The sequence below is a fragment of the Chryseobacterium nakagawai genome (genome assembly GCF_900637665.1).
In the GTDB taxonomy this organism is placed as follows: Bacteria; Bacteroidota; Bacteroidia; order Flavobacteriales; family Weeksellaceae; genus Chryseobacterium; species Chryseobacterium nakagawai.
The window spans coordinates 2537302-2594972 of sequence record NZ_LR134386.1 but is presented as its reverse complement, the minus strand read 5'-3'; the positions used below and the strand labels follow the sequence as shown (position 1 = coordinate 2594972).

Genomic DNA, 57671 nt, shown 5'->3' with positions numbered 1-57671 from the left:
CTAAATCTACGGCCAGACTGGATGGCGCTCCTATTGCCGCAACTGCTGAAATTCCCGCCATAGCAGCCTTTTGAATCAGTTCGAAACTTGCCCTTCCACTCAGCACCAAAATTTGATCCTTTAGTGGAAGTTGCCCGGTAAATAATGCATGTCCAATCAGTTTATCCAATGCATTATGCCTTCCTACATCTTCTCTTAGAGCCAGCAGTTGTCCTTCAAAGTCAAAAATCCCGGAAGCATGAATCCCTCCTGTAGCACTGAAATTATTCTGAAAGGACTGCAGATTTCCCGATAACTGGTATAAAACCTCAAATAATAAGGTATGCTGCTCCCTTTCGATATGCTGAAAAGTGCTTACTGTTTTTATAGATTCTATAGAGCCTTTTCCACATACTCCACAGCTGGATGTGGTATAAAAGTTTCTGTCTGCATGATTTAATTGAGGACTAAAATCTTCAGCCAATTCCACTTCAATAATATTTTCCCGGTTTCTGGAACATTCTGCCTGTGGATGATCTATGGTTTGGATTTGATGATATCCTGAAATAATTCCTTCTGTAAATAGAAAACCGGCAGCCAATTCCGCATCATTGCCGGGAGTTCTCATCGTTACCGATATATTTTTACTGACCCTCTGACCTTTTGAGCCATAGGAAATCCGGATTTCCAGCGGTTCTTCTACAGAAATATCATCAGTATAGGGAAAACTTTTGTCTTCTTTTACTTTAACAATATCTATTTTCTGTACAGATTTATTTTCTAATGTATTGGTTTTCATATCTGAATAATCTGTTATAGTAAATATACGAATTTCCGGTCTTTAATTATGGATGGGCAGAAACCCATTCTTCACCGTCTTCAAAAATTTCTTTTTTCCATATAGGAACGGTTTTCTTTATGGTATCAATAATGTAACGGCAGGCATCGAAAACAGCATCCCGATGCCCATCACTTACCACAATGATTACGGCGGCATCACCGGGAAACAAATTTCCTATACGATGGTGAACAACAATATTACGGACAGAAAACAAGGTAATAGCTTGATCTGCCACCTTCTTGATTTCTTTTATCGCCATAGACTGATAACATTCGTATTCCAAACGGATGACAGGTTTGTTTTGGGTAACGTTCCGGACAGTTCCTATAAATGTCGCGATCCCTCCACTACTCAGATCCTGTGCCAGAGCAAGGCATTCGGTGATATTTAATGTATCTTCTGTTATTCTGATATCCATCATTTCTTTTCGTTTTTGATGTTATTTTGATGCTATAAAGTATATTTTTTGGATGAAACAATGCCACGAATGCACAAATTATTTTTGAGTATTCACAGGTTTTATCCACCACTCACCGGAGGAATAACCGCTATTTCATCTGTATCTGTAATGATCTGATCCTCTTCTGCATATTCTTCATTCACTGCAATAAAATAAGATTTCAGTTTTACAAGTTGGGGGAAGTCCTTCTCCAAAATATCTTTTAATGCTTTGACATTAAGATTATCGTGAACTACAAATTCTTTTTCTGGCGCTCCGAAAATATCTTTCGTGATTCCAAAAGCTAATATTTTAAGTTTCATTTTATTTTTAAACTAAGATTTTACCAATATTTGATGAGAACATTTATTCCTGCTACCAATACAAGGATTGCAGTCATTCTTTTTATAATCAAAGGGTTCCATTTCAGCGACATTCTGGAACCGATCTGCCCGCCGATAAAAACGGCAAGACATAAACTTAAAATCCTGAAATAATCCATATCTACAGATAATTTAGACAGCTGTCCGAAAATCCCTGATATAGAGTTTACCAATATAAAAACACTGGAAGTAGCTGCAATTTTTCTTGGGGTATCCCATTTCATCAGATTGAGCAGAGGTGAAAGGAAAATTCCGCCCCCTATTCCTACCAATCCTGACAAAAACCCGATTCCACCTCCTAACAAGCTATTTCCCAATACCGCAGATTTCGATTCCTGTAATAGCTTCTCTTCGTTTTTAGTTTCTGTTTTAATCCATAATAAAATTGAAGCGATGATAAGGGTAATCCCTAAAATCAGGAAGAATGTTTCCAGGCTTATTTTCAATATTGCTCCTAAATAGGCCATGGGGACACTTACTAAAGTGATAGGAATCACTTTTTTCCAATCGACCTGTTTATTTTTAATATAAATATAAACTCCTCCCACCACAACAATTACATTACAGATTAAAGCGGTTAAGCGTATTTCCTGATAAGGGAGACTATACATTGCCAATACAGCCAAATAACTAGATCCGCCGCCAAACCCTACTGATGAGTAAACAAAAGCAATTATCAAAAAGAATAGAAAAATCTCCCAATGTCCCATATTATTTTGTTAAAGGTTAATTTTATTACAATAATACTCATTTTACAGTTTGTTTAATGACAGGAAGGGCAAAAGTCTTTACAGTAATTTGTGAAAAAAATGTCATAAATTGTTTATCTCAAGAATAAAATGATGAGGTACCATTATCATTTATTAAATTTGATTCATTAGAAAAAGTAAAAATGCCAGCAAACGAAACACAAAAAAACATGAATTCTCAAAATGTCACCGATTATCCTAATAACAACACTTATTTTCTGGTTTGGAATTTCAAACAGGATGCAGATCTTTCTAAAATTAGATCTGTATTCCAGAGAGTCTGTGCCTTAGTCACCAATCTGAACAATTCAGCTCTTGACCGTTTTCCGAATTCTAAAGCGAGCTGTGTGTTGGGGATTGGGTATGAGGCATGGTTACAGCTTGAGCTGCCTACTCCACTGCCTAAAGAATTTAAGAAATTTGAAGAAATAAAAGGCAGTAAACATACCGCTGTGAGTACAAGAGGAGATCTTCATTTTCACATTCGTTCTGATGAAAAAAGTCTGGCGTATGATATGTCTTCTACCATTTCGGATTTCATGGCAGAAATTGCAGACTGTATTGTAGAAGTTCAGGGTTTTCGTTATTGGGACAGCAGGTCTATCTTAGGTTTTGTAGATGGTACGGAAAACCCACATGGAAAAGACCGTGATTTTTTTGCCATTATCGGAGATACAGATCCTGAATACGAAGGAGGAAGCTATCTTTTTGTACAAAAATACATCCATAATATGAATGCCTGGAAATCTCTTTCTGTGGAGGATCAGGAAAAGGTAATCGGAAGATCAAAAGAACAGGATATTGAAATGGATGATGATGTAAAACCTAAAAATTCTCATATTGCCTTGGCCAATGTAGGTGATGATTTTAAGGTGGTAAGAGACAATATGCCTTTTGGAAATGTTTCCACGAATGACATGGGAACCTATTTTATCTGTTATGCAAGCACATTCAGTACAGTTCAAAAAATGCTTACCAATATGTTCATTGGGGATCCTGTAGGAAACTACGACCGAATTCTGGATTTCAGTACTGCCCAAACAGGAACTTTATTTTTTGTTCCTTCAGCAGATATGCTGGATGAATTTTCTTCTTAAATTAAGTTTTATACAAAAGTAATTTTGAATAATAAAATAAATGAACCATTTCTTGTGAAATGGTTCATCTTTTATAAAAGTCAAACTTATTTTAAAATAACTTCAGCGTGTTTTCTTCACTAAATAAAATATTCTTCAGTGTATCCTTACGAATCTTGACAACATCTCCGTGCTGAACTTTATGTTTCTTTTGTAAAGATCTTTCATGAACAAAAACAGCATCTGCTTGCATTAATTGATTCAGTTTGCTTGATGAAATCTTTAAACAGGTTCTGATCACGGTTGATAATCTGAGATTAAACTCAAAAGGGCATTTGATTTTAAAACTCAATACTTCACTATCAGAAGCCATCATTTGCTCTATAGAGACTTCATCAAACTGAATTTCATAGACCACACTCTCCAAATCTGCCTCTGCATTATTTTTCTTTCTTGTTTCCCGGGAAAATGCATATTCCCAGGCCAGATCCGTATCATTCTCCGAAAGGCGATTAAAGATTTCCTTACTAATGGATTCTGTTCTGATTCTGGAAAACAGGGTCATATTGTATCGGTGGCTGCATTTTACACATCTGTAAATTAACCAGATATCGATGTTCTTTTTTTGGGCATTCAGCCTGAATTTATCACTGCAATGAAACCTTTCGCTGTCGCAATGGCTGCATTTCTTTTTCAAAAGGGGGGTGTTTTGGGCTTTTACTACCCAGGTATACTCTATACTCATTATAATGGGTGCTTACTATTCTTAGAATTTTTTTCACCTATTATTCAACATTATAAAGTCATAATAGAAATAGCTTCTCCTATTCCTTATCTGATCGGTATAGCCGTCAAAATCGGGAATAACAAAAACTGCCTATATCGGCAATGCAATTAAATAATAGGGTTAAATAGAAACCTGTTCGGGTAGATTTACCCAAACGAAAGAATAATTAGCCTGTGGTTGGAAGGCTAATAGTAAGCTATAATAGGTTTAAGAGTTGTTCTCAAAACAAATTGTTTACTTGGTTGGGATAAAATTAGTTAATTCTTTACAAAAAACAAATTTTTTATTCCATTTCAGAAAATAAATACCAATCCTTACTCACAAACAGCTCCTGTTAGATACAAAAAAATATACAAGGAGTCGTCAACGAATGATGAGGAAAATAATAAGTTTTTGAATTCATTTTAAATCCACAGATCAAGGAAAGTTTTAATATTATTTTGTAGCTTAGATTTCAGTATTACAGTGTGTTATTATTTTAACGAATTTATTTAAAACTAGACCATATGTGGTGGGTATATGCAATTCTTTCCGCATTTTTTGCTTCACTGACTGCCATCTTTGCCAAGATTGGTGTAACAGGCGTAAACTCAAATCTTGCTACTGCTATCAGAAGTGTGATTATCTTGCTGATAGCCTGGGGAATTGTTCTGACACGAAGTGAATATAAAGGGATCCCAGCCCTTTCCCGACATCATCTTATCTATCTTGTGGTTTCCGGGTTCACAACAGGACTTTCCTGGATCTTTTATTTTAAAGCTTTACAAGCCGGTAAAGTGACTCAGGTAGCTCCTGTAGATAAATTAAGTATCGCTTTAACAATTATTCTTTCCGTGGTATTCCTTGGGGAATCTCTTACTTTAAAAACAGCGATTGGTGCCTTATTGATTATTATAGGAACCATAGTTCTCATCTTTGAACAGTGATTGGCCTTTAAATGCGAGATTCACAAGAAGAGAATTCAAAACATTTATTTTTCATCATATCGTATCAATCCATCTGTACAGATCAACATCAGCAGAAATTCCAAACGATTTTCTGAGTCTGCTTTTTCTGGTCTGAATGGTTCGGACTGCCAGGTGATTATACTCTGCAATGTCTTTTGTTGTGAAACCTAACTTAATTAAAGCACAAAGCTTAAATTCATCACCACTCATATCAGGGTTAAGTTCCATCAGATTATCATACAAGCCGGGAAACATCTGCTTTACTTTAGGAATAAAGGCAATATCATCATTCATGGCCAGTTTTACAATACCTTCTAGGTCTATCTGATCTTTGCTATTGAGCTTTGTTCTCATGTCTGCAATAATCTTTTCACTTCTTATAGCCTGTTGGTATAATTTCACAATTTTGAATTGTTTGGAGACTATAAAATACCCCAGGATACTAACCCCTAAAAACACTTGCAAAAAAGTAATCAGTCTTTGATTTTCTGAAAACAGAACATTATCTGCTCCTTTAATGGTAAATATTTTGAAATCATAGTAATGACTGATACTAAAAAGAATAAGTACCGTAAGATAAACAAGAAGATTATACCAGACTGTCTTTTTGGAGTTAAAAATAAACAGTGAAGCCAGCATAATGACAAAATAATATAATGACAGTCCATTTTCAAAACCTGTGGTAGATGAAAAAAAGAAGATGATAAATAACAAAAGTTCCAAACTAAACAGCGTCACAAAATGGTTATAACGTAGTTTTGTAAAGAAGAAAAGGAAGAGATAAAAGATCCCCAATGCCGTTAAAGCAAAAAAATTGACCTTCAAGCCAAATAACAAATCTCTGCATCCGTTAAAGATCAAAACAGCTCCAAGGGAAAATGCAAATAAGTTCATTCTCTGCGCCTCAATAAACTCAAGCGGATCTGTATTGGGAGCAATATGTCTGTTCGCTATATAATCCCAGATTTTACGAAACATAATTTATAAATATTGAGCAAAAAACATGAAATTCAATACAAAAATAAATAAAATGCTTTTATATTTCATTAAAATAGTCAATTTTGGTTAAAAAACACATTTACAGAATTTCTTTATATTTAAAAACGTCTGGCAGCTATAAAAATATCTCATTACATCAAAAAGAACTTTTTCTATTTTGCAAGGGTATTCTGCTTCGTTTAAAATAAAAAGCTAACTGACTGTTAGTTAAAAACACAGACAGCTACAGGCATACATTTCATCGCCCTCATTTTCTGTACAGTGAAGAAAATTACAGATATAGGACAGCTCTATATTGCTTTCAGAAACAGCATTCTCAATGAGATTTCGTATGTGAATGTTTTTATAATTCGTATTTCTTTTTTCTTTTAAAATACGATTAGAATCCTAAAGAGGAACAGTATTTATAATCAGTTTATGTTTTGTTTTTAATAGATCAATTAAGTCTGTCAATCAAAAGAATATTTTGATTTTTCTTATTCTTATCAGACAGAGTATTTAAAGGTTCCGGCGGGGCTCCGCCCCGCCGGAACTAAACATTAAGAAGACATTCTTTGTGCTGTAATATGGATACGCCTGATGTTATTGGCAGGAATGGTATCATTTAAGTTATCTACATACACAAAAATGGTTAACCTGTACCAAACGCCGTCAATCGCCAGATCTATGGTTTCTATTTCCTGAGAATCATCAGAACTGCTTGTAGAATTTATAGGCGTGGAACTGCTATTCATATTATCTCCCCAGTTAAGGTAGATCCCGTTATCCGTTTCCACATATCCTCCCGGAGCTACTAAAATATTAGCACGGCGAAAACGGTCTACACTGGATAATGCAGCATACCACATTTTAACATTACTGGAAGATACATTTACCAATCTAGGGTTGTAAGTTACTCCACCTGATCCTGTATTGGAACTGGACCAAAAACTAAGATCCAGCCTGACCTTTCCTCCTAAAATAGGAGGATTCGAAATCATCGTACTCAGCAAACCTGTTGTAGTAGCTGGAACTTCATACGTGAAAAACTGGTACTCTCCCGGACTGAGCTTTTTCCCTCCCCCAACTTCTGCATTACACGTCTGGCCGCCTATCGAAATAGGAAATACTGTTGTATTAGGACTGGATACTGTTGGGGTTCCGGAAATAGTATAAATTAAAGTGCCTGAACCTTGTGCAAAATTTCCCTGGGTAATGGTTGCGGTAAGCCCGTTTACAGGTCCTAATGTCTGGGTAGAATATATTCCACCGTTTCCTCCTGTATAAGGAATAGTCATTGTTCCTTGAAAAGGAGTTCCAGTTGTATAGGTCAGCGGATCCAGATTAGCATCAGTACATCGTAAAGCGCCTATGACCCCCTGTTGCAATAAACGCCCATCCAAAGGTCTCCATTGGCTGCCATCCCAATATACATATCCTGCATAGGTAAATGTAGATTGTGTTCCCTGGTTAAAAACCAATAGTCCAGTAGCAGGGCTAGGAATTGTAAAAGAATCGTTGTAGGCTGTTAAAGCTACCCTTGGCCCCAGAAAACCTTTCTGCTTTCCTGATGCCAATTGACTCACATTAAGTTCTACTATTGCAGACAGATCAGGGGATGTAGTTCCTACGCCTACACTTCCATCAGCCATAACTACAAAATCATTGGCTTGTTGTCCTGCAGTAGGACTTCCAGTTGTACTGTTGTCTTTTTTTCCATCAATATTGAAGATTCCCTGTGGATTGGGAGTATTGATGCCAACCTGTGAATAGTTGAGCGAATAAACCATTATAAATAATGGAAGAAGATACTTTTTCATTCTGTGTTTATTGTATTTAAATTGAGTATTACAATGTTTTTAGCTAAAGAAGTTTTTTGTTACATAGAGCATACTGAGTACTTTTTCCATAGCTCTAAACTGCTTTTTCTAAATCCATATTATTGTTTAAAATTTCAATGCAAGATTAGAGTTATTCGCTTCTCAACCCAAGAAAAACAATACGCTACAGATACACTACAAGCTCATTATTATATACGTCACAGATACGTCTAGCGTCAAACAAAAAACATCAAAATATTGAAAATGAAATAATTACAATAAAAACATTAAGTATGCAAAAATTCAGATTATTTACATTGGAGATTTAAAAACAAACGCTCTATGAAGCATATTTCATAGAGCGTTTTATTCCATATATTAAAAAAAATTCTAAAGGAAAGCTTCATTCAGAATCAAGAGAAGTCTTAACCATTAAGATATCCTTTTTACTATTTCCATTCCCAATTCAATTCTTCATGATAGGGAATTTTCTGGTCGCTACAGATTTCATGGAAATATTTTTTTAGCTCAATAAGGTTATGAACCTGTTTCTTAGGAAATATCAGATAATTTCCTGCATTCATTTTAATAAAAAAATTTTCACCAGTCTCTGAAATCCATTCAAAATGTGCTATTGCGTGTTTGACCTCAAGCTGAGCATTCTTAATCAAAATATACTCTTTATTGAATACTACATCAAAAGTATTGGCTTCACTACTTTTATACTGCTCTCCCAAAGCAATGGTTGTATAATAACGTTTATAGTAACGACTGGCAAATTTTGGGTAAATCAGATAAAAAAGGCCGCCTACCATAAGAATTGCTACACCTAATATTGGTTCAAAAAAGATCATCAACAGTCCGATTACAGCAATCATTCCTGCGAAAACATAGCCACTTACCTTTTTCGACTGTTTTACTTCATCAGATTTTGAAGCTTCGTAGAGTAAGCTGTCCAACATTGTTTTTCCATTAAAGCTCAGAGTCATTCTATTCATGGTTTGTTATTAGTTTTAATAATTTTGATTTAAATGTAAAGAGGTTAGTCCTATTTAAAAAATAAGGCAGTTTCTTATTTCTCCTAAAAATACTCTATTTTTAAGAAATTCTATTTTACCTTCTTTAATTCTATACAAAAGACCGAAGGAATAACCAGTATCTTCATCAACATTATAAACCTGAGAAACGATGCCATCTAAGTTAGTATCATTTAATCTGATAAGTTCGTGAAAAATCAAGATAGCAGTCTCCTCTTCCAAGTTTTCAATTTCATCTACAGCTGCATCAATAGCTTCCCCCAATGTATCAGCGATAATTTTTTTAAAATGAGTATTTCCAAAAGAAATAAACGGAGAATACTTTATATTGCTACGGATATAGCTAATAGCAATCTCTTCTGCTTTTTCTATTTCAGCCTGTAAAGTAGGATTCAATTCTTCAAATTTCATATAAAACAGTATTTACTTTTTCTCTGAACAACAGCCAACCTAATTGGGAATAAGGCTAAAATACAAAAAACTTAAGTTCCGAAAAGTTAAAACCGAACGAATGCTCATCCCTTTGTTTCTTTTAATTCGGTACATTTGTATCCTATTGATATGAAAAAGATACCCGCATTACAAACCTTACAGCTTACTACACTAGAGCGCCAGGGATTAGTACAAGCCACACCATTTGGAACCGGAAAAAAAGCAGTGCTTACTGCTATGGAACGTCTCGGATATATACAAATTGATACTCTATCTGTGGTTGAACGTGCTCATCATCATACATTATGGACTCGAATTCCTGATTTTCAACCTCTTTATCTGGATGAATTAATAGAAGAACATAAGATTTTTGAATACTGGTTTCATGCCGCGTCTTATCTTCCTATACAGGATTTCCGGTATGTATTGCCTCAAATGCTTCATGTAAAGCAAAGTGATTCTCATTATTATAATGCAGACAAAAAGGTCATGGAATATGTAGTAGATACCATTCGGACTGAAGGCCCTAAAATGGCAAGAGATTTTGAGAGTAAAAAGAATACAGCCGGAAGCTGGTGGAACTGGAAGCCTACAAAGCTGGCTCTGGAAAGACTTTTTATGCAGGGAGATCTGATGATAAGCGGAAGACGTGGTATGCAGAAAACCTATGACCTCACAGAAAGGGTATTACCTTCATCCATCAATACAACACTGCCTACTCCACTTGAATTTGCTGAATACCTAGTAAAAACTAACCTTCGCGCTTATGGTTTCACAACTTTAAAACAAATAACACACCTCAGGAAAGGTGATGCATTGAAAAAAAATGTGAATTTGGTTTTACAATCCTTACTTGAAAAGGGCGAAATACAAAAAATTTCTATTGAAGGTCTTTCTTCTGTTTTCATCCAAAATGATTTACTTGAAAAATCTGATGGGATAACCGGATCAGGTGTCAGATTGCTATCTCCATTTGACAATTCCATTATACATCGTGACCGTGTTAAACAAATTTTTGATTTTGACTTCCGTCTTGAGTGCTATGTTCCTAAAGAAAAGAGGCAATATGGCTATTTCTGTCTGCCCATCTTATTTGGCAACACCTTTATTGGAAGAGTAGACTGTAAAGCCCACAGAAAGGATAAAAAATTTGAACTGATTCATCTGCATATTGAAAATACAACCATTTCTTCAGAACTTTGGATTCCTTCTTTTACTGATGCTGTAAAGCGTTTTGCTTCTTTTAATGGCTGCAGATCACTGCTACTGAATAAAGTGAGCCCCTCAAAGCTAAAAAATAGTATTAATAAAGTACTGTCTCATTAATTCACAAAACAATAGAAGGAAAAATGACTTTATACCACTGGTTTTTCAGGGATATTATTTTAATTTTTAAGCAGTTGTTCCCTGTATTCTATTCCCCATTTAGCCATGGTATCAATAATGTTGTGCAGACTTTTTCCGAAGTCTGTAAGTTCATAATCTACCGTTACCGGCATTGTATTATTTTGGGTCCTGCTCACCAGGTTATTCATCTCCAGCTCCTTAAGTTCCTTTGAAAGGGTTTTTGCCGCAATCCCTTCAAGCTGCCTTTTTAAATCCATAAAACGCATCTTACCTCCAAAATAAAGGTGACTGATGATAATCGTTTTCCATTTCCCTTCGAGTAAATAGACCGTGTCCTTTACGCCACGGATATGATTTTTACATTCCGGTCCCAGTTCCATTCTCTCCTTTTTCATACATGATAATTAAGTTACAAAGTTAATAATTATTAAACATCAATGAAACTTAGTTACTTCCAGGTAACTAGTTACCTACAGGCAACAGGTATATTATAGCAACCACTTAAGGTGTAACTTTGCATCATCAATTAGTAAGTAAATAATAAAATTATGTCATTACAGAAAACATTAAACTGGAGATCCGCAACCAAAGGTTATAATGGAAAAACCATTGAAGATGAAAAACTGAAGCAGATATTGGAGGCCATTCGTCTTGCCCCTTCAAGTTCAGGCTTACAGCCATTTAAAGTTTTAGTTATCAAAAATAAAGAACTAAGAGAAAAATTAAAGCCTATTTCCTGCAATCAGGATCAAATTGTACAAGCCTCACATATCCTTGTTTTTGCTGCATGGGATGAATATACCACTGAGAGAGTTGATTCATTTTTTGAATTCAGCAACCAGGTAAGAAACCTACCCCATAGCGCTACTGATGATTACCGTGTTAATTTACTGGGAATGCTGGAAAAACAAACCAGAGATCAGCATTTTAACAATGCATCTAAACAAACCTATATTGCTTTAGGTTTCGGACTTTTGGCAGCTGCAGACCTTAGAGTAGATGCAACTCCAATAGAAGGATTCAACAATGAAGCTGTTGATGAACTATTGAATTTATCTGAAAAAGGACTAAAAAGTACAGTTTTAATGGCTCTTGGTTATAAAGATGAAGAAAAAGACTGGTGGGGCAAGCTCGACAGAGTTAGAAGGTCTAAGGAAGAACTATTTGTGGAGATCAACTAAATTAAACATAAAATTAATAATAAAAAACAGGAGAACTTTTGAAGGTCTCCTGTTTTTTATCTTACATTAATAGCCCCATAAATCATTACAATGGAACTGAAATTAAGCATCCTCGATCAGACTCCGATTATTAAAGGTGGTAATGCTACTCTTGCACTCAAAAACAGTCTGGCTTTAGCAGAGATGGCTGATACACTAGGCTATAACAGTATTCTATATTCGGAGCACCATGGCGTGGAAGCCTATGGAAGTTCCAGTCCGGAAATCCTGGCAGCAACCGCTCTTGCCAACACAAAAAACATCAAAGTGGGTACCGGCGGAATCATGCTTCGTAATTATTCTGCATTTAAAATTGCTGAATGGGCAAAAATGCTCGCTACATTTTATCCTGATCGTTTTATACTGGGCCTGGGAAAAGCTCCCGGAGGGCTGAAAGATGCGATTTTGGCTTTAAATGGCCACAAGCTCCCTGTCCTTAATAATATCAATGATAAACTGGAAGAAATTATCACCTATCTAAAAGAGCAAAACTATAAGGATACAGAATTGTTTGCTCAACCTACCCATGTTATAACTTTGCCCGAAATCACCTGGTTAGGTTCTGGAGAAAGCTCTGCAAAAGAAGCAGCTCAATATGGTATATCCTACTCTATGGCTGATTTCATAGCAGACGGATCAAATACAGAAATCCAGAAAACCTATCAGAAGGAATTTAATGATAAAGGATATGGAAGCCAGCCATCCTTTCAGGTAGCTGTTTCTGTTTCCGTTGCCAAAAATATAGAACAGGCACTCCGAAATGCATTTGGAATGGTCTATCAGTTCGTAGAATCCAGGAAAATTCTGGCTCCAGCAATGTTGAAACCCTCCGAAGAAGTAGAAACTCTTATTGCTAAAAGTGAAGATAAAGATTTGTTTAACACTTTACTGAATAAAGTTATAGTTGGCACCCCAGATACCATCCATTCAAAACTAAAAGAAAAAGCATTACAATACGGAACCAACGACCTCGTCATATTATCTAATATGTTCAGGGAAGAAGACAGGATTTTCACGTATAAAAGTCTTATTTAGAAAAGTCTATCCTTGTTTTTAACAATGGACAGACTTTTTTATTCTAATGTTTATTTCAGATTTCTGGATTCCAATTCTTTCCCTAATGCTTGATTACGTTTATTCCATTGAGTCCCCAGAAACCCTGCAAAAAACAACGGAAAAAAGGTAAAAAATCCAATTCCATTGGTTGCACTGCTATATATCGCAATACCCACAAAAAAACCTATGAGAACTGCATTGATTATTTTGTCGGATTTAGATTTATTCTTCTTTTCTAATAATTCCTGATCGGTTAACGCGTTTAACTCTTTTTCTGACATGATTATTGTTTTTAGTTTTTTTGATTTGAAATCCTCGCTAACTTACAAAAGTTTTACCTTTATAAATGAAAAAAAGTGTACAGCATTTGATTAATTAGCTGCAGGATCAACAAGTTCTGTTGTTATTCTTATGGATTTTAATAGATTTTTACCGTCGAAAAACAATGTGGTAAAATGCTTTCCATTCTTAAAAATAAGTTTTGCTCCGCCGGGAAATTCACTATCAGTTCCAAGCTTTTGAACTTTTGCCTCATTTTTTTTGAATTGAACTTTAGCATTCTCCAAAGTCGTTTTATTCATCACAAGGCCGTATGGTAACCCACTTATGACCAAGTCTTTATTATCGGATATATCAAAAAACATTTCGTTAATAACATTATTCTTTCCGAGACTACTATAAAGTTCTAATCCTGATTTCGTAAGCCATTTAGCATATTTCTCTTCATTAGCATCTTCATAGAAAACAGTTTCCACATGCAAGGCTTTCGAAATTTTATCTGGTGTCTGTGGAAATACAAATCCGGAGTTTTTATCCAATAAGGAATTCAAATCTGCTGTTTTTTGTGAAAATGCAGTAACGCTTAAGAATTGAAAAAGGACAGCCAGTGCCAGAGTAAACGGTTTTATTTTCATATTGACTATTTTAATGATTTTCGGACTTAAAGATATTAAATTTAGCGATTCCAGTTTTAGGCTTTTTTAGTTCAAGAATGATCGCTTATTGATAAGCGAAACTGGAAAAAAATAATGTAAATTTGTCCTATCTTACCGCAAAGGTTAAGTTTTTAATATAATGAAAAAAACAGCATTTTCTTTACTGGCGCTTTTGTTACATCTGGCCTGCCAGGCACAAAATTTTGACGTTATTCCATTAGGTATTTATGGAGGAGAACAGGAAGATAATTTATCTGCTTATTTAGTTGGTGGTACCAAAGACAATACATTCCTTTGCCTTGATGCCGGAACAGTAAATACCGGAATCCGAAAAGCAATTCAACAAAAAAGCCTTACCGGCTCAGAGGAAACAGTTTTGAAAGACCAGATCAAAGGATATTTTATTTCCCATGGACATCTGGATCATCTGGCAGGACTTATTATCAATTCTCCAGCTGATGCCAAAAAAGATATTTTTGCTATACCGTCGGTAGTTCAGATTTTGCAGAATCATTATTTTATTACAGATACCTGGATCAATTTTGCAGATCAGGGACAGAAGCCTATCCTTGGAAAATATCATTACAATGAACTTCAGGAGGGAGTGGAAATTCCAACTCAAAAGACTTCTTTTTTCTTAACAGGATATGAGCTGAGCCATGTAAATCCATATAAAAGCAGTGCTGCATTGGTCAGGAATAATGACCACTATCTTCTTTATCTTGGTGATACCGGAGCCGACAGAATTGAGAAATCTGACCGGATGGATAATCTTTGGAAAAATGTAGCTCCATTGGTTCAAAAAAAGCAATTAAACACTATATTGATTGAAGTTTCTTTCCCAAATAGCCAGCCTGAAAACCTTCTGTTTGGGCACCTTACACCTAACTTGTTGGTAGAAGAACTGGAAAAACTAAAGGAAAGAACTGGGCAGAAGGACCTGGAAGGCCTTACTATTGTGGTTACGCACAGAAAGCCTACGGGTAACAATCCTGAGATCATCAAACAGGAATTATTGAAAAACAACCCTTTAAAGGTAAAATATATTTTCCCTGAACAAGGTAAAAGAATTAACTTACCTTAATCATAAAAAAGCGATGGAACATTAAGTATCATCGCTTTTTTATAATACTTTCTCTGATTAATTGATTATTTTCCCCTTATTGTTTTCCAACTTCCCCCGAAATCGCTGAAGCTCTTCAGGATTTGGCTTACTCCAATCTGTTGCTTCTCCAATAATTTTCAATGGAGCTTCTGAACGATAAGAACGAGTCAGATTACCTGGAAATTTTTTATTGGTCAGGTTCGGATCATTTTCAAAACCCCCAGTGGGTTCTATTATATATACCCTTTCAACTCCATTTCCTTTTGCTAGTGCAGCAGCGAGACCAGCTCCATTTTTTGATGCCGTAAAGTAAATATGATTCATTATGAATTCAGACTTATAATTAGAATGGCCACCTGCTGTTAGCGTATCCCCTATTTTCAGATTTGCTTTAGTCCCATGATAAAAAGGACCTTGGTCAAAAATTTTATCTTTTACAGATATCGCCAACTCATCATATTCTTTTGCCTTTTCCGGATATGAAAGCGCTTTATAGCATTCTGACATCTTTAAATAAAGAATATGAAAAGCACTTTTAGCTGTATCATCATTTGCTTTTAAAGCATGTTGTAGGGCCGTTTCCAACCACTTTAATCGTTCGGAAGCTACTTTTTGATGTTGCCCAATATAATACGCAGCAAGAAATTTTTCAACATCGTCTGCAGCTTCATTCCATCCTTGCATAAATAATTTTTCGGCTTCTTCATATTTACTTTGTTCTTCCATACCCATTCCTTGGATACAGAGTTTAACGATAGTATTAAATGGTGAAAATTCCATAATATTTGTTTTGGTTTTTTAATTTCTAATGTTTGGCATTGGTATTAAATCTTTGTTCCAGAAATGGTTCTGTTGAAATCCCATGCTTTTCAAAATCAGAAATTATCATTTCTTTCAGTTTTTGAAACTTCTTTGTAGATACATCCATTTCTTTTACAGCCATATAAAAAAAAGTACTCTTATATTTCTGAAGGACCGCCCGAACTGATGCATAGTCCATATTTTCAAGAATTGCATTCGTAAAATCACCTTTCACGGGCAAACCAATGGAAGAACTGAATTCAATAGGCCTAAATGCAGTGTCTTTTGATCCCCGAAAATTGGAGGGCGGAAATGCCTCATTTGGATTATAAACAGTAAGGTAAACAGGAACACTACTCTCATCATCCTGACTGAATATACTCTTATTCATTACTGCAAAGAATTTTCCAGATGTATTGATAACCGCCATATGATAGTCCACACTATCAGGATGCTTGATGTACTTTTCAAGAATTTCATTATCCTCTATGCGTCGTAAACCTATGGCTTCTATTTTTGGCATATACGGATTTCCACCTATTTCCGGAACAAATTCTATAGAGGCTTTCGGATCATTGGTAAAAAGTACTATCGCCCCAAATTTCAGAGAATAATCTGCGGCTGTTCTTTGAGCCTGCTGAACATTTTTCTCATAATCAGATTCTATTTGAAGCATAGCCCTGGTGAGAGATCTGGCCTCTTCTTTTCTTTTATTTTGAATAATATCTGAGCCACAGGTACGTGCCAATATCAGCAATGCAGATACCGCTGACAAAGAGATGGCAATATATTTATAATTTCGGTTTTTGGAGACTTGCAATTGCTCTACAAGACGGGAACCTTTTTCCTGTAATTTAGTTTTCTGAATATCTTCTTCTTTGGCCAGAAAAGACTGTTGAGCATTCTGTTCCAGATTCAAAAGAAGCTCATCCCGGAATGCAATGAATGTTGCAATATCTTCTGCTGATTTTTGATTCCGGGGATTAAATTGCCATACCAGTTTTTTTCCGTTATTCAGTTTGATTCGCATAGAAGGTGGTGGAGCCTGTAAAAAGTTATAAGGAGGAATACTATATATATCTTCATAACGAATACGGCCATGTTTCTCTGAAGTAAAACCTTCATGATCTACAGAAAGCGTATCTATTTCTCTTGATATTCTGATAAACCGGGCCATACAATATACTACAGCCCCAATCCCCAAAGGAATGATGATCCATAAGCTCCATGGGATAATATCCAAAAGAACGATGCTCAATAAAATTATCATCAAAGGAATTCCGAAAAGGGAAAGTAAAACATATAAACCTCCTTTATTATTTTGGTATTTGAATGTAAATTGTTTCATGATCTGGCATTTATCTCAAATTATATGATGACTATAAATTTACTATAAACCTGCAACATCATCATTAAAAATAGCAAGCTGATAATTGAACTTATATTTTTTTAAGCACGGCCTATTTTCTTTGAAAACTTCAGACTATTCTCCCTTATATTAGCTCAGCAGATTTCATCAATATGAAATTGATATTTTTATAGTTCAGAAGTTTTCTATAATCATATCTATCATCAATTTATGTCTATAGAATTGAAAAATAACATTATCTTTAAAGAAGCAGTACAATTCTACTATTCCTGACAAATGCCACACAGAGCAAGAGAGATAAAAAAAAACAAAATATGGACAACGAACTAATCGAAAGAATACAAAACAAAAAACATTATTACGAAAATGTTGAGGCTTTGGAGAAACACCTGGATCAACATTTCAAAAGTGAGGAAATGACCGTTTTTCATGAGATGCTGTCACTCGATTTCCATCTTGATGTTTATTTTATACAACCTAAAGATCAAGACTTCAACCTTCTGATAACCTCCGGTATGAGTTTGCTGGAAATGAAGGTCCCCGATACCATCGAAGATAAAGAGGACTATGCCTTTGCTGAACTTTTGATTTTGCTTCCTAAAGAACTGGAATTTGAAAAAACATTTCCAAGTGAAGGAAAAAACGACTGGATCATAGGCATGGTAAAAGATATGGCAAGATTTCCACATCATCAGGATACATTTTTGACTGAAGGTCATTCTCTGCAGGCATGGAGTGATATTTCGGATCCTTATGATGAAAATACACAGTTTACAAGCTGTATTTTATTGCCTTCTGCTACTTTTGATGATGATTTTATGCAAGTTATCAGCGATAACAGAATCATTACCCTACACACCTTGTTCCCACTCTATCCAAATGAGCTGGAATATAAAATAGAAAATGGGTATGGGAAGTTTTTCGATTTATTGATAGAGGGTAATATTCCTGATATTTTCAATAATACCCGTAAAAATTTATTAGGATAACCTATTAATACAAATGATAAAAGACACCCCTAAAGTCTATTTCATTTTTCGGTCAGATGTAAAATATAAAAAAACTGAAAAACATTAAACTCCATTTTTCAGTTATCCATACTCATTTTTTTGAATATAAAAGGTTTCCTATGTTATCTTCCGATACCTTTGTACAAAAACAATGGTATTTAAACCCTTTAAAGATCATAAATATAAACCTATATAAAGCTCCGTCTGTAGGTAGAGTCAAAAAAAATAAATTTTATAAAAAAATATTTTGTCAGTAATTTAAAACTCCCTATATTTGCACCACTAAAAAACAACGATATAATCGAAGTTTAGGGAGAGTTGGCAGAGTGGTCGATTGCGGCAGTCTTGAAAACTGTTGACTGTAACAGGTCCGGGGGTTCGAATCCCTCACTCTCCGCCAGTTGGGGAACCAAAATAAGCTAAAACGCTGTAAACATCAATGTTTACAGCGTTTTTTGTTTTAGCGCTTTTATCAAAAAAAATCAAAATAGGTCACGATTTATATGACCTATTCCGTGACCCATCGTGAAAATTTGAAAATGGGTCACGAAAAATTCTGGGAAAGCCGACTAACAGGCAGTCTAACGATTGTACATCTTGCAGAAAGTGGTAATAAAAAGTAAATTATTAACAATTAAAGTTACCACACTATGAACAAAACATTCAACCTGTTATTCTTTATAAAAAAGAATAAAATCAGAACAAACGGAACCGCTCCCATCTACTTAAGAATCACGATTGATGGCAAGGCAGCGGACATTGCCGCTAAAAGGTACATCGACCCACAGAAATGGGATGTTAAAGCACATAAAGCAGTTGGCAACTCTCAGGAGGCGAAAACGCTTAATGTCTATCTTAAAACTTTAGAACAACAAGTTTACGATTCTCACTACCAGATGCTGAAAGAAGAAGACTTTGTAACATCTGAAGGTTTAAAATCTAAACTACTTGGAACTGATGTTGCCACAAGAATGCTCATTCCTATTTTTCAGGATCACAATGATAAAGTTGAAGCACTGGTAGGTCAGGATTTTGCCCCCGGAACATTGGAGCGTTATAAAACATCGTTAAAGCATACGCAGGAATTTCTAATCTGGAAATATAAAACTTCGGATATTGACATTACAAAGATCGATCACGCTTTTATTATGGATTATGACTTCTGGCTTCGCAGTGTGCGTAAATGCGCAAACAATACTGCGGTAAAGTATATCAAGAATTTCAAAAAGATCATTCGGATATGTATGTCGAATGGCTGGCTCTCCAAAGATCCTTTTTTAAGCTACAAAGCAAAGCTTAAGGTAGTTGAACGCCCATATCTTACCAAAGAGGAAATTCAAGCGATCTACGAGAAGGAATTTGCATCAGAAAGATTGAACCAAGTGCGTGATATTTTTCTTTTCAGTTGCTATACTGGTTTGGCGTATGTTGATGTAAAGAAATTGTCGAAATCTCACGTTAATATAGGAATAGATGGCGACCGATGGATTTTCACACATCGTCAAAAAACGGATACCTCAACCAGAGTTCCATTATTACCTTTAGCACAGGAACTGATTTTAAAATATGAAGGCCATCCTGAATGTGTAAATTCGAATGTCTTGTTTCCTGTTCTCAGTAATCAAAAGATGAATTCGTATCTCAAAGAAATTGTGAATGTCTGTGGAATCAATAAAGAGCTAACGTTTCATATCGCAAGACATACGTTCGCCACTACTGTTACATTGTCTAATGGCGTTCCGATTGAAAGTGTAAGTAAAATGCTAGGTCATACCAATATAAAAACCACTCAGCATTATGCGAAGATCTTGGATAAGAAAGTGAGTGATGATATGTCAATTTTAAAGAGTAAACTTCGGGATAAATAAGAAGTGAAGAAATTATTTTTATATTTCGGCTTTTCAATTTTGTATTTCGTATATCTTTTTAGTAAACTCTTACCATGATTCTTTTTCTTGTGTTTAATTGTCTGCAGACATTATAATAATTGAGTTTGCAGACTCTTTTAAATTTAAGTTGAAATTAATTCTAAAATATCATAACTATTTGTGTTAGATTTTTTGCAATTTTATTATTTTCCATTTTGGAAGTTTCATTTTATCCTCTCCATAAATAGCTCTTGCATTTACTCTACAATCAGTAATGATATTGTGTCTTTCTAAAAGATATTTTGGCACATAATAATCTCCAATAAATGCAAAATCGGGCATATTTTCGTCATAATTGTAATCTTTGTACTTTACTTCCAATAATCCTGTGATGTCTTTTCGTAAATTGGTATTTGTTTCTTCTGTTGGTTCAATATTCAGAACTTTTACTCTTAGCTTTTTGTCTTTGTCTGTTTTTGTAGCAAATGAAAGTTTGATAAAATCTCCTTCATTTGGTCTAAGTCTTGTTTCTGAATATCTAATAATTCCTTGCAATTTTGAATTGAGAACGAAATGGAATAATTGTTTTTGTTCATTTATTCCGTCAATTATAGCAATTTGAGTTTGGAATTTTGAAATGACAGAACCTTTGTCAATTTTCTGAATTTGTCGCAGTTCTGTTCTGTTTTCGTCTTTTACTTTTTTGATGTAACTTTTGGCTGTTACAAAATCTCCTATTTGTAGTTCAGGTTTAATTTGAGGAAAAAATACTTCTTTGTGTCCCGTTGTAATTGCGTGAATAATGTTTTTTTCTTTATTGATATAATCAACAAATGCAAAAGTGTCTTCTAAAATTTCCCAATGTTTCTTTTCTGATTTTTCTGCAATAAGTGGAATATACTTGTGGTCTGTAACGATTGTTTTTCCAGACCAAGCAAATTTTGCTTCAACTTCCTTTTTAATTTCTTGCTTGTGAAGTTTGAACTTTAAAATTTGTCCTAATTCAGATTGTTTCAAGGTTTCAAAACGATTTTTACTAATTGCAAAATCTATCGTTTTTCCATCTGTAAAAGTTAAACGGTCTTTTCCTTTGTCGTCTTTCCATTTATCAACCAAAACAAGTTCTGTCCAATCTAAATCAGCATAAGCGAAGTTTTCGGCAAAAGGAATATAATTTTTGTATAGTTCCCGATTGTCTTTTAAACTTTGTTTAATTGAACTTGCTTTTTCGTGTAATTCGTCAAAAAGTGATGACAATTTCCAACCTTTTATTTCTCTATGTTTTTTGTATGCTTCAAGTTCTATAAGTGCATTTTCTAAAAGATTTTCGTCAATTAACGCTTTTGCTAAATCTAAATGAATATCGCCTAAAAAATCTTCGTTTTTTTCTAAACTCAATGCTTTTGACAGCATTCCGATTTTCAAGGAATTATCGGAAATTATACAATCTGAAAACTCTTGCCAAACATAATGTTTATTGGAAAGTTCCAAAACAAGTTGCGTGTATATTTTGATTGCTAATTCTAATTCGTTGTTCTTGAAATGAAGTAATGCTTTTTCTCTCAACAACCACTCATCATCGGGAAACAATTTGATTGCGGTTTCATACGGTTTGATTAGCCAAGAAAAATTTTGTTCAGATGTTTGAGTTTTCAGAATTTCAAAAGTCTTTTTAAGTGCTTTTGTTGCTAATGGTTTGTATGTGTGTTCGTCTTTTTTTGTTTCTTTCCAATCGTCAGTTCTTAAATTTTCTGGATTCCAATTTTTGAAAAAGTTGAGAAAACGCCATTCATCATTTTCTTTCATAAACCTTTCAGCAAGATTTAAAATTTCGGAATGCCATTTTGATTGTCCGTGTTTGGAATAATTGTTATTGTATTGCTCAAACAAATTCCACAAGTCAGAAAATTTATTTTCCTTGTGAGCATTGAAAATATTCCAAAAAATGGTTTCTCTGAAAAAGTCTAAAACGGTTTCTTTGCTAAGGTCAATTTTGCTTAAAAATTCTTCAATGTTTATTTCTGCGTTTGAATTTACAAACTCTCTGCAAATGCGTGAAATAAGTGAGGGAATACTTTTTCCGTCTTTATATCCATCGTGTAAATCTTCGTGGCGAAGATTGTCAGGATTCCACAAAAGAAAAAAGTTGTAAAACTTAAAGTCGCTGTGTGTTTTAGAATAGTTTAATGCGAAATTTAAAATCATAGAATGAAGCATTGACGGTCTTTCATTCTTTAAGTTCATATAATCTCTTAAAAACGTTCTTACATCAATCGATGAAAGATTACTTTCTTCTGCTTTTATGTATCGGTAGATTACCCAACCGTAGCTTTCGTGATGTATTTCTGTTAGTCTGTTTTGAGCAATTAGGTTTTTAAAAATCGCTAATGCTTCTTTATTATTTCCGTCTTTGCTTAATTCTTCCGCTCTTTGAACCTCCGAATAATTTGTGTCAATCTTTGGGCGAAGAAAGTTTTTTTGATTTTCAATTATATCATCATCATAACCTTTAAAGTCTATTGTAATTAATTCGTTATAACAAACTCCTGCTTGATTCAAGTTTCTTTCTGCTATGTAATATTTACACAAATCTATTAGAACCCAAGCAAATGCTTTTTGAATCCATTCGTCTGAACTGTCCTCTAAGTAAAGATTTCGTGAGATATTTAGAGCATTGTTTAATTTATTCAGTTTTTCAATCCCTGATAAACTCTGTGCTTCTTTTCGTAATTCAAAAACTGTTTTAGAATCCATAAATTATACCTTTTACTTTTTCTAAAATTGTTTCAGAAGATTTTTTCAAAACTTCAATTTTTGAGAAAAACCCTTTTGATTTACTTTGTTCACTTGTACCATACCAAACTTTAAAAATCAAATTGTCATTTTCGCAAGTGGCACGAAAAATATCTTGGTTATTATGGCTTTGTATGATTTTTAGTGTAATGTTTTTATTTTCACAATTTTGAATCCAATCGGAATAAATTTCTTCTCTAAAATCTGTCGGTGATTCAGGTTTATCGTCTGTTATCGAACTAACATTTTGTTTTTGAGATAAGCAATTTTCAATACACTTTTTTACAATAGTTTCGTCTGCACCATTTAGTTTTTCAATACGAATATTGCCAACTGCAAAATTGTCTTTTGAACCCTTATTGTCAATGTTGAGAATCAATTGCTGATTTTCGTTTTGAGGAATTGAATAATGGACTTTTGTTAAGTATTCAGTGAACTTTTTTGAGCTTTCAAGTAAATATCCGTTTTGTTCAAGCAACTTGGAAAGTTCACAAATTGCTCCAACTACATTTTTGTTGTCAATTGATTGTATTTTTTCTACAAATCTTGCTTCAACTTTATAATCTTCAAAAATTAAAAATTGTTTTGATTTTATGGTAACTCCATTTGTGGAATTGTCTTCAAAGACACAATTCATAAAAGGATTTATTATTTGAGGCGAAATTATGTTAACGGTTTTTCCTGCTGTAACACCGCTATATAACCAACGGAAATAACTATCATTTGTAATTCCGTCATTTTCTTTACGGTGTCCTTTTATAATAACTTCGTTATAATTAGAACCTATTGCTTTATGAACTGTAATTGCCCAACCATATTTTACAAATACTGCATTTACAAATGGGTCAGAATCCTTTATCTGAAAAAATAATTTCTTTGAATATCTTTTGTAATAACTTGAAAGTAAATTTCTTGCATTTCTGCTTGTTTCAATTTTCTCTTTCTTTTCTTTTAACAGATTGTAGTTTTTAACAAGTATTTTTATTGCGTCTTTTTCTTCGTTTGAAAGGTCATTATACTGCTTGTCTTGTAATAATTGTTTATAATCTTGGCTGTCTTCAAATTTTTGTTTCCGTTTTTCATTGTTAATTTTTGCATTTACAAAAACTCTAAAAGCAATTTGTTCTTCTTTTGTTAATTCATCTTCGCTGTTGAAATAATTGTCCAAAATCCAAATGTCAGTATCGGGAGAGCCCGCCAAACTCAAACATTTCACATTTATTTTTGAAAAAGATAAAACTATAGGATTTTGGGATTGCCGAATTTTAATATGCTCTTGTTGCGTTTCTTTAATGTCAAGTACCGTAAAAAACATTCCATTTATAATTCTTCTTGGAATTTGGAATCCGCTATCATCAGGAATAGAAACATTGTTGTTCACAATTAGCAAATCATTTATTGCTAAAGTTTCTCCACTTTTTAGGCATTGTTTTTTAATCCACTTGTTGGTTTTTAAACAATCTTTTTTTGAATAGAATAAAACCGCCTTATCAGGTTCATTTAAAAATGGTTTAGCAAACCACGAATATAGATTTTGGATTCTTTGACTGTCGTCTTTTAAATCAATTAAAGTAGTTTGGTCAAAACTATAACTCAGATCATTAAAAAGAAATTTTTCAATACTGTTTGCTAAATCAATTCTCAGTTTTTCTTTTCCGTCTGTAGCTTCATTCTCTATCGGTTTGCGATAATGTTTTATTTTTTCTTTATCATATAATTCAGACAAAGTTTCTAAATTCAATGCAGTATCTTCATCTTTACCAAATGTCAAAGAATACGGGTCGCCAATAAACACAATTTTGCGGTCGCTTTGAGGATTGATAAATTTGACAATATCTTCTAATAATCTTCCTGAACCAAAACGCAATAATTCAGATTGACTTAAACTACGGCTTACTAAGTGAGCTTCAGTAATAATAATCAATGCTTTTTCATCAATATCTTTACTTGATTTCAGAGGAATTACTTCCAACAATTCTTCTTCTTGTTCTTCGGTATCTGGATTTTCATTTTGTCCTTCAATGTCTGAACCGCCATAAATGATGCTGTAAATTCCTTCTGTTTCTATGTTGCTTCGCTTTTGAATTTTCTTGCTAATTCGTGCAGAATGCGACCACTTTTCAACTTGTGGAATATTGTGATTTACTGCTTCGTTTGTTGCAAATCGTAACCAAGAATCTCTATCTTCGGTATTCATAGATTCTAAAACAAGAATGCCACCATTTTCTTCCTTGAGAAAATCAACTATGTTTTTCTGAACGTCATTGTCAATTTCAGTTATCTGTTTTTCAATGATTGGCTCTGGAATAGTAATTCTTAGATTTTTAATCCATTTTTCGGCAGGAAAAACGCTTCTCAAAATTTTAGCAATGTCTTCCTTATATGTATTCTCACTTGCAAAATCATAAATGAAATTACCTAATTCTGATTCTTGAATAAGTTTGTAATAGGGTAAGTTTCTTGGAACCTCATTATGAATTTCAATTGGTCCTGAAAAAATATTTGCAATACAAACTCTTGCCGGATTTATTCCACCCAAATATTTGTTTTTCTCTACCAGCTCTCTAAAAGCATTACGATAGGAAACTAATTGTCTAAATGGATTGATAAAATTTGCACCTGCTTTTATTTCCAATCTACTTCTGTCTTTTAGATTTTCGTTATGCCACTTTGCTGAATGAAATTCATTTTCATTTGGTGGCAATTTGATTATTCCTTTGTAATCTTTAAAATCAATAAGTATTAGACCATTGTTATAGTATAATATAGCATCGGCACGAAAACGAGAATAAGATTCGTTAAATGGATTACCAATTAGTACACCATTATATCCCAATTTATTAAAAGCTATTTCGATTATGTCAATAACTCTACGGAACTGTTCGTTTTCGTGAGTGTGTTCTGTTCTATTATTTAATATTTCAAGCATTATTTAAATTGGATAATTGTTCGGGCTGAGATTAAATGTTTAATAGCGAATAGGCTTGATTAATTAATTTACACAATATTTATTTTTTTTAACCTTAATAATTTTGCTAATAATAATTAATATACTGAGTTTTAAAACAAACATAATACTTCAGGATTGATGATTATTAAGATTGTGAGCTAACTGTAAAATGATCTGGTCAAGATTTTTTTCAATTTCACACTCCCAAATTACTATTACATTCCAACCTAATTCTTTCAAAGAAGCGATATTCCTTTTATCTCTTTCGATATTTTTGGATAATTTATTCTTCCAAAACTCCGTATTTGTAGATGGAATACGACCTTCACGGCAATCCTCGTGATAGTGCCAAAAACAACCATTAACAAAAACAACAGTTTTATATTTGGGAAATACAATATCCGGCTTGCCGGGTAAGTCGTTTCGATGGATTCTGAATCTGAAACCTTTTCGGAAAAGTGCTGAACGAAGAATTTTTTCGGGTTTAGTATCTTTACCTTTTATTTTTTTCATTACTTCGCTTCGCTTTGTTTTTGACCAAATATCCATATCATTATATTATTGAAAAATAAAATTTTTAATTGCCGTTGCGACCGCTTTTGCCAAGGGAACAGGCACACCGTTTCCTATCAATTTAAACTTTTTAGTCATTGAAATTGTATTTGGTAAAACATATTCGTCAGGAACTCCTTGTATTCTTAGTGCTTCACGAACGGATATTCTACGGTTTTTGTAAGGATGTAAATGTACTTCGTTGTTGCCGTAACATGCGGTAGGGCTGTACTTGTATCTATGTAATCTTTTGAAAGAAGGGCGGTTTGTTTCACCTTCCTTTATTAAATTTAGCTTATCTACATTAACCTTAAAAGGGAAAAATTCATCTGCATTTGGAATTAGTTTTATATCCTCATCAGAAACTAAACAACTTTCCACACATAGTTCTATCGGAATTTTATCAGGTTTTTCAGGTTTACCACCGAAAATTTCTGCGGTAGGCCATTGATACCTCTTCACTGCATTTTCAATCTTGTAAATTTCAAAAAAAGGAAATTTAAATAATCCCTGAATTTCATTTTCTATTACTGGAAGTGTTTTTTTTAAACCTATAACAAATACACGTTCACGACTTTGTGGAACACCAAAACTGAGGGAGTTAAGTATAGTGTAATCTGTAATATATTCTTTTTGAATTTCCTTAAGTAGTTTAAAAAAATATTCTTTGTTTGATTTAATTCTAAATAAACCTGTTACATTTTCAAGAACAAAAAAATCAGGTTTTAATTCTTTGATTCTTTCTAAATATGTTACAGTCAATTGCCCACGATTACCATCAAACCCTTTTTGTTTTCCATTTAAACTAAAGTCTTGGCAAGGCGGTCCACCAATTATACCAAAATGGTCAGGTTTACCATTTGGAAAAGCTTCCAAAGCGATTTGCTCAGAACTTATATCATTGATTGAATTTGTATTAAAAATTTCAGCTTGTTTACTATTTCCTTTAGATTTTCTGTAAGATGTTATACCTGCGGCATACAGCTCAGCAAAGGCTTTATCAAATTCATTTGACCAAATTACTTCATATCCTGCTTCTTCAAAGCCGAGATCCATAAATCCGCCACCGGAAAAAAAAGATAATACTGGTATGTTCTTTATTCTTTTACGACTCATAAACTCTTGTCAATTGATTTGCTAAAAATGAATTCTCCATCTTATCTGCTCGGACATTATATACTATTATTTCTTTGCCTATAGCCTTATTAAAAGATTCAAAAAAAGAAATTCCAAAATTTTTAATAGTGACATTTCCAATTTGAGTCTGTAAAAATAAAGAAACATTTCCGTTAAGAAATTTTTGCGATTTTATTATCCGGCCACTGATGTCATTGGTTTTTAAACCGTTTATCAAAGATTGTTTATAGTAAGAACAAGCAGGACGATTTAAACAAAACTTACAATTTTCAATTTTAGGATCAGCTAAAAAAAATCTGGTTGATATTTCTTCATTTACTTTTATTAGAATTTTTTTTGCCTCTCTAATTAATTTATTACATTCATCAAAAGAAAAAGAAATTTCATATTTGTTTTTTTGAAGATCAACCAAAAATAATCTATCAACTTTTTTTCCTGTTTGTTCATGAAATAATGCTGCATAAAGTTTTAACTGATCCTGATAATCTATTTTTACTTCTTCAAATTTTTCCCCTTCATCATCTAACAATTCTTCAGTTATAGCTCCTGTTTTAAAATCAATAATTTCTATTCTGTCTGGATATTCAGAAATAAGATCAATCTTTCCTCCGACAAGTTTATCGTTTGTTTCATACCATTTTTCGGAAGAAAACTTTACTCCAGTAACTGGTTTTTGGGATTTTGATTTCTCAATAAGAAATCTTTTCAGTTTGATTTTTAACAAACCGAAATTTTTTAATTTACTGTGCAGAGGAACGTAAATACTATTGCCATCTCTTAGTATTTGCTCATTAATTACGTTTAATTCATTATCCATATAACTTGACAGCTCTTCCTCACTTGTTATCTTTCCTAAAGAAATATGCTCTAAAATACGGTGAACAAAAGTCCCTTTATAAGAATTAATTGAAACAGGCAAAACAGGTTTTCCGTCGATAGCTTTGTTAATTATAAATTTATAGTGGCATCCTTTTAATGCTGTAAAATTACTAGGCGAAATTCTACTTATATGTTGATAGTTTAATATTGGTTTTTCTAAAATCATTCTTTCATTAATTTTTCATAGCACCAGCCAGGTCTTCGATGTAGGTTGAATGTATCAAAATAGAATTTTTTGCCTCTTTTAAGGGTTACATATCTATCGATTTCGTCCATACTAACTGCTAACCAGTAATCATCACTAAAATCTGTTAATGACCAAAATGGATGCACAATACATATGACATTTTTTTGATCCTGTCCCCAAGTTATAACTGGTAAACCATTAAATTCTGCAACTGAAAAATTATCAAAACTATTACAAAATTCCACAGTCAATTGCTTAGCATCACTAATCCATCCTCTCAACTCAAAATATTCATCAAATTTACCGTCAATACCACATTTGTAATCAGAATCATGTAATACTCTCATCATTGAAATGCCTAAACGCCAATCCAATAAGCTATGGTAATTCATATTTCTGTATATTTTCAAGCAATCATAACAAGCATCTTTGCAATCATCTAAATGTTTTTGTGAAGAAATTTTGTATACATAACTTTCTAAATCACTTGGATCAAGTGTATCTTTAATTATTGTCTCGAATTCCTCATACATTCGTCGAACGAAACCAGAACCATTTTGTAATTCATCTGTCAAAATTATTTCAGCAATTTTTTTATCTGTATCACCTTTCTGATTTACTACAGGAATATCAGCAATTTCGATTTCCATTGGATCAACATCTAGCTTGTCAGCCAATATCCTTTGAAGTAAAAATGCTAAAGAATAGTAGCCAGACCTTATACCGTTATCGAATCGCATATCAAGTGATAATCCAATTGGGGTTTCAGTAGGCGCAATACGGAATACTTCAGTCTTTTTTTGACTTGCTAATGATATGATATCTTCATGAGCTTCATTTTCTCCCATTAATGATAGACTATAGTCATCGTTTTTAAATTCAGTTTCTAATTCAGAAGAGATCCATTGATTCTTTAGCCAGACCTTATCAGGCGGAAAAGGTATATTATTGACAGTAATTAATCTTTTACCTTTAAAAAAATTATCTGAATTACTATTTATCCGCCATGATACATCACGATCAGTAATTGAAAGGCTAGTATTGAAAATAGGTTTGCTTTCGGTAGTATTATCATCATCTAAACTACGTTCTACAAATATTGGTGGACGGGAAAGCAAAAGTGGAGAATCATCTTTTGAATCTCTTCCACCGGAAAAATCAGTACGATAGGCGATGGGGGACTTCAGCATTATCGGCTGATGATACTTCTCAGGGTTATTTTCACCACAACCCGGACAGTTTGTTAATTCACCGCTTGCAATTAACTCTTCTTTCTTATTGGAATCATATGTTTGAAAATAGCCACAACTTTTACATCTGACATACCATAAATTTAAAGAAAATGGCAAGTGGTCTTCAGTATCAAAATTTTCAATCTTAGTATTGTTTCCAAGATTTCTTGTATACAAATCGCTTGTAAAACCAATTGATTGATGAATACCTTTATCTTTTGTTTTTTGAGCACCAGGCGCAAATTCATAAATTGCCACTGCTTGAGGTCTATCAATTGAAAGAATTTTGTTTGTTTTAGAAAAACCATGATAAAGATTTTTTACTGTTGTAGGCATACCAAACATAGGTAAAACACCGCCCTCAGCAAGCTTTTCTGAAATATCACTATTACTGATTTCTCTATTTTCTATGATACTTTGTATCCTGTTCATTAAACAATCTACAGTGTCGCAATCTATCACCCAATTTACATACGCTTCTTCATTACCTTTTAATTGAAATGAAATCAATGAGGATACGATTGATCTTATTTTGTTATGATTTGAAACTATCCAAGCATTAATTTGAGGTCTGTAAGATTCCCAATTTGCTATTTTGCCGAATTCCCCATGAACACTTGATTTATCTTCATCATTGTTAACATTTATTTCAATATTTTGATAAGCATTTCTAAGAATATCCTTAGCGAGGAGTCTTTTAAAGATTCTTTCCTGTCCCATCGTCAGAAAAGGAGTTGGTGGAGGATCTCCTGTAATTTTCTGTGGATTCGAGAAATAAAACTCGTCATGACTGCGCCCTCTACAAAAAGTCAGAATAACTGAATAAGCCTGACCACGACGTCCAGCCCTACCAACACGCTGCTGATAATTAAACCTTTGTGGTGGCATATTGCCGAGCATAACAGCCTGCAGTGCACCAATATCAACACCAACTTCTAATGTAGTTGTAACACTTAAAAGATCAATTGCTTTAACATCTTCATTTCCTTCTTCAGTTAAAATAATATTTCTAAAATGTCTTTGTCTCTCAAATTGGTCATCAGTTTGCCCTGTCAGTTCTTCGCAATGTAATCTAATAGCATTACGGTTATTTTTCAATGCATTGTAGGACAGGTAATTAAAAGACCAAATATCATCACAAATACCACTTGGATGAATATTTAATCTTTGATTTGAGAAAGTATCAATACCACCACTTTTATGTAAATGAATTTTATTACCTCGTGTGCTTTTCCAATAATGATCTTGAGAAAAAGTAACTTTTATGAATAACTTTTCTATAATTATTCCACGGGATCTGTCTAAAATATGAAGTTCTTTCATTAAATCAAACACTGAAGCACCAACCTCATTTTCTGTTTTGGAATGAAGCAGAGAAATAGCTTTAACATATAACTTAACAGCAGCAGGGAAACTATTATAGGATTCAAAGTTTGATTTCTCCAATTGCTCCGCACGGTTGTGCTTGTACTTATCGCCCATTATTCTAATGACCGAATTCACAACTTCAATAAAAGTTTCTTTTGACAAACCTAAACGATTTGCATGGTTGTTAATTTTAGAATCTTCCGGGTTAATAGAAAGATATCCCAATGCCGAAGATTCCAAGGAATAAAATAATGAACCAAAAAATATTGAAGCCAAGTTTTCAAATGCTTCATCATTTATACTAGTTTTGAAGGAATCAGTAGTCGTTAACTTCCATTTTTGTGCTTTAAAATCAATTAGCTCATACCAAGGAAGATCAATATTACCTTGTTTTGAAGTTTGAATTTTTATATCATTTCCACCAGGATTAATACCTAACGCAAGAAGTTTATTAAGTAATGGGCCTAATGCGCCAGCTTCATACGATAAAACAATTTCTTCAACTGGAAAAATTCGATTCCTTATTTTTTGTAATTCCTTTATTGCTTTTTCTTTTTCGATTATTCTTAGTGGATTAGGATTTGTAGAGATTGATTTTTCATATAGATCTTCAATTTCGTAATATAAATCTGCATTCTTTGTAAGATAGAATGTTTTTTTTTCTTGATCATTATTTTTAATTGCACGAAGAATTTCAGCCTTGACATTTATATTTTTATTAAAAATTTCAACCAATAATTCTCTTTGTAAATCAGTAAAATGATTTCTTTCAATGCCATTTGCGACTTGCGCTGCATCTTCCCTACTATCTGAAAAAACTATTAATTTCCTTTTATCTTTTTCGTTCGGTAATTGATACATCAACTCCTTAGCAAAGGTTTGTGTTGTTTTAGCGAAACCAGTTCTGAAACCTCTAATTGAAGATGTTTTCTTTATTCGTGAATTATCAGCATGTTTACGATGATTAATTCCGCATGCTGGACAAACATTTGGAAGAGCCTTATGGGTTTCAGAAAATTGACCTTCAGTAGTATTATAATTTAATGCGATGTCATTCCGGTCTCCATCTTTTGTGACAGTAAAATAATAACCTTTCACCCATTTTTTAGGTTCTTTATCTGCCTTATCATGCTGATTTACAATATTACCTGATTTTTTATTAAGCGAGGCTTTGATCCATTTTGCATGGTATTCAACTTGTTTATGCCCATTGATGGTTGTCTGGCGCCAATATCCACCATTATTTAATGCTGGAATAACTAATTCTTCATTAAAAATTTCTTCGCCTGATGGCCAAAAAATCGCATACTCTTGATAACTTCGACTCTCAACCAATTTTGCTGGTGTTTTTTCAGGTATACCTTCAATATTGGGACTAATGGGCAATAATTCAAACATTTTTCCACCATGTTCATTTTCTACAATTAGTCTGCTCCCACCTAATAAAGTTGTTCCACAATTATCACAATAAAGCAATTCTAATATCCTATTGCCATTAGAGGATTTTATCTTTGAAACAGGATAAATTTTACCTATATTCCGTAGGTCTCTATCCGGTTTGTCTTGAATATCATTTTCATCAACCGATGCCCAAAGTCCCTCGATATTTCTAAAAAAATAATGAAAACGGAAACGCGGTAGTTTTTTATCTTCAGGAATATTATCAGATAGAATTTTATCTTCTTCAATGAGTGCCCTTAATATTAAAATACCACGTAGAGCCAAAATTAATTTCCCCAAATCTTCTGCATTTGAAAATAATCTTTCTGCAAAAAAATTATGCATAGAATCATCACCTTCCACTTTGACAGAGCAAACAGCATTATAAAGTGTAACATCTTCAGAAATAGTTTCACAAGCTTTATATAATCTTTCTCTCAATTGTAGTTTTGGATCGCACAAAACGTTCAATAAACCACCTATACCATTAGAATTTTTTTTGATTTCAAATTGTCTAGAAAGTGAATTACCCAATTCATCACAAGTTTTAATAAATAGCTCATTTGAAATATCACCTTTACAAGAATCGTATGATTTTGCTATGGTAGAAAATTGAGAAGTCGATAATTTATGTTCAAAATTTCCAGAATTTTCAATAATATTATTTTCTCCTGGAATTATAATGAAAGGTTTCTTAGAGGTATCAACACCAAAGAAATCCCTCAAAAAATCCATGCTCTTTTCATCTGCTGGCTCTAGTGATGCTGATGAAGCTAATATCCTTAACTGATCATGCTCAGGATGCAAACCTAAACGGTTTAAAACTAACTTCAATAGATAGGCAACTTCTGACCCCTGCGTGCCGCGATATAAATGTAATTCATCAATTATCAAATGAAAAACACGATTTTTCTTTTCGTTGTTTCGTTTTGCCTCAGGAAGATCTTCACACGCAAGCCAACTCCTTGTTTTCTCAAAAATTCCGGAATCAACTTCGCGCATTAACATTATACTAAGCATTGAGTAATTAGTAATCATAATGTCAGGAGGTGCAATTTGCATATCAAAACGGGAACGCATTTCGGAACCGTCTAAGCGTGGAAAAAAAGATTTTAATTCTATTGCTTCTTTCTTGTCTTTTCTCTTTTCGTCAATGAATCTTTCAACTTTCAACGCATCATTTTCAATATTGTAAAGTTCTTTCTTAAGCTGTCTTATTTTAAAATCATTCTTTATTTGTATACCATCTCCATTTAACTTGAACAACCTTCCAGAAACTGGAGTATTACTATTATATCTGCCAAAAAAAATCTTGTTTCCACCAAGATTTTTTTTTAGCCAATCCCTTTTATCATCTGAATCCAAAGCTTTTCTAAGCCTTGTCATTTGATCTTCCACCAAGGCATTCATCGGATATAAAATAAGAGCTCGTACACCTGCTTGTCTTACTTCATTACTTCTTTGGGCGGCGATTGAACTAAGGGTATGAGTGGCTTCATCAACTATTTTCGAAGGAGTTAATCCTTCATCTGTATTTTCTCGCCACCAAGTATCTTGAGTTGCAGCTCGGAGATTAGGACTTTTCCAACTAGAAAGTTCCTTAGCTAATTGTGCAAATAGTGGTAGAAGAAAAGATTCTGTTTTACCTGACCCTGTTCCGGAAGTTATTATGCAATTATTACCACTTATTGCTGCTTTCAACATTTTTGCTTGATGAGAATATAATTTGTTTTTTTCATCTACTAATCCATTTTTAACAAGTTCCTTAAACATTCGTAACTCATGTAGTGATAGATTCCCGTCAAAATCATCAATAGTAAGTTCATCTATTTTTTTACCACTAGATAAATAGTCTGGAAGAGGCTCAATCCAAGGCATTCTGAATAAAACCTTATCAGTATTTAATAACTTATAACGCTCCTCTTCTATATTTTCAGAATTAGTTCGGAATGCTGTTTGAACATACCTTATAAAATTTTCTTTTATTTCTAAAAATGAACCTATTGGATCTCTCATGGTTTTTAGTTTATTTCTTGTTCTATTATTTCTTGACCTATCTTTTTCATCATATCTTTTATATAGTTACTTTCAATGTTATCGAAAATCCAATAGTACTGATAATTGATTTTCTTTGTAATTGGTGCAAAACCACTCATTAAAGTTATTGATTCAAATAAAAGTCGTGGTATAGGTGTTTTCACAGGAATAGCAACTGATTTTTTATTTCTGTCATAAAGCATAATATTTTTATTTAAGTGTTTTAAGACAATGAATCTTCCCCAATTCCTGTCAACATCATAACATTTACTATGTAGCCAAAGCACCTGAAATCTTTCCCACTCTCTGAACTTATACTCAATCAGTGAAAGTTCTTTTTCAAAATTTGAATCAGGAAACTTAGATAATGCTAGGCTATTAGAATCGAAAATATATTTTGATGCCGAATTATAATTATCATCTGTTTCATTGTTTTCCACTATAAAATTTTCATATTCTGAAACATTTCCACTTAGCAAGAATAAACCAATTTGATGAAGTCTGTCATTGTTAAATTTGATATTAAGCTCTTTTGCAAAGTTATTAATAGCTCTTTCACCATATTTGTCGTTATCACTTTGAAATGCATGGATAACTATTCTGTCAGGTAACAAAAGATCTTCATTTAATGAATTCTGTGGTGTAATTTCAACTTGCAAATTGAATTTTGAGGCTGTTGATATTAATTGCTTTACCAAAGCATTATCACGAGCACCAATTAGTAGCGCTGTTCTTCCTTCGGCAGAAGGTATATAAATAAGTTGTGGCGGGTTAATGATAATTTTATCTGCATAATAATCGTAATCAATAAAGCCCAAGTAATCAAAATAGTTGAGTGAAAGTTTCTTTGTTTTTGCTAGGTTATAAAATTTTCTATTTTGAGTTTTATTAATTTTTTTTGAGCTTAAAAATTCGAAGGCATCAAAAAAATCTTTGGCTGTGGTATTTCCTCTTATTGTTAGAAATGACAGTAATATATTCCCATCTTTATGAGTGTAAATGGCTTCATTTATTTGAATATGTTTTCGAGTTCGATTTGATTTAAAACCATTATTATATGCATATTGTTTCCCAAAATTAACACCCCCAATTTCATTTCCCCGTAGATAACAATCAATTTGTTCATTTGTGACATTTCCAAATTTGTCGCGAAGAGGTGAATGTTCTTCAAAAACCTGTAAAGCAGTATCATCAGCAGTAACAATTTTGTAGTTAGTAAAATTTTGATAAAGTTTTTGATCTACAATTTTTATTTTAAATTCTTCATTTAGCCTAATATTTTCTGGCAATAACCATTTGTTTGTTCCTTCAATCCTTTTTAGTACAATAGAATCGTTAGACTCCTTATATTCTAAGAATACTTCTTCCGAGCCATCAGCATTGCCAATCAATACTTCTGGAAGTATAACTCGCAAATATGTCCTATAGTCAAGCTTTAAATCAGATATCAATGAGATTTGTTTATCCTTCTTTAATAATAAACACGGTTCAGAAACTAAACTATTTCTTACTCCACGAAAACTATAAATATAATATCCGTGTGGTAACCCATTATAATTATTAACATCAAACAAAACATTGCTACATTCTTTCCTTAGCCAATTTTCTATGATTTGCCTCTTATTAGCAGTGCACATAATTAACATTTGATCGACTTTAGATAAGTTATCAGTTTCAAGCCAGTAACTATTCTCAAGTTGGTAGTATGATGCATTGATAAAAAGCCTTATTTCTTTCTCCTGAAAGATGGCTCTCCATTTGTTGAATTCATCTTGCAAAGTAAATTGAGGATTGAACTCTTTTTCTAGGGTATTAGAAAAAGAGTTCATTTCTTCATAAATCTCATGACCATTTAATACCAAGTCATCAGGAAAATCATTCTGATAGCCTATCCTATAAGAAAAAGAAATTGATTCAGAAATTTTTGAATATCTTAATTGCAAAAATACTCTAACAGTTGTCGATCCATCATAATTAAACAAGCTTTCTTGTTCTGAAATAATATTACCATCCCATTTCCGATATTCTCTTTGTGTTATTTCAAGTAATTTTTCAATAAGTTCGTTTCCAGAATCATTGTTGAACAATCCATTAATATATTTTGGAAGCTGAAGAAATTGCAAACCTCCAGAAGCAAGCTTATGCTTAAAAAACTCAGCTGGATATTCATAATGAGGAATAAAATTGTACTTTGAAAAAAAAACTGAAAAATTACGAAAAGAGCGTGGTGGTAAAATGCATTGAGAGAACATTGTTCCAACGTTTATCCAGTGTTTATGTGAAAATCTTCTGTGAAAAAAAAGACCTAAGGTACCACCAAATTCATCAATGGTCCACTCTTCAAGATTATCCCAGAGTCTATAAATTTTATTTTCAGTATAATTTATACTGTTGACGAAATGTCTGTCTTTGTCAGCACCTATGAATGTATTTAATCTTGAATAGTAATTATTAGCATTGATAGAATCTGCGAGAGTTTCAGTCAATGGCATCACCAACAAAATCAAGTATGAAAGATAAAGTGGATATTGAACTTCATTCTCATTGAGTTCAATCTTAATTTTATTTCGATTTCTATAGGCATAATCAGCCTTTTCAAGAAAAGTACCAATCGCCCCTTCAACACCTTTTTTAGTTGCGCTAATAAAATCTCTTAGGATATAATTATCGTCAGAATACTCCTCAATATCAAAAAATGGTTTTGCGATACTAATTAATTCTTCTTTTGACATGAAGAGAAAAACCTCTTTTTCCGCCATTACTTCATTAAAGAAGTGTTTGCCAATTAATTGATTCCAAGCGGTATAGGTCATTTTTATGAAATTTAGTTTTCAAGTGGTTAATTAGTTGAATTTTCGTTTTATCAAAGTTAATAAATTGAAATGAAAAAAAATAATTGATGAAAAATGATAACTAAATCTAGATTATATTTATAAAGATTCCTTTTAGTTTGTTGAAATCATATTATATAAATCTTTAAGATCATTAATAATCCATCCAAATTATATGATTCTTGTCTGCAAAAATGACTCATCCTAATTGGAGCCTGTACTAAATATTGCTATCTTTATTTGTTTTGATTCTATTTCTCTTTATAAACATTTCTATTGAACCTTATTTTTTAAATATATAAAGTTTTATCTCATAAAAATTACGGGTATCCGTAAAAAACAAAAATAAAAATCAATAGAAAGTTTCCAATCAGTATATTCACTGAATCTAAACAATTATGAATTACTACGCATTCTAACAATAAATCCCAACTCTCGTCAGGATTTTCTCTTATTTTGATTTTTGAATTTTTCTTCCAAAAGTATCGTCTCGCTTATAATTGAATCAAGCTGGCTCTGATTTAATTTAGAAACAACTTGAATTATATCAATTTCTAAAAAATTACAAATACTGATAATAATTTCAATTGTTGTATTGGTTTTTCCTCTTTCTATTCTACCAATGTAATCTTTAGAAAGGTCTACCTCATTTGCCAATTGAAATTGTGATAATCCTTTTCTTAATCGGTATAGTTTAAAGATAATTCCGATTTGACTTTTTATTTCTTCAAAGTTCCATTTATACATTTAGTAAATTTTGGGAATAATTATATTTTTCATAGAGACTTATAAGACGTTTTAATTATTTTTTATTATATTTGCTAAATAAGTTACTGTAAAGTAACTTTGCGATACTTCAAAGAATAATAGAAGCTATTGCTTAGAAACTCGCTCCGAAAACTGGCACTTTTTAGTACACGAGAGGATAAGCAGAAAGCTCACGACCTAGGCGTGGGCTCTCTTTATCTGTGTACAAGGTATGCCAGTACCCCAGAGCGGATATTGTAGAGTTCCATGCCGTTTTATTTTCCAATGCAGTCCTCATTTTCTACATTCTAAGCACCTTCAAAAACATAGTATCAGATTAAACGATACAATGAGGTGTACAACTCATTGCGGCTTTATAGCTTTCACGGGACACAATTTTCATTCATATTAATTTTTTTATGATTGTTTGAGCAGGAGATTTCCTCAAACAAAGAAGCCTCCTCTCAAGCATATCATTTCCAACAACAACTAAGACAGATAATAAGACACAGATAATTTACAGTAACCCTTAGAAAAAAGAAAAAGCCCTTTCCTCAGTTTGCAGACCACAGGAAAGAGCATAATCAGTCATTAATAATCATTAAAAACCTATTCAAAAATATGAAAAATATTTTTTGCAGGGGATTTATGTCCCTTGCTTTTACCATAGTGACAGCAACCACATCCTTTGCCCAGAACAAGTCTCTTAAAATTGGAGATTCCCTTCCTGAAATTTTTTGGACAACACCTTTACAGGTTGTAAATCATCCTCAGAAAACAATTAATCTTTCAGAAGATAAAAATAAATTAATCCTGATTGATTTCTGGAGTACTTGGTGCAGTGCCTGCCTGATGAGTCTCCCAAAAATTGAAGTTTTGCAGCAAAAGTTTGGGAACAAGGTGAAAATCCTTCCTGTAAGCTGTCAGGATAAAGCTGCTTTGGATAAATTCTTCTCTTCTTCAAATGGAAAAAAATATAAGAGCATGATGTCCACCTACAAAGACAAAAAACTGCACGACCTATTTCCACACGCAGGTGTTCCGTTTATCATATGGATCAAGGACGGAAAATTATTGAATTCCACCGATGCAGGACAGCTTACCGAACAAACCATCAATGAAGTTTTGAATGGAGACAAATCATCCCTTCAGACTATTATCCAAATGGACAGGGCAAGACCATTGATGCTCTCCGAAGATTACGACCGTCAGAAAAATGTCCAACTCCTCAATTATTCATTCTTTGCTAAAGGGCAAATCCCTGATATTGGTGCAGGAGGAACGTATCGCAAAACAACATCCGGAAAAATTCACGGCAGACAGTTTACCAATCTTCCATTATGGGATATGTATTATGCCATAGGATATGAGCTTTTCAGACAGCAGGATAAAACATCTTTCACGGAAAAAAGAATGGTTATCGAGGTCAATCAACCTGAACAACTGATGCCCATAGAAAAAGCAGATGGCTCAAATGATGGAATAAACCTTTATAACTACGAGTTCATCATCCCTGAACAGAAATCTGATTCTCTCTACAATTATATGCTGGAAGACCTCAATCGTTATTCCGGCTATACCGTAACTCTCGAGAAAAGACCTGTAAAATGTTTTGTGTTAGTAAGAACAACCACGAAAGACAAGTTGGCAACCAAAGGAGGTGAAAAGCATTCCACCTTTCCGCAAACCCCATCTATCCTTAAAAATGTACCGCTTAAAAATATGGTCAATATGTTGAACGGTGAAATTCCCATCAAGGAATTGTTTATCGACGAGACGGGATACACTGGCAATGTAGATCTGGAAGTTTCAGGAGTCAAAGATTTTGCCACCTTAAAAAAAGAGCTTCAGAGATATGACCTGGATCTGATCCCCCAAGAACGTCAGATTTTGATGATGGTCATCAAAGACCAGCGGAATTAAACATTCCCATCGTTCGAAAAACTATTGAATTTACATTAACGCAAAACTATATCAGACTATGAAGAAATTATTAGTGCTTCCCATCCTATGCTATTGTTTGCCAGTTATGGCACAGCAGATGTTTACAGGAAGCGTTATCGACGAAACTACACGCTTACCCGTACACGGTGCAACCATAGCCATACAAAACTCAAAAACCGTAACTACTACGGACAGATATGGAAACTTCAGTCTTAATACCAATGACAAAAAAATCAATCTTGTCATCATTGGTAAAGGCTATGAAGAGCGGGTCATTTTTTTGGAGCTTCCTTTGAAAGAACCATTAAAAATTAATCTATCCGAAAAGATAGCCCAAATTGATGAGGTAGTACTCACGACAGGTTATCAGAAGATCCCTAAAGAACGTTCAACAGGTTCTTTTTCATCCGTGAGTAATGCAGCCCTGAATACACAGGTGTCCACCAATATCCTTGACCGATTAGCTGCTACAGCCAACGGCATTGTCATCAACAAAGGAACATCCCAAGGAGGATCACAAATTATGGTCAGAGGTCTAAGTACCATTCAAGGACCCAAAACACCTTTGATTGTTGTTGACAACTTTCCTTATGATGGGGATATCAGCAATCTCGATCCCAACATTGTTGAAAGCATTACCGTTCTCAAAGATGCCGCAGCATCGAGCATCTGGGGAGCAAGGGCAGCTAACGGCGTGATTGTCATTACAACCAAAACAGCAAAGTACAATCAGCCTATGACCGTCAATTTCAACACTTACTTGATGACCAGCCCTAAGCCTGATTTTAATTATCTGAAAGTGATGTCCAGTGCAGACTTTATTGATGTGGAACAAGAACTATTCAAGAAGAATTTCTATAACACTGATATCAATTCGACCAGCCACCCAGTATTGTCTCCTGTGGTTGACCTTCTGAATAAGGAAAAGAAAGGACTGCTTTCATCCGAATATGTAAGAAATGAAATAGAACGTCTAAAGACCATTGATTCCCGAGACCAGTATAAAAAGTATATGTACCAGCCTTTGGAGAACAGGCAGTATTCACTAAGTATGGCAGGCGGAGCTCCCCAGTTTTCGTGGACATCATCTTTGGGGTATGATGACAATACTGGAAATCTTGGAGAAAAATACGAACGTGTGAATCTGCGCTTCCAGAATACCTGGCAACCGTTGAAAAACCTGACCTTGAACACCGGAATCTTCTTTACCCATTCCGCAACCCAAAGCGGTCGAAGTGCTTATGGAAGTATTATTATGAAAACCAACTCTGTTCCCTATATGGAAATGGCAGATGCATTCGGAAATGCATTGGCGGTTTCAAAATCTTATGAGCAAGGATATAAATCAGCATTAGGCAACGGAAAATTATTAGATTGGAATTATTATCCGCTTACCGATTGGCAGCATAATTCAGCCAAAAGCAAAAGCTCAGAGATCATTCTCAATGCAGGATTGAACTACAAGATATTGAAAGGATTGGATGTTGATATAAAATATCAGTATCAGAGAACCACAGGACTTTCCAATACGCTGTATGATGAGGAAAGTTACTTTATAAGGGATTATGTGAACAGGTTCACAGTCATCAATAGTAATGGTAGTCTGACTTACAATGTTCCCAAAGGAGCGATAATGGATAAGACCAACTCGCAATTACTGATCAATAATTTCCGGGGACAGCTCAATTTTAACAGAGGTTTTGGCAAACATCAGGTTTCAGCCATTTTAGGAAGCGAGGTAAGGGATGCCAACTCACAGTCGGGCAATAACCGATATTATGGCTATGACCCCAACAACCTTTCGTTTGGGATGGTAGACCTCAGCAAGAGGTTCCCGATTATTGCAGGAGGTACAGCGTTTATCGACAATATGAACTCTTTGAGGGAATCCACCAATCGTTTTGTATCGGTCTATGCGAATGCTGCCTACACATTTGATAATCGATATACCATCTCCGGAAGTGCCCGACGTGATGCCAGCAATCTGTTCGGATTGAAGACTAATGACCAATGGAATCCTTTCTGGTCAACAGGTATTTCGTGGAATGTAGCCAATGAGAAGTTTTATGCTATAAGCTGGCTTCCGAATCTGAAGCTAAGAGGTTCATACGGTTTCAATGGGAATATCAATCCTGCGATGGTTGCTGTAACGACTATGGCATTACTCGGTGTTTCAACATATACGCAGGAGCAGATGGCGAGATTTGACAATTACTACAATCCGCAGCTTCGTTGGGAAACGGTCAGAATGATGAATGCAGGATTGGATTTTGCAACCGAAAATAACCGGATCTCAGGTTCTGTGGAGTATTTCCAGAAAAAAGGAGAAAACCTTTTCGGGCAGGTTCCGCTGGATTATACCATCGGATTGAGCAGTCTTGTATGGAATGTTGCAGGAATTGAAGGAAAAGGCGTTGATGTGGAACTCAAGAGCATCAATATCAATAAATCTTTCAGATGGCTCACCACTGTTAATTTCAGTACTTACAAAGATAAAGTGACGAAGTATTATCCGAGCAGTACCATTGCCAGAAACTTTGTACTTGCCTCTGTTCCCATATCCGGAATTGAAGGTTTACCTGTCTATTCGATGTTTGGCTACCAATGGGCAGGACTCGATCCACAGACAGGTGATCCAAGAGGTTATTTTAATGGAGAGATCAGTAAAGATTATGCCAAGATAATGGGAGGCGATGTTAAAGACCTGCAGTATTTTGGTTCTGCAATACCGACTGTTTATGGTTCTTTCACCAATACATTTGCTTACAAACAATTAAGCCTTGATGTAGGGATTACCTATAAGATGGGTTATTATTTCAGAAAACCATCCATTAATTACACGAGCTTATTCAGAGAATGGAACGGTCACAGCGATTACGAACAAAGATGGCAGAAACCCGGTGATGAAGTTTTCACCAATGTTCCTTCCAACCAATACCAGACTAATTCCAACAGGGATGCCTTCTATGCAGGTTCAGCTGCACTGATTGAAAAAGGCGATCATATCCGTCTGCAGTATATCAATCTTGGATATGAGATCAGTAAAAAACAATGGCGTGGTTTGCCGCTTAAAAGTCTTCAGCTATATGCCAATGTCAGTAATCTCGGAATACTCTGGCAAGAGAGCAAAAGCGGGATCGATCCTGATTTCAATTTGGGAAACAATACCTTAAAACCTCCTATGACCTTTACATTAGGATTAAAAACTAAATTTTAAAATTGAGAGAAATGAGAAAAATTAAAATACTATTAATATCATTATCATTAATTCTGACCTCGTATGGATGCAATGATTTTTTAGACGAAAAATCTGACCTGAAGCTGGCGACTCCCGATAGATTGGAGGACAACCAGATGCTTCTCAATAATTACGGTTTCCTCAATGTTGACTTTGCTTCGAGTGGAGAAACGAGTTCGGATGATCACTATCTTACAGATGCGGATTACAATGGTTTGAGCTTCGAGGCGACCAAGCGTCTTCATATATGGATGCCGGATAATGTGGCGAGTCCCATCTCATCAGGAAACGATTGGTCTACCTGCTATAGGAGCATCTATGTATGTAATGCGGTATTGTTCAATATGCAGGATAAGAACTTCACAGGTGAACAGGCAGATAATATCAGAGGACAAGCATTAGCACTTCGGGCTTTCCGGTATCTTGACGCAGCTCAGATCTGGTGTAAGGCTTATAATCCTCAAACCGCCGGAACAGATTTAGGACTTCCACTAAGATTAGACCCTGATATGAATATCCCTTCGGTGCGTTCAACAGTCAAGCAGACCTATGATCAGATCATCACTGACCTGCAAACCGCAATACCTCTGCTTTTACCTAAGCAGATTTCCGGAATGAGGATATCGAGAGCGGCAGCCTATGGCTTGTTAGCCCGTACCTATTTATTTATGGGAGATTATGACAATGCCCTTAAGAATACAGAACAAGCACTAAACATCAATAACGACCTTATGGATTTTAATACCCTCAATCCTAATACTGATTATCCCATTGAGGAATTAAATAAGGAAATCCTTTTATGGACAGCTATGGGATATGAATCTCATCTGATTCCGGCAAAGATTCCCGATCACATTTACCAGATGTATGATAACAATGACTTACGAAAAACCGTTTTTTTCAATAAGAATACTGCTAATGAAGTTCTATTCAAAGGCTATTACAACAATGTCAATGGGCCAATTGTAAGTGTGGCAACCGATGAACTTTATCTTATGGCAGCAGAATGTAATGTAAGATTGAATAAGATTCAGGAAGGTATGAGTTATCTCAATAACCTGCTTGTGAAAAGATGGAAAACAGGAACTTATATCCCGATGACCGCCAATTTACAGACAGAGGCTTTGAATATTATTTTAAAAGAAAGAAGAAAAGAACTCTTGATTCGAGGACTAAGATGGTCTGATCTAAAAAGGTACAATCGTGATGGTGCGAATATTACGCTTACCAGAACTGTTAATGGGCAAACCTACACTTTACCACCTAATGATCTGAGATATGCTATCGCTATTCCCGAAGATATTATTATGCTTACAGGAATGCCACAGAATCCAAGATAAAAAATAATAGGGTTGGCAATAATTTGCCAACCCTACTTTTAAATCCTGATTGAAAGGATTATTACTGTCTTCTCTCACTCGGATGAATAGCAAGAACTTGAGAGTTAGTCATTCCTCCGATCACATCAACCAAATCCTGCCCTTCCGGAACTGTGATTGTACAAGGTTTATTTCCTGTGGTCAGACAAGATGCACCTGCTCCTACTGCCCAGTTAGACTCTTGAGAGAAAGCACCTGCAGAAGTGTCTGTACTATTGTAATAGAACTGTTGGTCGGCTGCCTTTTTTTCGATGATTTTAAAAGACATCGTAGCACCCGTAAACATAATGGCAGCAATTGCTACTGCATTGATTTTCAAAAATTGGTTGAATTTCATAATTCTGGTCTTTTTATATATCAAAAAAGATTACCTTAAAAACTTTAGAAACCTGCCTGAGAAGTACGATAGAGTAGGTAAAATAATTAGTTATACCCATAGATTAACAAATCTTGTCGTACCAAAATATCCTATTCTGCATATTCTCAAACAAATTGTTGTTAATAAATTCATTTTAGAGTTTCGGATTGTTAGACAGCTTTCGACCGTCTAATTTTAAGGTTAAACTTTAATAACAAATTCCAGTCATAATCATCCGTAAGTAATTACGGTAACATACTTATTCAGCAGGCCTGCTGTATCTTAGATTTAAACCTAAAGCGATAACGGAAAGAACGACACATCCAATATTAAAAATTAAGTGCTGATGCCAGCTCATTTTTTCCAAAATTCCTCCACAGGAACAAGGAAGATTTTCAGAGGTTTGAATTATGTAAAAAATGTATCCAGTGAAAATCAGCATCAAAACAAAACTTCCAATCAATCCTATATTTCTGGTCTTCCGATAACATAATAATCCAGCAATGATCAATTCCAGAATAATGATTGCAAAAGGTATGAATCCAGCATATGAACTTAATAAAGGTGATTCCGAAATCTGAACCTGAAAATTTTCAAAATCCATTATTTTACTTATCCCGGCGTAACAAAACAGCAGTATAAAAAAGTAGCTGATGAATTCTACGATTCTTGTTTTGGCTTTTTTCATAATTGTTATTAGTTAATTCAAATTTTTCCTTTCGGTTAATTTGCTGTGAATTCTGAAGTCTAAATTACACTGACTGTGAGGTTGAGAAAAACAATAGTGGGAAAGAAATATGTTTTCTACGTAATGAAATATACATCTTTCCCACTATATTAATTTTTAACTAATTGAAAATTAATTATTTATAAAGCTAGTAGAAATAGAACCGAACTCGAAGCTTGTTCAAGTACATTTTGTAATAGATTTTTCCGGTAAATTTGAATATATCATAATGTTATGCATTATCATCATAAGATTTCATTTCTGATTTTTAATTTGTTCTTCTTTTTTCTTAATGCCCAGGAATTACAAAGTTTATCATACAAGACGATTTCAGACTTGTATGAAAACTATCCTGAAAACGATTCAAGGGCAATGGTTTTTGTGAATAAGTATATAGAAAAAGCAAAAAAAGAAAATAATTGGAAAAAGCAGATTATAGGGTATGAAGATGCCTTATACTACACCGAAGACATAAATCGCAAATTGTCTTATGCCGACAGTGCTATAGTGATGGCATTCAAATCAAGTGACCGTGATATCATTTCAAGGGCATACCTCGGAAAAGGCATTATCTACTATTATAACAAGAGACAATATAAATATGCTTTGGAGCAATACCTCAGGGCTTATCAATTTTCTCGGAATTCAAGCAACGATTATCTGATAAATAAAATAGACTATCATCTCGGGATGGTAAAAAGTTATTTGGGCTACTACGAAGAAGCTGCAGTTCACTTTAGAAATACGACGAAGTATTTTGAGGAACATATGAAAGAAAACCTTCACCCAAACATCAGGTTGAATAATGAGTCAGGCTATTTTAATAGCATTTACCGCCTGAGTAATTGTTATGAAAATCTTCGTTTATACAACAAGGAAGATTCATTGATTAGTATCGGGTTAAAAAAATTGAAAAACATCAATGAGCATTTACTTGAATATGGTTACTTTCAAAAAGGGAAAGGTGTACAACTTTTAAGAAAAGGGAACACCGATGAAGCACTTAAACATTTGAAACTTTCACGTGATATTTTGGTCAATAATCAGGATTATAACTCATTAACCGCTGTTTATTTTTACTTAGGGAAACTGTATTGGCTCAAAGGAAACAGAGCAGAATCACTGGTTTATCTGAATAAGGTGGACTCTATGATTAACAAGGTTCAATTTACTACTCCCGAAATCCGGTCAAGTTATAAGTACCTCATTACGGATGCAACAGAGAACGGTAGTTTGGGTAAGCGACTGTATTATAGTGACCAGTTTTTACTAACGAATTCAACCTTGAATGTTGATTTTGCAATGTTGTCTTCAAAAATCCACGAAGAATATGATACGGAAAGATTATTAGAAGAAAAACAATTATGGGAGAATAAACTGCATAATGATTTTTACTTTCTAATTGCTACGCCAGTTGTGATTTTTCTTCTATTTTTTTTAGTAATCAGACTGCGTAATAGAGAAAATAAATTTCCTGGAAAATTTATTAAACTATGGAAAAAGTTCAGGAAGTATTATTTTTTTCTAATTGCAAACAAAAAAACTTCTGAAAAGAAAAAAACACACAGTCCCGAAATCATTGAAGATATTAAAGAAAAACTCAAAAAGTTTGAAGAAGACAAACGATTTCTTGACAAAAACCTGACTTTACCAATGGTTGCAAAAATGTTTGGCAGAACACACTCCCAACTATCTTATGTACTGAATGAACATCTGAATGTTTCTTTCACGCAGTATCTAAAGGTTTTACGAATCGGATATATTACCAATCTTCTTGTGGAAAATAAAATGTATCTGCAGTACAAAGTTGAAAACCTGGCTCACGAATGTGGAATGTCTAGCCGACAATTATTCTCAACCCATTTTTTCGAAATTAACGGAATAAGACCGATAGAATTTATAAAGAACAGGATGAAGGAAATCGGTGAAAATTGATTTCTGTATAAAGGGAGCATTACTCTTTTGTATGTCCTAAAGTACATTCTGCAATATAAAAAATAGCGCATTTATTGAAATATGGAAAACTCATCCCGGCTTTTCCCTTGGAGTTTCCCACATTCCAACAAAGTTTTCACAACAACAGCAGACCTTTTAAAAATTCATAGATGTGTAAAATAGATACAGGTACTGAATCGACCTGCGTAAAAGAGATACAGGTTCTTAGCTGACCTGTGTAAAAGAGATAGAGGTTGGGAATTTTTCCTGCACAATAACAACCTGAGTAAAAGAGATACAGGTATTCGATTGACCTGCGTAAATTAGACACAGGTTCTTGGCAGACGTGTGTAAAATAATACAAGGTCAGCCTGCGTAAAAAGAGGCCAGGTATTATTTTCATCATTTGTCATCTCCCAAAACAGATTTACAAAAAATAGATACTGGTTTTCAATTAATTACGTAATAAATATGATTCTATTTATTTGTTTTGGAGCTCTAAAATAAAATTAGTTGATTTTAACAGCAAGATGTGTCTTTGTATATACAAACTTTTCAAGTTTTATATCCAAAGACTCTCTTGCCTTTTTTGCAAAAAGGGAAAAAACTGCGGAACTTGTTTTTTGTTTTTCTTAAAATTGGTTTAAAGATTCCAAATCATTCTTATTTATTCTTTTTTAATCTCCACGTATTTCCAAATTATTCCAGATTGTTCTTATTCAATCCAACTCCCTTTAACACTCTTGTTTTAACGATTTTGATGTTCCAATTTTGCAAAAGAAATTCTATCAAAAACAAAAATGAAGAAATTATGAGAGTAAACCTTGTTACCAAAGAAGACCTTCAGGAGTTCAAAACCGAATTGCTTGAAGACATTAAAAATCTTTTTAATATCAAAATTTCAGAGCAGAAATTATGGCTGCGCTCATCAGAGGTCAAAGAACTTCTGAAAATTTCTACCGGAACATTACAGAATCTCCGTGTCAGTGGAACCCTATCCTATACTCGTGTCGGTGGCACATTATATTACAATTACAAAGACATCGAAAAAATGTTAAATAAGAAAGGATAATTTACTAGTTCCGAAATAAACAAAAATGAATTACATAAAACATCTTACAGGCTTCTATGAAAAGGTGGCTCAGGATAGTACACTTAATCCCACACACATCAGCCTCTACTTAGCATTATTCCAATTCTGGAATTTCAACCGTTTCCGAAATCCAGTCAGTATTTCTCGGGACGAAGTGATGCGGATCAGTAAAATCCATTCAAAAGCCACCTATCACAAATGCCTGAAGAATCTACATTCTTCGGGCTATATTGATTATCAGCCGTCTTATAATCCGTTTATAGGAAGTCAGGTTGTTATGCTGGATTTTGCTGAGGAGCTGAAGCCCACTCCTAAGCAAATAAGAATCAAAAATTAAATTTCTTCTGAATTTCTCAAGTGTTAGTTAATAGCAGAGGTTATTCTGCGACATTTTGATGGACTATAATATGCATTATGACAATTATTTTTCAATATCAATTTTATCATTTTTAGCTATTTTAGCATTGTATGCATCTAACATTTTTTATCTTTGAGGATTAACATTAATGATAATCAATGTCAGAAGAACAAAGACGTCAGTTGCAGCAGCAACTTTGGAATATTGCCAATACTTTAAGAGGGAAAATGGATGCCGACGAATTTCGGGATTATATTTTAGGATTTATTTTCTATAAGTATCTGTCCGAAAAAATTCATTTTACAGCCAATAAAATTTTATTAGATTCTGGAGAGGACATCGATTATAATGATGTTGATGAAAATACTGAAAAAGGAAAAGAAATCGTTCAGGCAATTTATGAAGAGGTTGTTGAAGATTTAGGATATTTCTTAAAACCATCAGAACTTTTCAGTAATATTGCTAAAAAAGGTCACCAAAAAGAAGAAGGTAAATCAAATTTTATTCTTGCAGAACTTTCAAAGATTCTTACTAATATTGAGCAATCAACACTTGGTACGGATAGTGAAGATGATTTTGACAATCTTTTTGAAGATTTGGATTTGACGTCTTCCAAATTAGGAAAGACAGAAGATGAGAAAAATACGTTGATTTCCAAAGTGTTGTATCATCTGGATGATATAGATTTCAATCTTTCTGACACCAATGCCGATGTTTTAGGTGACGCTTATGAATATCTGATTTCACAATTTGCAAGTGGAGCAGGCAAGAAAGCAGGGGAATTCTATACGCCCCAACAAGTTTCTACCATTTTGGCAAGAATTGTAACGAGTCGAAAATCTCAGCTGAGGTCTGTTTATGACCCGACTTGTGGAAGTGGTTCCTTACTTTTGCGTGTTGCAAGAGAAGCGAAAGTAAGTGATTTCTATGGTCAGGAAATGAACCGAACCACTTATAACTTGGCACGAATGAATATGATTCTGCACGGTGTGAATTACAGTAATTTCGATATCAAGCAGGAGGATACGCTTGAGAAACCCCAACACCTTGATAAAACTTTTGATGCTATTGTTGCTAATCCGCCCTTTTCTGCGAATTGGAGTAGCAATGAACTTTTATTGTTAGACGAGCGTTTCTCACAATATGGAAAATTAGCTCCGGCTTCCAAAGCTGATTTCGCTTTTATCCAGCATATGATTCATCATTTGGATGAGAACGGAATTATGGCAGTTGTAATGCCTCACGGTGTTTTGTTCCGTGGTGCAGCGGAATTGGTTATTCGTAAATATCTGATTAAAGAGAAAAATTATCTGGATGCTGTAATCGGTTTACCTGCCAATATTTTCTTTGGTACAAGCATTCCTACTTGTATATTGGTTTTCAAGAAATGCCGAGAGCAAGATGAAGATGTTCTGTTCGTGGATGCCAGCAAAGAATTTGAAAAACAAAAAAATCAAAATGTATTGCTTCCAAAACATATCAATAAAATTGTTGATATGTACCAGGAAAGAAAAACAGAAGGGAAATTCTCTCATCTTGCTACTTTGCAGGAAATTGCCGACAATGATTACAACCTGAATATCCCTCGATATGTAGATACTTTTGAAGAGGAAGAAGAAATCGACATCCAAGCGGTAATGGCGGAAATCAAACAATTAGAAGCCAAACGTGTTGAACTCGACAGTCAGATTGAAGTTTATTTAAAAGAATTAGGATTAGTAAGTTAAATTTTTTTTGACTTATTGAAATCCTCAAGGCTTAGAATTTAAAAAAATAAATTATCAAGATTATGACTGAAAAACTAAAAGGCAATAATTTTCCAAATTGGAAACCAAAACTCAGATTTCAAGGGTTTGAAGGGGAAGAATGGGAAGTGAAGAAGTTAGGAGAATTATGTAAAATGCAAGCCGGAAAATTTGTTAGCGCCTCTGAAATAATTAATGAAGTAGATGAAAATTTATTCCCCTGTTATGGAGCTAATGGATTAAGAGGTTATACTAAATCATTTAATTGCGATGGCGAATACTCAATAGTGGGTAGACAAGGTGCACTTTGTGGAAATATTGTAAAAGTTACTGGGAAATTTTATGCAACTGAACACGCTGTAGTTGTTACTACAGTTGATAAAATAAATTCTACTTGGATGTTTTACTTATTAATTCATCTAAATTTAAATCAATATGCCACAGGTATGGCTCAGCCAGGATTATCAGTACAAAATTTAAAACTAGTTGAATCAAGAATTCCAAAATCTGTAAAAGAACAAGATACAATAGCATCACTTTTATCATTACTTGATTTAAGAATCTCAACCCAAAAGAAAATAATACAAGATTTAGAAACCTTAATCAAAGGTTACAGTGAAAAGATATTTTCTCAAAAAATGAGATTTAAAGATAAGAATGGAAGCAGTTTTTCAAATTGGGAAATCAATACTTTAAAAAATGTCCTAATTAAAAATTCTTCAAAAAACAAAAGTTTAAAATACTTAAATGTTCAAAGTGTTAGTAATAAATTTGGTTTTATAAATCAAGAAGATTTCTTTGAGGACAGACGTGTTGCAAGCATCAATACATCAAATTATTATATAATTGGAAAAGGTGATTTTGCCTATAATCCTTCACGAATTGATGTCGGTTCTCTTGCTTATAAATTTGATGCAAATACTTCTATTATTAGTCCTTTATATATCAGTTTCAAGGCAAATAATAATTTTCTTGTTGATAGATATTTGTTGTCTTGGTTTTCATCTTTGCAATTCATTCGTCAAATGAGTAATTCGTTTGAAGGAAGTGTAAGGAATACTTTGAGTTATGAAAGCTTAAGCAAAATGTCAATATTTATTCCTTCTATTGAAGAACAAACACATATTGCTCAATTTTTATCTTACCTAACCGAAAAGATTAATTTAGAAAAAGACTTACTAGTTAATTACGAAATTCAAAAAAAGTATTTGCTGGCCAATTTGTTCGTCTAAAACGAAGCCTTGTCAAGGTTTAAAACCTTGACAAGGCTAATTAAACAAAAAGATTCGCCAAAAGGTATTTCTTTTGGGTCTTATATTGAGCTAAAATTTTCTTTTCTGTTTCGAGTTTCTTGTCAATCGAAAAAAGGAAGTTTGCTATTTTAGTTTGTTCTTCTAAAGATGGTATTTTTATACTTTCTTTTTTATAATCCTTAAAGTAAATATGAGGAATTGTACTTCCTGTGACATATTTTTTAAAATCTATATTACTTAGTTGACAATATAAAAACTGCACATTTACATCGAGTTTAGGTTTAATGATTTCCATCGTTCCCAAAACAGAAGATTGACCCTCACAGAAAAATAATCTTCCAACACCTGCACCATCTTTCACAATGCTGATGTAATCATTCTCTTCTTCATAAAAATCAATTTTTTTTAAAATTCCGGAAGCGCCATATATAATATAATTTCCAAAATTATCTTCTATTTTATTTGCTGAAATATTTGAAGATTGTTTTTGGCAAATATTTTCTAATTTACTTTCTTCCCAATCTGGAAAATCATTTCCTAAACCATCCTTAAATCTAAGTTTCTTCTTAAATGTTTTTTCACGGAAACCTAACATTAAATACTCTAAATTATCTATTATTTTCTTTTGGGTTTGAATTCTTTTTTCCGTTAATGAAAATAAAGACGAAATTTTTTCTTGTTCTTTTATTGATGGAAGTTTGAATTCAATTAATTTTAATTGTCCACCTGTTATTAGAGGTTGCCCAGAACCAAATATTAATTTATTAAGGTTATATTTAATTAAATAATTAAATATAAAGTCTAAACTTATTTCATCTTTTGGATATAGAATTAGAGTATTATCTGAAACGGCAAATTTACCGTCTACTTTGTAAATGAAGCCTGCATTTGCTCCAACTCTTGCTATTAATATTTTTTTTCCAAAATAATCAAATTTGTCGGAAGTGGATATTATACCTGTTGAACCATAGAATGGGTATTGTCCCTGTATGTTTATATTTTTTGATTTCCCAGAAGAGATGCCTTCTGTTACTTCTCCCAGTTTTTTCATCTCCCACTCTCCATAAAACCCCGGAAATCGCAAATTTGGAAAATTTGAAATTCTAAATCTAAAGGATTGCTAATCTCAAATCCTTTATTCATACCTTTTTTGATTTTTAATAATAATTTAAAATCAAAAAGAAAATTATGACGACACAAAAAACATTTGCTCAAATCGTGAAACTATGGAAAAAAGACAAACAACTTTATGTGAAAAAATCAAGCTTTTCGGCTTATGTGCTTTTGCTGGAGAACCATTTGTTACCCAAATTTGCGGAAGTTAGTAGTATAGAAGAAGAGGAAGTTCAGAAATTTGTTTTTCAAAAATTGGAACAGGGATTGAGCCAAAAAAGTATTAAAGATGTTCTCATCGTTTTGAAAATGGTAATGAAATTTGGGGCAAAATATAAATGGATTCAATACACGCCATTTGACATTCAATATCCAACCGTTCGGGAAAATCAAAGTATTGAAGTTCTGACCAGAACGCATCAGAAAAAAGTGATGAATTATATTCAGGAGCATTTTACATTCCGGAATCTGGGGGTTTATATTTGTCTTTGTTCGGGAATGCGGATTGGCGAAATCTGCGCACTCACTTGGGAAGATATTGATACAGATAACGGAATTATCAACATTAGAAAAACCATTCAGCGAATCTATATTATAGAAGATGGCAAAAGAAGAACAGAATTGCTTCTCGACACACCAAAAACCAAGAATTCCATCCGGGAAGTTCCAATGAGCAGAGACCTTTTGCGAATGTTGAAGCCTTTTAAAAAAATTGTCAACCCTTTATTTTTCGTTTTAACAAATGATGCTAAACCTACCGAGCCAAGAACTTACCGTAGTTATTATAAAAATTTGATGAAACAACTGGATGTCCCAGAAATTAAATTTCACGGATTGCGTCATAGTTTTGCAACCCGATGTATTGAAAGCAAATGTGATTATAAGACGGTAAGTGTTCTACTTGGACATTCCAATATCAGCACAACTTTGAATCTTTATGTGCACCCAAATCTGGAACAAAAGAAAAAAGCGATTGACCAAATGTTTAAAGCGCTAAAATAGTTTCAATTATAATATTTTATTGTTAAATTTGGAAAAACTATCCACAACTTTGTCAGGGTTTTAAACGCTGACAAAGTTTTTTTTTAACCATAAAACTCAAAGCTAGAAATGTCCAGCCAGCCCGAATATATTCTTGAACAGAAATTAATAGAACAATTACAACAGTTAGGTCATAAAACAGTCAAGATTTGCAATGAAGCAGATTTGATTATCAACCTAAAAACCCAGCTCGAAATTCATAATAAAAAACAATTTTCCAATAAAGAATTTGAGAAGATTCTAAATCATCTTGCCAAAGGAAATGTTTTTGAGAAAGCAAAAGTTTTGCGCGATAGATTTCAGTTTACCAAAGATGACGGAACATCGGAATGGATAGAATTCATCAATCAGGAAAACTGGTGTCAGAATCAATTTCAAGTGACCAACCAAATTGCTCAGGAAGGCGATTATAAAAACCGCTATGATGTCACGATTTTAGTCAATGGTTTGCCGTTGGTTCAGATAGAATTAAAACGCCGTGGTTTGGAAATGAAAGAGGCTTTTAATCAAATCAACCGTTATCATCATCAGTCATTTAATGCTGGAAAAGGTTTATTCAATTACGTTCAGTTGTTTGTTATCAGTAATGGCGTCAATACAAAGTATTATTCCAATAACGCAAAACAGAGTTTCAAACAGACCTTCTTCTGGTCAGACGAGCACAATAATAATATTACACAACTAGAAGATTTTGCACAGGCATTTTTGGAGCCTTGTCACATTGCCAAGATGATTACGAAATATATCGTGCTGAATCAAACGTATAAAATTTTAATGGTTCTTCGACCGTACCAATATTATGCGGTAGAAAAAATTGTTGAAAGGGTTAGAAATACCGATAACAATGGATTTATTTGGCATACAACGGGTTCGGGGAAAACATTGACTTCTTTCAAGGCAAGTCAGATTCTCAAAGAAATTCCTAAAGTTGAAAAGGTTGTTTTTGTAGTGGATAGGAAAGATTTGGATTATCAAACGCAAAAAGAATTTGATGCTTTTGAAAAAGACAGCGTAGATGCTACAGAAAATACGGCACATCTTGTAAAGCAACTTTCTGACAATACAAAACTCATTGTAACAACTTTACAAAAGCTGAATACCGCCATTACCAAAGAAAAGCACGGTAGAAAAATAGACCGTTTAAAAGACAAAAAAGTCGTATTCATTTTTGATGAATGCCATAGAAGTCAGTTCGGAGAAACGCATCAAAATATTAAGAAATATTTCCAAAAAGCGCAAATGATTGGCTTTACCGGAACGCCAATTTCGGAAGTTAATTCAGTTGGTAAAATAGATGGAATTGCTGCAACGACCAATATGCTTTTCAAAGAATGTCTGCATAAATACGTGATTACGGATGCTATCAGAGATGAAAATGTTTTGAAATTCTCTGTAGAATATGTTGGCAGATACAAAGAAAAGGAAGGTAGTAATACTTACATAGATATGGAAGTTGAAGCTATTGATACTCAAGAATTACTAGCAAGTCCAAAGCGTCTGGAGAAAATCACTGATTACATTATAACCGAACACGATAGAAAAACCCATCAGAAAACATTCAATGCAATGTTCTGTGTCAGTAGCATAGATGTTTTGCAGAAATATTATGACCTCTTTCAAAAGAAAAAAGAAGAGGGAAAACACAATCTGAAAATTGCAACCATCTTCAGTTATGGAACTAATGAAGAGAATAGTGATGCAGACGGAAATTATCAGGAAGAAGATATTTTGTCGATGGTTGCGGAGCCACCTGCAAAATATGGTGATTCACATAGCCGAAATATTTTGGACAGATATATTGGTCATTACAACGAAATGTTCGGAACTAATTTTTCTACCAAAGACAGCCAGACTTTTTATAATTATTACAATGACATTGCGAAAAGAGTCAGAAACAAAGAAGTTGACTTGATTATTGTGGTCAATATGTTTTTGACTGGATTTGATAGTCCACAACTCAATACCTTATTTGTTGATAAAAACCTGAAATACCATGGGTTGATTCAGGCATTTTCCAGAACCAACAGAATTATCGGAGAGAAAAAATCGCAGGGAAATATTGTTTGTTTCCGCAATTTAAAATCTGCGACAGATGATGCAGTGACTTTATTTTCTAATAAAGAAGCTATACAGGAAATAATCATCCAACCCATTGAAGATTATATTGAACTTTTCAAGAATTCTCTAGAAAAATTAAAATTGGTTGCGCCCGAAATTCAAAGTGTTGATTCTTATCAAACCGAACAGGAAAAATTTGAATTTGTTACAGCCTTCCGTGAATTGATGCGTATTCTGAATGTCTTAAAGTCATTTACAGATTTTAGTTTTGAGTCATTAGAGATGACAGAATTTGAATTCGATGGTTATAAAAGTAAGTATCTTGATATTTGGACTGCAACACATCCCAAAATTTCAGGAGACGGAAAAGTCAGCATTTTAGATGATGTTGATTTTGAATTAGAGCTCATCCACCGTGATGAAATCAATGTGAGCTATATACTTTCACTATTAGCAAATATTGCAGATATAAAAGGAATTAAACGAGAAGCGAAAATAAAAGAAATTCGTGAAATCCTATCCGGCGACGCCCAATTAAGAAGCAAAAAAGAATTAATTGAAAAATTCATAGACGAGAACTTGCCACATATTCCGGACGGCGATGCTGTAAGTGATGAATTTGATAATTTCTGGAACAAAGAAAGAACTGATGCCTTCGAAAAAATTGCCGAAGAAGAATCTCTTAATAAAGAAAAATTTCAAGAAACGATTGATAGCTTTCTTTTCACTTCCAAAATACCCAAAATGAGTGATGCCTTAAAACTCTTAGAAATAAAACCAAAACTGACGGAACGAAATAATATTGGAAAAAGAATTATCCAAAAAGTTCAGGATTTTGTGGAGGTTTTTATTGATGGGGTAGCTAGCTAAATTTTTAATAACATTTTCGAGGTTATAAGTTTGTTGTATATTGCATTTTTTTGAAGGCAATTTTCCAAACATTAATTTAAGCTGTTAATTATAATTTAATATTTCAAATTAAATAATTAACTATACATAATACAATATAAATGACTGGATTTAAAATCATTGCAATTAAGACAGGCTCAAAACCTAAAAGGATTTATGAAATTCAAAGTACAGGAGCTAAATTAGAC

The 57671-nt window shown here is 33.7% G+C and carries 44 protein-coding genes and 1 tRNA gene (2 of these 45 only partly in view); 20 read left to right on the top strand and 25 right to left on the bottom strand.

Translation table 11 applies throughout. The annotated features are described in order from the left end of the window. The 4 genes from fdhD to EL260_RS11735 form a co-directional block, all read right to left on the bottom strand. Positions 1-778, bottom strand: partial view of a formate dehydrogenase accessory sulfurtransferase FdhD gene (fdhD, locus tag EL260_RS11750; RefSeq protein WP_123860455.1) — the 5' portion only. 95 nt of this gene lie to the left of the window's left edge; the window shows 778 of its 873 coding nt (coding positions 1-778); its start codon is at positions 776-778; the stop codon falls past the left edge of the window. Positions 779-824: 46 nt separating this feature from the next. After that, positions 825-1241 (bottom strand): molybdenum cofactor biosynthesis protein MoaE, encoded by a 417-nt coding sequence (locus EL260_RS11745; RefSeq protein WP_123860454.1) that lies wholly within the window; start codon positions 1239-1241, stop codon positions 825-827. A gap of 98 nt (positions 1242-1339) precedes the next feature. Next, positions 1340-1582 carry a MoaD/ThiS family protein gene (locus tag EL260_RS11740; RefSeq protein ID WP_123860453.1) on the bottom strand — a complete coding sequence of 81 codons (243 nt, stop codon included), beginning with the start codon at positions 1580-1582 and terminating at the stop codon, positions 1340-1342. A gap of 20 nt (positions 1583-1602) precedes the next feature. Next, positions 1603-2352 (bottom strand): sulfite exporter TauE/SafE family protein, encoded by a 750-nt coding sequence (locus tag EL260_RS11735; RefSeq protein ID WP_123860452.1) that lies wholly within the window; start codon positions 2350-2352, stop codon positions 1603-1605. A 209-nt stretch (positions 2353-2561) separates the two neighbouring features. Here EL260_RS11735 and EL260_RS11730 point away from each other — a divergent pair, with 209 nt between their 5' ends. Beyond that, a complete protein-coding gene (locus EL260_RS11730; protein ID WP_123860451.1) occupies positions 2562-3488 on the top strand; it encodes a Dyp-type peroxidase in 927 nt (308 codons plus the stop codon). A gap of 91 nt (positions 3489-3579) precedes the next feature. On the opposite strand, the gene EL260_RS11725 is transcribed toward EL260_RS11730, so the two are convergent. Continuing rightward, positions 3580-4164: a DUF1062 domain-containing protein gene (locus EL260_RS11725; protein ID WP_228445423.1), complete on the bottom strand. Its 585-nt coding sequence runs from the start codon at positions 4162-4164 to the stop codon at positions 3580-3582. Between the two features lie 596 nt (positions 4165-4760). Between EL260_RS11725 and EL260_RS11720 the strand changes: the two genes are divergently transcribed. Beyond that, the gene (locus tag EL260_RS11720) at positions 4761-5180 is read left to right on the top strand and encodes an EamA family transporter (protein ID WP_123860449.1); all 420 of its coding nucleotides are present in this window, start codon (positions 4761-4763) and stop codon (positions 5178-5180) included. Between the two features lie 54 nt (positions 5181-5234). Here the strand turns inward: EL260_RS11720 and EL260_RS11715 are convergent, their stop codons facing one another. The 4 genes from EL260_RS11715 to EL260_RS11700 all read right to left on the bottom strand — a co-directional run bounded on the left by EL260_RS11715 (position 5235) and on the right by EL260_RS11700 (position 9447). Further along, the gene (locus EL260_RS11715; protein ID WP_228445421.1) at positions 5235-6179 is read right to left on the bottom strand and encodes a helix-turn-helix domain-containing protein; all 945 of its coding nucleotides are present in this window, start codon (positions 6177-6179) and stop codon (positions 5235-5237) included. Positions 6180-6739: 560 nt separating this feature from the next. Then, positions 6740-7999: a hypothetical protein gene (locus EL260_RS11710; RefSeq protein ID WP_123860448.1), complete on the bottom strand. Its 1260-nt coding sequence runs from the start codon at positions 7997-7999 to the stop codon at positions 6740-6742. Between the two features lie 449 nt (positions 8000-8448). Then, on the bottom strand, positions 8449-8997 hold the full coding sequence (locus EL260_RS11705; RefSeq protein ID WP_123860447.1) for a hypothetical protein: 549 nt from the start codon (positions 8995-8997) through the stop codon (positions 8449-8451). Between the two features lie 54 nt (positions 8998-9051). After that, complete coding sequence (locus tag EL260_RS11700; RefSeq protein WP_123860446.1) at positions 9052-9447, bottom strand: hypothetical protein; 396 nt, start codon at positions 9445-9447, stop codon at positions 9052-9054. A gap of 150 nt (positions 9448-9597) precedes the next feature. On the opposite strand from EL260_RS11700, the gene EL260_RS11695 reads away from it, so the two are divergent. Further along, on the top strand, positions 9598-10794 hold the full coding sequence (locus EL260_RS11695) for a winged helix-turn-helix domain-containing protein (RefSeq protein WP_123860445.1): 1197 nt from the start codon (positions 9598-9600) through the stop codon (positions 10792-10794). 59 nt (positions 10795-10853) lie between these two features. Here the strand turns inward: EL260_RS11695 and EL260_RS11690 are convergent, their stop codons facing one another. After that, positions 10854-11210: a winged helix-turn-helix transcriptional regulator gene (locus EL260_RS11690; protein ID WP_123860444.1), complete on the bottom strand. Its 357-nt coding sequence runs from the start codon at positions 11208-11210 to the stop codon at positions 10854-10856. 153 nt (positions 11211-11363) lie between these two features. Between EL260_RS11690 and EL260_RS11685 the strand changes: the two genes are divergently transcribed. After that, positions 11364-11996, top strand: a complete 633-nt coding sequence (locus EL260_RS11685) for an NAD(P)H-dependent oxidoreductase (protein WP_123860443.1) — start codon at positions 11364-11366, stop codon at positions 11994-11996. 90 nt (positions 11997-12086) lie between these two features. After that, the gene (locus EL260_RS11680) at positions 12087-13070 is read left to right on the top strand and encodes an MsnO8 family LLM class oxidoreductase (RefSeq protein WP_123860442.1); all 984 of its coding nucleotides are present in this window, start codon (positions 12087-12089) and stop codon (positions 13068-13070) included. A 50-nt stretch (positions 13071-13120) separates the two neighbouring features. Here EL260_RS11680 and EL260_RS11675 read toward each other — a convergent pair whose 3' ends face one another. Together EL260_RS11675 and EL260_RS11670 are read right to left on the bottom strand one after the other, a co-directional pair. After that, entirely contained in the window at positions 13121-13372 is a 252-nt protein-coding gene (locus EL260_RS11675) for a hypothetical protein (protein WP_123860441.1), read from the bottom strand. 90 nt (positions 13373-13462) lie between these two features. Next, positions 13463-14005: a hypothetical protein gene (locus EL260_RS11670; RefSeq protein WP_123860440.1), complete on the bottom strand. Its 543-nt coding sequence runs from the start codon at positions 14003-14005 to the stop codon at positions 13463-13465. Positions 14006-14165: 160 nt separating this feature from the next. On the opposite strand from EL260_RS11670, the gene EL260_RS11665 reads away from it, so the two are divergent. Beyond that, positions 14166-15110, top strand: coding sequence for an MBL fold metallo-hydrolase (locus EL260_RS11665; RefSeq protein ID WP_123860439.1), 945 nt, complete (start codon positions 14166-14168; stop codon positions 15108-15110). A 57-nt stretch (positions 15111-15167) separates the two neighbouring features. Here EL260_RS11665 and arr read toward each other — a convergent pair whose 3' ends face one another. Both arr and EL260_RS11655 read right to left on the bottom strand, forming a co-directional pair. Beyond that, positions 15168-15581, bottom strand: a complete 414-nt coding sequence (gene arr / locus EL260_RS26195; protein ID WP_394343545.1) for an NAD(+)--rifampin ADP-ribosyltransferase — start codon at positions 15579-15581, stop codon at positions 15168-15170. Between the two features lie 355 nt (positions 15582-15936). Beyond that, on the bottom strand, positions 15937-17280 hold the full coding sequence (locus tag EL260_RS11655) for a hypothetical protein (protein WP_123860437.1): 1344 nt from the start codon (positions 17278-17280) through the stop codon (positions 15937-15939). Between the two features lie 335 nt (positions 17281-17615). Between EL260_RS11655 and EL260_RS11650 the strand changes: the two genes are divergently transcribed. From EL260_RS11650 to EL260_RS11640, 3 genes are all read left to right on the top strand, one after another. After that, complete coding sequence (locus EL260_RS11650; protein ID WP_123860436.1) at positions 17616-18290, top strand: suppressor of fused domain protein; 675 nt, start codon at positions 17616-17618, stop codon at positions 18288-18290. A gap of 333 nt (positions 18291-18623) precedes the next feature. After that, a tRNA-Ser gene (locus tag EL260_RS11645) sits at positions 18624-18711 on the top strand. 250 nt (positions 18712-18961) lie between these two features. After that, positions 18962-20179, top strand: a complete 1218-nt coding sequence (locus tag EL260_RS11640) for a site-specific integrase (RefSeq protein WP_123860435.1) — start codon at positions 18962-18964, stop codon at positions 20177-20179. Positions 20180-20362: 183 nt separating this feature from the next. Here the strand turns inward: EL260_RS11640 and EL260_RS11635 are convergent, their stop codons facing one another. The 8 genes from EL260_RS11635 to EL260_RS11600 all read right to left on the bottom strand — a co-directional run bounded on the left by EL260_RS11635 (position 20363) and on the right by EL260_RS11600 (position 38332). After that, a complete protein-coding gene (locus EL260_RS11635; protein ID WP_123860434.1) occupies positions 20363-22933 on the bottom strand; it encodes a DUF7017 domain-containing protein in 2571 nt (856 codons plus the stop codon). Then, positions 22923-25901 carry a P-loop NTPase family protein gene (locus tag EL260_RS11630; protein WP_123860433.1) on the bottom strand — a complete coding sequence of 993 codons (2979 nt, stop codon included), beginning with the start codon at positions 25899-25901 and terminating at the stop codon, positions 22923-22925. The genes EL260_RS11635 and EL260_RS11630 overlap by 11 nt, the downstream gene beginning before the upstream one ends. A 150-nt stretch (positions 25902-26051) precedes the next feature. Beyond that, on the bottom strand, positions 26052-26471 hold the full coding sequence (locus EL260_RS11625; protein WP_123860432.1) for a very short patch repair endonuclease: 420 nt from the start codon (positions 26469-26471) through the stop codon (positions 26052-26054). 9 nt (positions 26472-26480) lie between these two features. Next, on the bottom strand, positions 26481-27590 hold the full coding sequence (locus EL260_RS11620; RefSeq protein ID WP_123860431.1) for a DNA cytosine methyltransferase: 1110 nt from the start codon (positions 27588-27590) through the stop codon (positions 26481-26483). Beyond that, positions 27580-28656 carry a PD-(D/E)XK nuclease family protein gene (locus tag EL260_RS11615; protein WP_123860430.1) on the bottom strand — a complete coding sequence of 359 codons (1077 nt, stop codon included), beginning with the start codon at positions 28654-28656 and terminating at the stop codon, positions 27580-27582. Before EL260_RS11615 ends, EL260_RS11620 begins: the two co-directional genes overlap by 11 nt. Next, complete coding sequence (locus tag EL260_RS11610) at positions 28653-34733, bottom strand: DEAD/DEAH box helicase (protein WP_123860429.1); 6081 nt, start codon at positions 34731-34733, stop codon at positions 28653-28655. The genes EL260_RS11615 and EL260_RS11610 overlap by 4 nt, the downstream gene beginning before the upstream one ends. 5 nt (positions 34734-34738) lie before the next feature. Next, positions 34739-37567 carry a hypothetical protein gene (locus EL260_RS11605; protein WP_123860428.1) on the bottom strand — a complete coding sequence of 943 codons (2829 nt, stop codon included), beginning with the start codon at positions 37565-37567 and terminating at the stop codon, positions 34739-34741. Between the two features lie 456 nt (positions 37568-38023). Further along, the gene (locus EL260_RS11600; RefSeq protein ID WP_123860427.1) at positions 38024-38332 is read right to left on the bottom strand and encodes a helix-turn-helix domain-containing protein; all 309 of its coding nucleotides are present in this window, start codon (positions 38330-38332) and stop codon (positions 38024-38026) included. A 621-nt stretch (positions 38333-38953) separates the two neighbouring features. On the opposite strand from EL260_RS11600, the gene EL260_RS11595 reads away from it, so the two are divergent. From EL260_RS11595 to EL260_RS11585, 3 genes are read left to right on the top strand one after another with little or no spacing between them, the layout of a single operon-like run. After that, positions 38954-40255, top strand: a complete 1302-nt coding sequence (locus tag EL260_RS11595) for a TlpA family protein disulfide reductase (protein ID WP_123860426.1) — start codon at positions 38954-38956, stop codon at positions 40253-40255. Between the two features lie 58 nt (positions 40256-40313). Continuing rightward, the gene (locus EL260_RS11590) at positions 40314-43493 is read left to right on the top strand and encodes a SusC/RagA family TonB-linked outer membrane protein (RefSeq protein ID WP_123860425.1); all 3180 of its coding nucleotides are present in this window, start codon (positions 40314-40316) and stop codon (positions 43491-43493) included. 11 nt (positions 43494-43504) lie between these two features. After that, positions 43505-44854: a RagB/SusD family nutrient uptake outer membrane protein gene (locus EL260_RS11585; RefSeq protein ID WP_123860424.1), complete on the top strand. Its 1350-nt coding sequence runs from the start codon at positions 43505-43507 to the stop codon at positions 44852-44854. A gap of 61 nt (positions 44855-44915) precedes the next feature. Here EL260_RS11585 and EL260_RS11580 read toward each other — a convergent pair whose 3' ends face one another. Together EL260_RS11580 and EL260_RS11575 are read right to left on the bottom strand one after the other, a co-directional pair. After that, positions 44916-45230 (bottom strand): hypothetical protein, encoded by a 315-nt coding sequence (locus EL260_RS11580; protein ID WP_123860423.1) that lies wholly within the window; start codon positions 45228-45230, stop codon positions 44916-44918. Positions 45231-45510: 280 nt separating this feature from the next. After that, on the bottom strand, positions 45511-45939 hold the full coding sequence (locus tag EL260_RS11575) for a MauE/DoxX family redox-associated membrane protein (RefSeq protein ID WP_123860422.1): 429 nt from the start codon (positions 45937-45939) through the stop codon (positions 45511-45513). Positions 45940-46212: 273 nt separating this feature from the next. On the opposite strand from EL260_RS11575, the gene EL260_RS11570 reads away from it, so the two are divergent. From EL260_RS11570 to EL260_RS11550, 5 genes are all read left to right on the top strand, one after another. Next, positions 46213-47913, top strand: a complete 1701-nt coding sequence (locus tag EL260_RS11570; protein WP_123860421.1) for a helix-turn-helix domain-containing protein — start codon at positions 46213-46215, stop codon at positions 47911-47913. An 811-nt stretch (positions 47914-48724) separates the two neighbouring features. Continuing rightward, on the top strand, positions 48725-48985 hold the full coding sequence (locus EL260_RS11565; RefSeq protein WP_059137242.1) for a helix-turn-helix domain-containing protein: 261 nt from the start codon (positions 48725-48727) through the stop codon (positions 48983-48985). A 25-nt stretch (positions 48986-49010) separates the two neighbouring features. Next, positions 49011-49343 carry a hypothetical protein gene (locus EL260_RS11560; protein WP_228445419.1) on the top strand — a complete coding sequence of 111 codons (333 nt, stop codon included), beginning with the start codon at positions 49011-49013 and terminating at the stop codon, positions 49341-49343. Positions 49344-49522: 179 nt separating this feature from the next. After that, positions 49523-51091, top strand: a complete 1569-nt coding sequence (locus EL260_RS11555; RefSeq protein WP_123860420.1) for a type I restriction-modification system subunit M — start codon at positions 49523-49525, stop codon at positions 51089-51091. A 62-nt stretch (positions 51092-51153) separates the two neighbouring features. Beyond that, positions 51154-52341, top strand: coding sequence for a restriction endonuclease subunit S (locus tag EL260_RS11550; protein ID WP_123860419.1), 1188 nt, complete (start codon positions 51154-51156; stop codon positions 52339-52341). 40 nt (positions 52342-52381) lie between these two features. Here EL260_RS11550 and EL260_RS11545 read toward each other — a convergent pair whose 3' ends face one another. Next, positions 52382-53413, bottom strand: coding sequence for a restriction endonuclease subunit S (locus EL260_RS11545; protein ID WP_123860418.1), 1032 nt, complete (start codon positions 53411-53413; stop codon positions 52382-52384). A 137-nt stretch (positions 53414-53550) separates the two neighbouring features. On the opposite strand from EL260_RS11545, the gene EL260_RS11540 reads away from it, so the two are divergent. The 3 genes from EL260_RS11540 to EL260_RS11530 all read left to right on the top strand — a co-directional run. After that, a complete protein-coding gene (locus tag EL260_RS11540) occupies positions 53551-54477 on the top strand; it encodes a tyrosine-type recombinase/integrase (protein ID WP_123860417.1) in 927 nt (308 codons plus the stop codon). Between the two features lie 108 nt (positions 54478-54585). Next, on the top strand, positions 54586-57444 hold the full coding sequence (locus EL260_RS11535) for a type I restriction endonuclease subunit R (protein ID WP_123860416.1): 2859 nt from the start codon (positions 54586-54588) through the stop codon (positions 57442-57444). A 140-nt stretch (positions 57445-57584) separates the two neighbouring features. Next, positions 57585-57671, top strand: partial view of an AAA family ATPase gene (locus EL260_RS11530; RefSeq protein ID WP_123860415.1) — the 5' end (the start) only. 1890 nt of this gene lie beyond the right edge of the window; the window shows 87 of its 1977 coding nt (coding positions 1-87); its start codon is at positions 57585-57587; its stop codon lies beyond the right edge, outside the window.

What these genes read in the sequence shown, in the direction of transcription:
- EL260_RS11745 (WP_123860454.1), bottom strand. Translation starts at nt 1,241, where the DNA reads ATGATGGATATCAGAATAACAGAAGATACATTAAATATCACCGAATGC.
- EL260_RS11740 (WP_123860453.1), bottom strand. Translation starts at nt 1,582, where the DNA reads ATGAAACTTAAAATATTAGCTTTTGGAATCACGAAAGATATTTTCGGA.
- EL260_RS11735 (WP_123860452.1), bottom strand. Translation starts at nt 2,352, where the DNA reads ATGGGACATTGGGAGATTTTTCTATTCTTTTTGATAATTGCTTTTGTT.
- EL260_RS11730 (WP_123860451.1), top strand. Translation starts at nt 2,562, where the DNA reads ATGAATTCTCAAAATGTCACCGATTATCCTAATAACAACACTTATTTT.
- EL260_RS11720 (WP_123860449.1), top strand. Translation starts at nt 4,761, where the DNA reads ATGTGGTGGGTATATGCAATTCTTTCCGCATTTTTTGCTTCACTGACT.
- EL260_RS11715 (WP_228445421.1), bottom strand. Translation starts at nt 6,179, where the DNA reads ATGTTTCGTAAAATCTGGGATTATATAGCGAACAGACATATTGCTCCC.
- EL260_RS11710 (WP_123860448.1), bottom strand. Translation starts at nt 7,999, where the DNA reads ATGAAAAAGTATCTTCTTCCATTATTTATAATGGTTTATTCGCTCAAC.
- EL260_RS11705 (WP_123860447.1), bottom strand. Translation starts at nt 8,997, where the DNA reads ATGAATAGAATGACTCTGAGCTTTAATGGAAAAACAATGTTGGACAGC.
- EL260_RS11700 (WP_123860446.1), bottom strand. Translation starts at nt 9,447, where the DNA reads ATGAAATTTGAAGAATTGAATCCTACTTTACAGGCTGAAATAGAAAAA.
- EL260_RS11695 (WP_123860445.1), top strand. Translation starts at nt 9,598, where the DNA reads ATGAAAAAGATACCCGCATTACAAACCTTACAGCTTACTACACTAGAG.
- EL260_RS11690 (WP_123860444.1), bottom strand. Translation starts at nt 11,210, where the DNA reads ATGAAAAAGGAGAGAATGGAACTGGGACCGGAATGTAAAAATCATATC.
- EL260_RS11685 (WP_123860443.1), top strand. Translation starts at nt 11,364, where the DNA reads ATGTCATTACAGAAAACATTAAACTGGAGATCCGCAACCAAAGGTTAT.
- EL260_RS11680 (WP_123860442.1), top strand. Translation starts at nt 12,087, where the DNA reads ATGGAACTGAAATTAAGCATCCTCGATCAGACTCCGATTATTAAAGGT.
- EL260_RS11675 (WP_123860441.1), bottom strand. Translation starts at nt 13,372, where the DNA reads ATGTCAGAAAAAGAGTTAAACGCGTTAACCGATCAGGAATTATTAGAA.
- EL260_RS11670 (WP_123860440.1), bottom strand. Translation starts at nt 14,005, where the DNA reads ATGAAAATAAAACCGTTTACTCTGGCACTGGCTGTCCTTTTTCAATTC.
- EL260_RS11665 (WP_123860439.1), top strand. Translation starts at nt 14,166, where the DNA reads ATGAAAAAAACAGCATTTTCTTTACTGGCGCTTTTGTTACATCTGGCC.
- EL260_RS11655 (WP_123860437.1), bottom strand. Translation starts at nt 17,280, where the DNA reads ATGAAACAATTTACATTCAAATACCAAAATAATAAAGGAGGTTTATAT.
- EL260_RS11650 (WP_123860436.1), top strand. Translation starts at nt 17,616, where the DNA reads ATGGACAACGAACTAATCGAAAGAATACAAAACAAAAAACATTATTAC.
- EL260_RS11640 (WP_123860435.1), top strand. Translation starts at nt 18,962, where the DNA reads ATGAACAAAACATTCAACCTGTTATTCTTTATAAAAAAGAATAAAATC.
- EL260_RS11635 (WP_123860434.1), bottom strand. Translation starts at nt 22,933, where the DNA reads ATGGATTCTAAAACAGTTTTTGAATTACGAAAAGAAGCACAGAGTTTA.
- EL260_RS11630 (WP_123860433.1), bottom strand. Translation starts at nt 25,901, where the DNA reads ATGCTTGAAATATTAAATAATAGAACAGAACACACTCACGAAAACGAA.
- EL260_RS11625 (WP_123860432.1), bottom strand. Translation starts at nt 26,471, where the DNA reads ATGGATATTTGGTCAAAAACAAAGCGAAGCGAAGTAATGAAAAAAATA.
- EL260_RS11620 (WP_123860431.1), bottom strand. Translation starts at nt 27,590, where the DNA reads ATGAGTCGTAAAAGAATAAAGAACATACCAGTATTATCTTTTTTTTCC.
- EL260_RS11615 (WP_123860430.1), bottom strand. Translation starts at nt 28,656, where the DNA reads ATGATTTTAGAAAAACCAATATTAAACTATCAACATATAAGTAGAATT.
- EL260_RS11610 (WP_123860429.1), bottom strand. Translation starts at nt 34,733, where the DNA reads ATGAGAGATCCAATAGGTTCATTTTTAGAAATAAAAGAAAATTTTATA.
- EL260_RS11605 (WP_123860428.1), bottom strand. Translation starts at nt 37,567, where the DNA reads ATGACCTATACCGCTTGGAATCAATTAATTGGCAAACACTTCTTTAAT.
- EL260_RS11600 (WP_123860427.1), bottom strand. Translation starts at nt 38,332, where the DNA reads ATGTATAAATGGAACTTTGAAGAAATAAAAAGTCAAATCGGAATTATC.
- EL260_RS11595 (WP_123860426.1), top strand. Translation starts at nt 38,954, where the DNA reads ATGAAAAATATTTTTTGCAGGGGATTTATGTCCCTTGCTTTTACCATA.
- EL260_RS11590 (WP_123860425.1), top strand. Translation starts at nt 40,314, where the DNA reads ATGAAGAAATTATTAGTGCTTCCCATCCTATGCTATTGTTTGCCAGTT.
- EL260_RS11585 (WP_123860424.1), top strand. Translation starts at nt 43,505, where the DNA reads ATGAGAAAAATTAAAATACTATTAATATCATTATCATTAATTCTGACC.
- EL260_RS11580 (WP_123860423.1), bottom strand. Translation starts at nt 45,230, where the DNA reads ATGAAATTCAACCAATTTTTGAAAATCAATGCAGTAGCAATTGCTGCC.
- EL260_RS11575 (WP_123860422.1), bottom strand. Translation starts at nt 45,939, where the DNA reads ATGAAAAAAGCCAAAACAAGAATCGTAGAATTCATCAGCTACTTTTTT.
- EL260_RS11570 (WP_123860421.1), top strand. Translation starts at nt 46,213, where the DNA reads ATGCATTATCATCATAAGATTTCATTTCTGATTTTTAATTTGTTCTTC.
- EL260_RS11565 (WP_059137242.1), top strand. Translation starts at nt 48,725, where the DNA reads ATGAGAGTAAACCTTGTTACCAAAGAAGACCTTCAGGAGTTCAAAACC.
- EL260_RS11560 (WP_228445419.1), top strand. Translation starts at nt 49,011, where the DNA reads ATGAATTACATAAAACATCTTACAGGCTTCTATGAAAAGGTGGCTCAG.
- EL260_RS11555 (WP_123860420.1), top strand. Translation starts at nt 49,523, where the DNA reads ATGTCAGAAGAACAAAGACGTCAGTTGCAGCAGCAACTTTGGAATATT.
- EL260_RS11550 (WP_123860419.1), top strand. Translation starts at nt 51,154, where the DNA reads ATGACTGAAAAACTAAAAGGCAATAATTTTCCAAATTGGAAACCAAAA.
- EL260_RS11545 (WP_123860418.1), bottom strand. Translation starts at nt 53,413, where the DNA reads ATGAAAAAACTGGGAGAAGTAACAGAAGGCATCTCTTCTGGGAAATCA.
- EL260_RS11540 (WP_123860417.1), top strand. Translation starts at nt 53,551, where the DNA reads ATGACGACACAAAAAACATTTGCTCAAATCGTGAAACTATGGAAAAAA.
- EL260_RS11535 (WP_123860416.1), top strand. Translation starts at nt 54,586, where the DNA reads ATGTCCAGCCAGCCCGAATATATTCTTGAACAGAAATTAATAGAACAA.